Annotated in this window: 57 protein-coding genes (2 of these 57 only partly in view); 32 read left to right on the forward strand and 25 right to left on the reverse strand. The window is 71.8% G+C overall.

The window, feature by feature from the left end; translation table 11 throughout:
• Window positions 1–2,873 carry the 5' portion of a BTAD domain-containing putative transcriptional regulator gene (locus AB0I15_RS33620; protein ID WP_358104261.1) on the reverse strand. 70 nt of this gene lie to the left of the window's left edge, so only the first 2,873 of its 2,943 coding nucleotides appear in the window; the start codon lies at window positions 2,871–2,873; its stop codon lies beyond the left edge, outside the window.
• A gap of 239 nt (window positions 2,874–3,112) precedes the next feature.
• Here AB0I15_RS33620 and AB0I15_RS33625 point away from each other — a divergent pair, with 239 nt between their 5' ends.
• Window positions 3,113–4,249 (forward strand): hypothetical protein, encoded by a 1,137-nt coding sequence (locus tag AB0I15_RS33625; RefSeq protein WP_358104264.1) that lies wholly within the window; start codon window positions 3,113–3,115, stop codon window positions 4,247–4,249.
• Window positions 4,250–4,424: 175 nt separating this feature from the next.
• Here the strand turns inward: AB0I15_RS33625 and AB0I15_RS33630 are convergent, their stop codons facing one another.
• Entirely contained in the window at window positions 4,425–4,841 is a 417-nt protein-coding gene (locus tag AB0I15_RS33630) for an ATP-binding protein (protein ID WP_358104267.1), read from the reverse strand.
• Window positions 4,842–5,028: 187 nt separating this feature from the next.
• Between AB0I15_RS33630 and AB0I15_RS33635 the strand changes: the two genes are divergently transcribed.
• Window positions 5,029–5,382 (forward strand): STAS domain-containing protein, encoded by a 354-nt coding sequence (locus AB0I15_RS33635; protein WP_358104270.1) that lies wholly within the window; start codon window positions 5,029–5,031, stop codon window positions 5,380–5,382.
• Window positions 5,383–5,449: 67 nt separating this feature from the next.
• Window positions 5,450–6,790 carry a hypothetical protein gene (locus tag AB0I15_RS33640; protein WP_358104273.1) on the forward strand — a complete coding sequence of 447 codons (1,341 nt, stop codon included), beginning with the start codon at window positions 5,450–5,452 and terminating at the stop codon, window positions 6,788–6,790.
• Here AB0I15_RS33640 and AB0I15_RS33645 read toward each other — a convergent pair whose 3' ends face one another.
• The 3 genes from AB0I15_RS33645 to AB0I15_RS33655 form a co-directional block, all read right to left on the reverse strand.
• Window positions 6,791–7,696 (reverse strand): LamG-like jellyroll fold domain-containing protein, encoded by a 906-nt coding sequence (locus AB0I15_RS33645; RefSeq protein WP_358104276.1) that lies wholly within the window; start codon window positions 7,694–7,696, stop codon window positions 6,791–6,793.
• 65 nt (window positions 7,697–7,761) lie between these two features.
• Entirely contained in the window at window positions 7,762–8,556 is a 795-nt protein-coding gene (locus AB0I15_RS33650) for a class I SAM-dependent methyltransferase (protein ID WP_358104279.1), read from the reverse strand.
• A gap of 99 nt (window positions 8,557–8,655) precedes the next feature.
• A complete protein-coding gene (locus AB0I15_RS33655) occupies window positions 8,656–9,966 on the reverse strand; it encodes an FAD-dependent oxidoreductase (RefSeq protein WP_358104282.1) in 1,311 nt (436 codons plus the stop codon).
• A 263-nt stretch (window positions 9,967–10,229) separates the two neighbouring features.
• Here AB0I15_RS33655 and AB0I15_RS33660 point away from each other — a divergent pair, with 263 nt between their 5' ends.
• The 7 genes from AB0I15_RS33660 (at window position 10,230) to AB0I15_RS33690 (ending at window position 17,528) form a co-directional block, all read left to right on the forward strand.
• Entirely contained in the window at window positions 10,230–11,348 is a 1,119-nt protein-coding gene (locus tag AB0I15_RS33660; protein ID WP_358104285.1) for a DUF1152 domain-containing protein, read from the forward strand.
• On the forward strand, window positions 11,323–12,027 hold the full coding sequence (gene hisG, locus AB0I15_RS33665; RefSeq protein ID WP_358104288.1) for an ATP phosphoribosyltransferase: 705 nt from the start codon (window positions 11,323–11,325) through the stop codon (window positions 12,025–12,027). The genes AB0I15_RS33660 and hisG overlap by 26 nt, the downstream gene beginning before the upstream one ends.
• A 53-nt stretch (window positions 12,028–12,080) precedes the next feature.
• Window positions 12,081–12,854, forward strand: a complete 774-nt coding sequence (locus tag AB0I15_RS33670; protein WP_358104291.1) for a class I SAM-dependent methyltransferase — start codon at window positions 12,081–12,083, stop codon at window positions 12,852–12,854.
• Entirely contained in the window at window positions 12,851–14,065 is a 1,215-nt protein-coding gene (locus AB0I15_RS33675) for an FAD-dependent oxidoreductase (RefSeq protein WP_358104294.1), read from the forward strand. Before AB0I15_RS33670 ends, AB0I15_RS33675 begins: the two co-directional genes overlap by 4 nt.
• A 13-nt stretch (window positions 14,066–14,078) precedes the next feature.
• Window positions 14,079–14,717 (forward strand): 2'-5' RNA ligase family protein, encoded by a 639-nt coding sequence (locus AB0I15_RS33680; RefSeq protein WP_358104297.1) that lies wholly within the window; start codon window positions 14,079–14,081, stop codon window positions 14,715–14,717.
• Window positions 14,718–14,821: 104 nt separating this feature from the next.
• Window positions 14,822–16,597, forward strand: coding sequence for a thiamine pyrophosphate-binding protein (locus tag AB0I15_RS33685; protein ID WP_358104300.1), 1,776 nt, complete (start codon window positions 14,822–14,824; stop codon window positions 16,595–16,597).
• A gap of 55 nt (window positions 16,598–16,652) precedes the next feature.
• Window positions 16,653–17,528, forward strand: a complete 876-nt coding sequence (locus tag AB0I15_RS33690; RefSeq protein WP_358104303.1) for an aminotransferase class IV — start codon at window positions 16,653–16,655, stop codon at window positions 17,526–17,528.
• 112 nt (window positions 17,529–17,640) lie between these two features.
• Here the strand turns inward: AB0I15_RS33690 and AB0I15_RS33695 are convergent, their stop codons facing one another.
• Window positions 17,641–18,483 carry an IclR family transcriptional regulator gene (locus tag AB0I15_RS33695; RefSeq protein WP_358104306.1) on the reverse strand — a complete coding sequence of 281 codons (843 nt, stop codon included), beginning with the start codon at window positions 18,481–18,483 and terminating at the stop codon, window positions 17,641–17,643.
• A gap of 168 nt (window positions 18,484–18,651) precedes the next feature.
• Between AB0I15_RS33695 and AB0I15_RS33700 the strand changes: the two genes are divergently transcribed.
• Entirely contained in the window at window positions 18,652–19,629 is a 978-nt protein-coding gene (locus AB0I15_RS33700) for a LacI family DNA-binding transcriptional regulator (RefSeq protein WP_358104309.1), read from the forward strand.
• Window positions 19,630–19,816: 187 nt separating this feature from the next.
• Here the strand turns inward: AB0I15_RS33700 and AB0I15_RS33705 are convergent, their stop codons facing one another.
• From AB0I15_RS33705 to AB0I15_RS33715, 3 genes are read right to left on the reverse strand one after another with little or no spacing between them, the layout of a single operon-like run.
• A complete protein-coding gene (locus tag AB0I15_RS33705; RefSeq protein WP_358104313.1) occupies window positions 19,817–20,269 on the reverse strand; it encodes a DUF4982 domain-containing protein in 453 nt (150 codons plus the stop codon).
• Entirely contained in the window at window positions 20,266–21,411 is a 1,146-nt protein-coding gene (locus tag AB0I15_RS33710; RefSeq protein ID WP_358104478.1) for a sigma-70 family RNA polymerase sigma factor, read from the reverse strand. Before AB0I15_RS33710 ends, AB0I15_RS33705 begins: the two co-directional genes overlap by 4 nt.
• A 5-nt stretch (window positions 21,412–21,416) precedes the next feature.
• The gene (locus AB0I15_RS33715) at window positions 21,417–21,824 is read right to left on the reverse strand and encodes a YciI family protein (RefSeq protein WP_358104482.1); all 408 of its coding nucleotides are present in this window, start codon (window positions 21,822–21,824) and stop codon (window positions 21,417–21,419) included.
• A gap of 173 nt (window positions 21,825–21,997) precedes the next feature.
• Here AB0I15_RS33715 and AB0I15_RS33720 point away from each other — a divergent pair, with 173 nt between their 5' ends.
• Window positions 21,998–22,840: a PhzF family phenazine biosynthesis isomerase gene (locus AB0I15_RS33720; RefSeq protein ID WP_358104316.1), complete on the forward strand. Its 843-nt coding sequence runs from the start codon at window positions 21,998–22,000 to the stop codon at window positions 22,838–22,840.
• A gap of 123 nt (window positions 22,841–22,963) precedes the next feature.
• On the opposite strand, the gene AB0I15_RS33725 is transcribed toward AB0I15_RS33720, so the two are convergent.
• Window positions 22,964–23,119 (reverse strand): hypothetical protein, encoded by a 156-nt coding sequence (locus tag AB0I15_RS33725; RefSeq protein WP_358104319.1) that lies wholly within the window; start codon window positions 23,117–23,119, stop codon window positions 22,964–22,966.
• A 208-nt stretch (window positions 23,120–23,327) separates the two neighbouring features.
• Between AB0I15_RS33725 and AB0I15_RS33730 the strand changes: the two genes are divergently transcribed.
• Window positions 23,328–24,323 (forward strand): terpene synthase family protein, encoded by a 996-nt coding sequence (locus AB0I15_RS33730; RefSeq protein ID WP_358104484.1) that lies wholly within the window; start codon window positions 23,328–23,330, stop codon window positions 24,321–24,323.
• Window positions 24,324–24,332: 9 nt separating this feature from the next.
• On the opposite strand, the gene AB0I15_RS33735 is transcribed toward AB0I15_RS33730, so the two are convergent.
• From AB0I15_RS33735 to AB0I15_RS33745, 3 genes are all read right to left on the reverse strand, one after another.
• Window positions 24,333–24,686 carry a sigma factor gene (locus AB0I15_RS33735; RefSeq protein WP_358104322.1) on the reverse strand — a complete coding sequence of 118 codons (354 nt, stop codon included), beginning with the start codon at window positions 24,684–24,686 and terminating at the stop codon, window positions 24,333–24,335.
• Window positions 24,687–24,824: 138 nt separating this feature from the next.
• Complete coding sequence (locus tag AB0I15_RS33740; RefSeq protein ID WP_358104325.1) at window positions 24,825–25,985, reverse strand: hypothetical protein; 1,161 nt, start codon at window positions 25,983–25,985, stop codon at window positions 24,825–24,827.
• The gene (locus AB0I15_RS33745; RefSeq protein ID WP_358104328.1) at window positions 25,982–26,467 is read right to left on the reverse strand and encodes a SigE family RNA polymerase sigma factor; all 486 of its coding nucleotides are present in this window, start codon (window positions 26,465–26,467) and stop codon (window positions 25,982–25,984) included. Before AB0I15_RS33745 ends, AB0I15_RS33740 begins: the two co-directional genes overlap by 4 nt.
• A gap of 81 nt (window positions 26,468–26,548) precedes the next feature.
• On the opposite strand from AB0I15_RS33745, the gene AB0I15_RS33750 reads away from it, so the two are divergent.
• The 4 genes from AB0I15_RS33750 to AB0I15_RS33765 all read left to right on the forward strand — a co-directional run bounded on the left by AB0I15_RS33750 (window position 26,549) and on the right by AB0I15_RS33765 (window position 30,759).
• Window positions 26,549–27,508, forward strand: coding sequence for a nitronate monooxygenase (locus AB0I15_RS33750; protein ID WP_358104331.1), 960 nt, complete (start codon window positions 26,549–26,551; stop codon window positions 27,506–27,508).
• A gap of 151 nt (window positions 27,509–27,659) precedes the next feature.
• Complete coding sequence (locus AB0I15_RS33755; RefSeq protein ID WP_358104334.1) at window positions 27,660–29,477, forward strand: RICIN domain-containing protein; 1,818 nt, start codon at window positions 27,660–27,662, stop codon at window positions 29,475–29,477.
• Between the two features lie 170 nt (window positions 29,478–29,647).
• The gene (locus AB0I15_RS33760; RefSeq protein WP_358104337.1) at window positions 29,648–30,271 is read left to right on the forward strand and encodes a class I SAM-dependent methyltransferase; all 624 of its coding nucleotides are present in this window, start codon (window positions 29,648–29,650) and stop codon (window positions 30,269–30,271) included.
• Window positions 30,268–30,759, forward strand: coding sequence for a DinB family protein (locus AB0I15_RS33765; protein WP_358104340.1), 492 nt, complete (start codon window positions 30,268–30,270; stop codon window positions 30,757–30,759). The genes AB0I15_RS33760 and AB0I15_RS33765 overlap by 4 nt, the downstream gene beginning before the upstream one ends.
• Before the next feature lie 22 nt (window positions 30,760–30,781).
• Here AB0I15_RS33765 and AB0I15_RS33770 read toward each other — a convergent pair whose 3' ends face one another.
• From AB0I15_RS33770 to AB0I15_RS33780, 3 genes are all read right to left on the reverse strand, one after another.
• A complete protein-coding gene (locus AB0I15_RS33770) occupies window positions 30,782–31,762 on the reverse strand; it encodes an SDR family NAD(P)-dependent oxidoreductase (protein WP_358104343.1) in 981 nt (326 codons plus the stop codon).
• Between the two features lie 88 nt (window positions 31,763–31,850).
• Window positions 31,851–33,080 (reverse strand): MFS transporter, encoded by a 1,230-nt coding sequence (locus tag AB0I15_RS33775; RefSeq protein WP_358104346.1) that lies wholly within the window; start codon window positions 33,078–33,080, stop codon window positions 31,851–31,853.
• 74 nt (window positions 33,081–33,154) lie between these two features.
• Entirely contained in the window at window positions 33,155–34,159 is a 1,005-nt protein-coding gene (locus AB0I15_RS33780; protein ID WP_358104349.1) for an LLM class flavin-dependent oxidoreductase, read from the reverse strand.
• A gap of 464 nt (window positions 34,160–34,623) precedes the next feature.
• Here AB0I15_RS33780 and AB0I15_RS33785 point away from each other — a divergent pair, with 464 nt between their 5' ends.
• A complete protein-coding gene (locus AB0I15_RS33785) occupies window positions 34,624–35,766 on the forward strand; it encodes a histidine kinase (RefSeq protein ID WP_358104352.1) in 1,143 nt (380 codons plus the stop codon).
• Between the two features lie 79 nt (window positions 35,767–35,845).
• Here AB0I15_RS33785 and AB0I15_RS33790 read toward each other — a convergent pair whose 3' ends face one another.
• The gene (locus AB0I15_RS33790) at window positions 35,846–36,190 is read right to left on the reverse strand and encodes a VOC family protein (RefSeq protein ID WP_358104356.1); all 345 of its coding nucleotides are present in this window, start codon (window positions 36,188–36,190) and stop codon (window positions 35,846–35,848) included.
• A 119-nt stretch (window positions 36,191–36,309) separates the two neighbouring features.
• On the reverse strand, window positions 36,310–36,798 hold the full coding sequence (locus tag AB0I15_RS33795; RefSeq protein ID WP_358104359.1) for a DUF5946 family protein: 489 nt from the start codon (window positions 36,796–36,798) through the stop codon (window positions 36,310–36,312).
• Between the two features lie 136 nt (window positions 36,799–36,934).
• Here AB0I15_RS33795 and AB0I15_RS33800 point away from each other — a divergent pair, with 136 nt between their 5' ends.
• Both AB0I15_RS33800 and AB0I15_RS33805 read left to right on the forward strand, forming a co-directional pair.
• Window positions 36,935–37,060, forward strand: coding sequence for a hypothetical protein (locus AB0I15_RS33800; protein WP_358104362.1), 126 nt, complete (start codon window positions 36,935–36,937; stop codon window positions 37,058–37,060).
• Window positions 37,061–37,065: 5 nt separating this feature from the next.
• On the forward strand, window positions 37,066–37,335 hold the full coding sequence (locus AB0I15_RS33805; RefSeq protein WP_358104365.1) for a hypothetical protein: 270 nt from the start codon (window positions 37,066–37,068) through the stop codon (window positions 37,333–37,335).
• 29 nt (window positions 37,336–37,364) lie between these two features.
• Here the strand turns inward: AB0I15_RS33805 and AB0I15_RS33810 are convergent, their stop codons facing one another.
• Window positions 37,365–37,658, reverse strand: coding sequence for a hypothetical protein (locus AB0I15_RS33810; RefSeq protein WP_358104368.1), 294 nt, complete (start codon window positions 37,656–37,658; stop codon window positions 37,365–37,367).
• A gap of 321 nt (window positions 37,659–37,979) precedes the next feature.
• Here AB0I15_RS33810 and rpsO point away from each other — a divergent pair, with 321 nt between their 5' ends.
• Both rpsO and AB0I15_RS33820 read left to right on the forward strand, forming a co-directional pair.
• Window positions 37,980–38,249: a 30S ribosomal protein S15 gene (rpsO, locus tag AB0I15_RS33815; protein WP_358104486.1), complete on the forward strand. Its 270-nt coding sequence runs from the start codon at window positions 37,980–37,982 to the stop codon at window positions 38,247–38,249.
• Between the two features lie 96 nt (window positions 38,250–38,345).
• Entirely contained in the window at window positions 38,346–39,059 is a 714-nt protein-coding gene (locus tag AB0I15_RS33820) for a TetR/AcrR family transcriptional regulator (protein ID WP_358104372.1), read from the forward strand.
• Between the two features lie 99 nt (window positions 39,060–39,158).
• Here AB0I15_RS33820 and AB0I15_RS33825 read toward each other — a convergent pair whose 3' ends face one another.
• Window positions 39,159–40,109 (reverse strand): oxidoreductase, encoded by a 951-nt coding sequence (locus tag AB0I15_RS33825; RefSeq protein ID WP_358104375.1) that lies wholly within the window; start codon window positions 40,107–40,109, stop codon window positions 39,159–39,161.
• A gap of 106 nt (window positions 40,110–40,215) precedes the next feature.
• Between AB0I15_RS33825 and AB0I15_RS33830 the strand changes: the two genes are divergently transcribed.
• From AB0I15_RS33830 to rox, 3 genes are all read left to right on the forward strand, one after another.
• Window positions 40,216–40,827, forward strand: coding sequence for a TetR family transcriptional regulator (locus AB0I15_RS33830; protein WP_358104378.1), 612 nt, complete (start codon window positions 40,216–40,218; stop codon window positions 40,825–40,827).
• 502 nt (window positions 40,828–41,329) lie between these two features.
• Window positions 41,330–41,662: a hypothetical protein gene (locus tag AB0I15_RS33835; RefSeq protein ID WP_358104381.1), complete on the forward strand. Its 333-nt coding sequence runs from the start codon at window positions 41,330–41,332 to the stop codon at window positions 41,660–41,662.
• A 198-nt stretch (window positions 41,663–41,860) separates the two neighbouring features.
• Complete coding sequence (rox, locus tag AB0I15_RS33840) at window positions 41,861–43,288, forward strand: rifampin monooxygenase (protein ID WP_358104383.1); 1,428 nt, start codon at window positions 41,861–41,863, stop codon at window positions 43,286–43,288.
• A 17-nt stretch (window positions 43,289–43,305) separates the two neighbouring features.
• On the opposite strand, the gene AB0I15_RS33845 is transcribed toward rox, so the two are convergent.
• Window positions 43,306–45,609 (reverse strand): M20/M25/M40 family metallo-hydrolase, encoded by a 2,304-nt coding sequence (locus AB0I15_RS33845; RefSeq protein WP_358104386.1) that lies wholly within the window; start codon window positions 45,607–45,609, stop codon window positions 43,306–43,308.
• Window positions 45,610–45,740: 131 nt separating this feature from the next.
• On the opposite strand from AB0I15_RS33845, the gene AB0I15_RS33850 reads away from it, so the two are divergent.
• Window positions 45,741–46,310, forward strand: coding sequence for a helix-turn-helix domain-containing protein (locus AB0I15_RS33850; RefSeq protein ID WP_358104389.1), 570 nt, complete (start codon window positions 45,741–45,743; stop codon window positions 46,308–46,310).
• Window positions 46,311–46,518: 208 nt separating this feature from the next.
• Window positions 46,519–47,793 carry an ABC transporter substrate-binding protein gene (locus AB0I15_RS33855; RefSeq protein WP_358104393.1) on the forward strand — a complete coding sequence of 425 codons (1,275 nt, stop codon included), beginning with the start codon at window positions 46,519–46,521 and terminating at the stop codon, window positions 47,791–47,793.
• Window positions 47,794–47,875: 82 nt separating this feature from the next.
• Here the strand turns inward: AB0I15_RS33855 and AB0I15_RS33860 are convergent, their stop codons facing one another.
• A complete protein-coding gene (locus AB0I15_RS33860) occupies window positions 47,876–48,079 on the reverse strand; it encodes a hypothetical protein (RefSeq protein WP_358104397.1) in 204 nt (67 codons plus the stop codon).
• 187 nt (window positions 48,080–48,266) lie between these two features.
• Between AB0I15_RS33860 and AB0I15_RS33865 the strand changes: the two genes are divergently transcribed.
• A complete protein-coding gene (locus tag AB0I15_RS33865) occupies window positions 48,267–49,697 on the forward strand; it encodes a glycosyl hydrolase family 28-related protein (protein WP_358104400.1) in 1,431 nt (476 codons plus the stop codon).
• 36 nt (window positions 49,698–49,733) lie between these two features.
• Here the strand turns inward: AB0I15_RS33865 and AB0I15_RS33870 are convergent, their stop codons facing one another.
• On the reverse strand, window positions 49,734–50,153 hold the full coding sequence (locus AB0I15_RS33870; RefSeq protein WP_358104403.1) for a VOC family protein: 420 nt from the start codon (window positions 50,151–50,153) through the stop codon (window positions 49,734–49,736).
• 9 nt (window positions 50,154–50,162) lie between these two features.
• Window positions 50,163–50,693 (reverse strand): MarR family transcriptional regulator, encoded by a 531-nt coding sequence (locus AB0I15_RS33875; protein WP_358104406.1) that lies wholly within the window; start codon window positions 50,691–50,693, stop codon window positions 50,163–50,165.
• Window positions 50,694–51,167: 474 nt separating this feature from the next.
• Between AB0I15_RS33875 and AB0I15_RS33880 the strand changes: the two genes are divergently transcribed.
• From AB0I15_RS33880 to AB0I15_RS33890, 3 genes are all read left to right on the forward strand, one after another.
• On the forward strand, window positions 51,168–51,926 hold the full coding sequence (locus tag AB0I15_RS33880) for a GDSL-type esterase/lipase family protein (RefSeq protein WP_358104409.1): 759 nt from the start codon (window positions 51,168–51,170) through the stop codon (window positions 51,924–51,926).
• Window positions 51,927–51,997: 71 nt separating this feature from the next.
• On the forward strand, window positions 51,998–52,708 hold the full coding sequence (locus AB0I15_RS33885) for a class I SAM-dependent methyltransferase (RefSeq protein ID WP_358104412.1): 711 nt from the start codon (window positions 51,998–52,000) through the stop codon (window positions 52,706–52,708).
• 138 nt (window positions 52,709–52,846) lie between these two features.
• Entirely contained in the window at window positions 52,847–53,977 is a 1,131-nt protein-coding gene (locus AB0I15_RS33890) for a serine hydrolase domain-containing protein (protein ID WP_358104415.1), read from the forward strand.
• Window positions 53,978–54,027: 50 nt separating this feature from the next.
• On the opposite strand, the gene AB0I15_RS33895 is transcribed toward AB0I15_RS33890, so the two are convergent.
• Window positions 54,028–54,741, reverse strand: a complete 714-nt coding sequence (locus AB0I15_RS33895) for an SDR family oxidoreductase (RefSeq protein WP_358104418.1) — start codon at window positions 54,739–54,741, stop codon at window positions 54,028–54,030.
• Window positions 54,742–54,831: 90 nt separating this feature from the next.
• Here AB0I15_RS33895 and AB0I15_RS33900 point away from each other — a divergent pair, with 90 nt between their 5' ends.
• On the forward strand, window positions 54,832–55,119 hold the beginning of the coding sequence (locus AB0I15_RS33900) for a TetR/AcrR family transcriptional regulator (protein WP_358104421.1). Its footprint extends 315 nt past the window's final position; 288 of the gene's 603 nt are visible here — the first part of the coding sequence; the start codon lies at window positions 54,832–54,834; the stop codon falls past the right edge of the window.

Raw genomic sequence — 55,119 nt, forward strand, 5'->3', positions numbered from 1 at the left:
ATCTCGCGGTAGAGGGTGATGGCGTCCTGCCAGGCGTGCCGCGCCGCGTCGAGTTCTCCGGCCTCGTGGCGGGCGTCGCCGAGGTGGTCGAGGATGACGGCCTCGAAACGGCGCGAACCCTGCGCGCGGAACAGGTCGAGGGAGCTCAGGTAGCAACTGATCGCCTCCTGCAGCTCGCCGAGCTGGTAGTGGGTGTGACCGAGGCTGTCCCAGGCCGCGGCCTCCCCGTGCGGGTCGTCGAGCTCCTGGAACAGGCGCAGCGCCTGCCGGCAGAAGGGCAGCGCGGTGCCCGGGTGTCCGAGCAGGCCGTGCAGGTACCCGATGGAGTTGAGCGTCATGGCCTGCCCCAGCCGGTCGTCCGCGGCCTCGTAGAGGGCCAGGGCCTGCTCACTGGAGCGGAGGGCCTCCTCGTTGTGGCCCAGCCGCTCGGCGAGGAAGCCCAGGTAGTGCAGGGTGCTGGCGTGGCCGTTGACGTCGCCCGCCTGACGGAACAGCTCCAGGGCGAGCCGCAGGTGGGTACGGCTGTCGTCGTCGCGGCGCAGCAGGTTGCAGGCGCGGGCGAGACCGCGGTGGGCGTGGGCCAGCGCGGTCGGGTCGTGCAACCGGGCGGCCGAGTCCATCGCCGTGCGGGCGAGGGCGAGCGCCTCGTCCCAGTGGCCCAGCCGGTCGAAGAAGAACTCCAGCGCCCAGACGAGCTGCCAGGTGTGCCGGTGGTGACCGCCGGCCGCGGCCCCCGGGATGACCTCCAGCAGGACCGGGCGCTCGTCGTGGAACCAGGCGAGTGCCCGCCGGTGGTCGGCGACGGCCTCGGGGGTCACCCCCGGTTCGGCCCTGGGCAACTGGACCGGGACCAGCGTCTTGGTATAGCTGCGGGCGGCGGCGTGGGCGGTGTGCAGGTAGTGGTCGAGGTTCCGGCGCCGGGCCGCGGCCTGTTCCTCCGGGGGGTCGTGGGCGTCGGCGAGTTCGGCGGCGTACACGCGCAGCAGGTCGTGCAGGACGTACCGGCCGGAGACGTGCTCGGTGACGAGGTGGGCGTGGGCCAGCTCGGCCGTCAGCGACCGGGCCCGCCGCACGGGCACGCCCGCCAGGCTGGCCGTCGCCGGCAGGGCGATGTCGGGGCCGGGATGCAGCGACAGCAGCCGGAACAGGCGGGCGGCGTCGGGGCTGAGGGCCCGGTAGGACCAGGAGAACACCGCCCGGACGTCGGCCGCGGCGTCGGGATCGGCGAACGCGTCCAGGTGACCGGCCGTGGCGCGCAGCTCGGCGGCGACGGCCGTCAGGGGGAACGTGGGATTCATGGCGGCGCGGGCGGCGACGATGGCCAGGGCCAGCGGCAGCCGGCCGCAGCGCTCGACGATGTCCTCGACGGCCCGCGGCTCCCGGGCGAGCCGGGCCTCGCCGAGGCGGCGGGCCAGGAACTCGCGGGCATCGGTTCCGGAGAGCAGGTCCAGGGTGAGCGGACGCGCGCCGTCGCGGGCGACCAGCCCGGACAGCCGGTCGCGGCTGGTGACCAGCACGAGGCAGCCGGCCGTACCGGGCAGCAGCGGGCGGACCTGGCCGACGTCACGGGCGTTGTCCAGCACGATCAGCATGCGCCGCCCGGACAGCAGCGTGCGGTAGAGGCCGGAGCGCGCCTCCAGACCGGCCGGGACGTGCCGCTGATCCGTCCCCAGGGCCTGCAGGAAACCCCGGATCGCCTCGGCCGGATCCACGGCCGTGCCGGACGGGCCGAAGCCCCGCAGGTTCACGTAGAGCTGCCCGTCGGGGAACCGGTGGGCCACCTGGTGGGCCAGGTGCACCGCCAGCGTGGTCTTGCCGATCCCGGCCATGCCGCCGATCACCTGGATCTCCGTGGCCGGCGGAACCCGCTCGTCGCCGGGCAGGAGGGACACGACGCGGGCGAGCTCGTGCCGGCGACCAACAAAGGCCGCCAGGTCGACCGGCAACTGAGCGGGGACCGCCCGCGCCACCGGCGCCCCCGAGCCATCACGTCCCCGCCCACCGGCCGCCGGCGTTGTCGAGCCGTCGCCTCCCCGCCCCTCCGCTGCCCGAGCGCCTGAGCCTTCGTGTGCCGGCGCCGTGCCGACCCCCGCGGGGCCCTCGTCTGGCGTGGCCGGGACGGGCCGGGCGTTCAGCGCTCGCAGGTGTGCCGCCCGCAGTTCCGGGCTCGGGTCCACGCCCAGCTCGTCCGCCAGCCGGGCCCGGGCGCGCTCGTACGCCTCCAGTGCCGCGGCCTGGTGACCCGTGGCCCACAGGGCCAGCACCACCCGGCTCTGCAGCGGTTCGTCCAGCGGGTGCTCGTCGGCCAACCGCTGCAACCCGGGCAGCAGCGGCGCCACGAGCCCGTACCGCAGGGCGGCGTCGGCCGCCTCCTTCGCGGCGGCGAGGCGTTCCCGGTCCAGGGCGGCGAACACCGCGTGCCCCTGCACCTCGGCCGGCAGGCCCGCCGTCGTAGGCGCCCGCCACAGGCCGAGCGCTTCGGCGTACCGTTCCACGGCCCGTTCCGGACGCCCGTCCCGGCCGGCCTCACGGGCCTGCGTGAGCAGGTGGCGGAAGGCGAGCAGGTCCAGCGTCTCGACACCGACGTCGAGGCGGTAACCGCCCGATTCGGGCAGCAGCCACCTTCCCGCCGCCATCCGGGGCAGCCCCGGCTCCAGCAGCCGCCGCACCATGCCGACGTGCCGGTGCACGATGTTGACCGCGCTGGCCGGCGGGTCCTGGCCCCACATCACCTCGATGATCTCGTCCAGGGGCACCGGCTGCCCCGCGTGCGCCAGCAGCAGTGCCAGCAGCAGCCGCTGCTGAGGGGCGCCGGCCGGCACCTCGACGTCGTCGCGCCGGACACGGACGGGACCCAACACACTGAAGTACAACGGTGCCTCCCCGCGGTGCTCATGGTCCTCCTCGATCGAAGAAGGGTGAGGACCGCCACGTTAGGAGCCGCCGCCGGGGCGGGACATCTGTCAGTCGACTTACTCCCATGCGTTAAGTCGGTCGTCTTCAGGGCGCGGTCACCTTCCCGGCACCTTCTACGCACCGCTCAGAACTAGCCTCGCCGAGGTCGGCCCGCCGATCCCCCCGTTGACGACCAGCGCACCCAGGGAGTGGAGCAATGACGAGTCAAAAGCAGGACAGGTTGTCCGGTCATGCCGTCGTGGCCGGCGGGAGCCTCGCGGGGCTGCTGACCGCGCGGGTCCTCGCCGACCACTTCGCCGAGGTCACGGTGATCGAACGGGACGTGCTCCCGTCGCTCGGCGCGTACCGGCGTGGCGTGCCCCAGGACCAGCACACGCACTGCCTGATCGCGTCCGGACGGGAGGCCGTCGAGACCTTGGTGCCCGGCTTCACGGCCGCCGTCGTGGCGGACGGCGGGACGCTCGCCGACATGCAGGGGGAATGCCGCTGGTACGTCGACGGGCACCGCATGCGGCAGGCGCCGATCGGCCTGCACATCCTGCTCGCCGGCCGCCCCCTCCTCGAAGGCCACGTCCGGGAGCGGGTACGCGCGATCGGCAACGTCCGCCTCCACGACGGCGAGGAGGTCATCGGGCTGATCCCCACGGAATCGGGCGACGACCGCGCCCTCATCATCACCCTGACGACCGAGAACCGCCGGGGCGGCGCGATGATCGCCCAGGAGGACGACACCTGGATCATCAGCCTCTTCGGCTACCTGGACGAGCAGGCCCCGCAGGACCTGGAGGGCTTCATCGAGTTCGCGGGCACCCTCGACGCCAAGGACATCTACCACGTCATCCGGAACGCCGAACCCGTGGGCGACGGCCTCGTCATCCGGTTCCCCGCCAGCCGCCGGCACCGCTACGAGCGCCTCGGCGGCTTCCCCGAGGGCTACCTGGTGCTGGGGGACGCCCTGTGCAGCTTCAACCCGATCTACGGCCAGGGCATGTCGACCGCCGCCCTCCAGGCCAGGCTGCTGGAGGAGTGCCTGCGCGACCAGGGGACGGCCCCGCGTGCGCCGGCCACGGCCTTCTTCGCCAGGGTGAGGCCGGTGCTGGACGCCGCGTGGGACATCGCGGTCGGCGGCGACCTGAAATATCCCGAGGTCGAGGGGGTACGCGGCCCGGAGTCGGCGCAGGCGCAGGCGTACCTGAGCCAGGTTCACCTCGCCGCCTCCCGGGACGCCGAGGTGGGGCGCCGGTTCGTCCGGGTCGTCAACCTCACCGACGGCCCGGAGTCCCTACAGGACCCCGCGTTCGTGGACCGCGTCCTTCATGCGGCCGCGTCCTGATGGGCGCCTGGAAGTCCGCGTCCTCCGCCTCCACCAGGTCGTAGCGCAGACCGGTGTCCAGGCCGTCGCCGAAGACGACGGCCACCTCCTCAAAGGGTGAGCCCCTCGCACCAGGTGATGCACGGGGTCTCGGAAAAGTAGCCGGCGATGTCCCGACAGTGCTCTTCCACGTCGTTCACGGGCCTGGGCGGGGCCGGTTTCCGGGGAAGGAGCGGCGCATGTGCAGCCGCAGGCGTGAGCCCTGGTCGCTCTGCTCGAGTTCGACGCGGTCGCACAGACGCTGGATCACCCACAGGCCGAATCCGTGGGAGCTGGTGGGATCGACCTTGGCCTCGGCGAGGTGGTGAGCGCTCAGCCGGCCCGCGGGGTCCACGACGTCCACGGCGATGGCGTACGTGCTGCTGCGGGCGATGACCATGCCGACCCCGTCGCCGTGGTCGAGCACGTTGGTGACCGCCTCGTTGACCGCGAGCACCAGATCGTCCAGCCGCTCACCACGCAGGCCGCCCCGGCGGGCATGCGCGCGCACCAGGCCGCGGATGAGCTCCAGGTCGGCGCTGATAGGGCAGCGCAGCTCGAACTCCGGGTTCATGATCGTAAAGTCTGCTCACGCCGTAATGTGGAGGACACGGACGGTCTACGCTATCCCGGTCTGAGGCGGCCAAACAGTCGTATACCGCCGACGGATCCTCTGGTTCGACCCGTCGTGACCGGTTCGCGCCCGATCGGAGACGTTCGCGGGCGTTCGGACCTGCCCCGGCGCGCCATACGATGACCTGATGAGAATGCCCGCCGGCGAGGAGCCGGAAGCTGCGACGTTACGGCTGACGACGTCCTTCGTCGGTGACGTCGCCGTGATCACCGTCGAGGGCTTCCTGGACGCCACCCGGCGCGAGCAGTTCGCCGAATACCTGTCCCAGGCCGGCCCGTCGATGATCCTCGATCTGTCCGGGGTGACGTTCATGGACTCCCGCGCGCTGGGGCTGATCATCCACCACTGGCAGGCCAGCCAGGCCGCGGGCGGCAGGTTCGCCCTCGTCGGCGTCGACTACTCCCGCTCCAAAGTCATCTGGATCACCGGCCTGGCCAAGGTCCTCCCGCTCTACGACAGCCTCGACGAGGCGCTGGCCTGATCCGCCGGCGGGCGGGCCTCGCCTCACCCCCGGCATGGCGGCCTCGCCGGCGCTAGAGTACACGTCCGTGGACGCCGATGATCTTGACTACCGAACCCGGACGCACACCGGCTGCGTTCCCCCGCACCTGGTCTCCCGGCTGGTCGAGCTCGGCCACACCGCGGAGGTGGAGTTCCAGGCCGGCCGCGGGGAATGGTTCTGCGCGCGCGAGCAGGCCCGGCTCCTCGCCGAGCAGGACCGGCGGGCGGAGGCGATGGAGGTGCTCGCCCCGTACGTCGCCACCGGTTGGTGGAAGGCGGCCGAGACCATGGCCGAGCTGCTGGAGGGGTGGGGCCGGATCGACGAGGCGATCGAGCTGGCCCGCCCGTACGCGGAGGCGGGAGACCGGCTGGCGCTGGAGTCCTTCGCGCGCCGGCTGGCCCGGCACGGCCGGGGCGAGGAGGCGTTCGCCCTGCTCCGGCCGCACGTCGAGGACTGGTTCCTCGCCGCCGCCCTGGTCGACGTCGCCGCGGGCGCGGGCCGGGACGAGGACGCCGCCTCGCTGCTGGCCGCCCGCATCGAGGCGGGACGCCGCTGCGACACCCCGTCGTGCCGCCGCCGCGAGGTCCGGCCGTCCAATGCCGTCGATCTGCTCGCCACGATCCGCGAACGCCAGGGCCGCATCGACGAGGCGATCGCCCTGCTGCACACCCGGGACACCACCTCGGTCAACGACCGCGACCAACTGGCCGACCTGCTGGCCCGGCACGACCGGATCGAGGAGTTGCGGACGTACGCGGCGGCCGAGTACCACGGGCACGCCGCGCAGCGGCTCGCGGAGGTGCTGGAGGAGCGCGGTGACGTGGAGGGGGCGATCGCCGTGTACCGGCGGCCGGGGGATTCGCCGGCCCGCCACGTCCACGGGGCGGTGCGGCTCGCGCAGCTCCTGGTGCGGCACGGCCGGGGCGACGAGGCGACGGAGGTCCTGCGCTCGCTCGCGGACTCGCCCGGCGGCGCGGAGGACTGGATCGTCGACCTGCTGTGCACTCACTACGCCGACCAGGGCCGCGCCGAGGACGGCCTGGCCTACCTCGACGCCCTCAAGGCGCGCCGCGACGCAGAGGACTGGGACTTCTTCCGGATGCGGCTCCCGCTGCTGGTCGCGTGCGGCCTGCGCGAAGAGGCGATCGAGCGGGCGCGAGCGCACCCCGAGGGCGACACCTGGTACGCGGCCTGGTTCACCGCCGAGCTGCTGGCCGACGCCGGCCGCACCGAGGAGGCCGTCACCGTCCTCGAACGGCACCGGCCCGCCAACAGCGGCATCCTGGCCCGGCACCTCATCGACCTCGGCCGCGTCAAGGAAGCCGTGGCGCTCCTCCAGCAGCGCGAACCCAAGCCTGCCGGGCTGTGGACCGACGCGCCCCCGTAGCTAGAAGTACGGTGTCCAGCCGGGCCCGACGGGGACGGCACCGGAGAACGCGTTGCCACCCTTGCCGTTCCAGACGTGGAGCGTGTCGTCATGGACGGCGGCGATGTCGGTGTGGCCGTCCTTGTTGACGTCGCCCAAGGACACCAACGTGCCCGCGTACGGTTCCCAGCCCGGCTTCGGCTTGACGATGACCTCGTCGTCCGTACCGGGGCGGTAGGCCAGGTTGTCGGAGCCCGCCAGCACGCCGTTGCGGTAGATGCGGACCTTCCCGTACGAGCCCTCCGTGGTGTCGTACGTGATCGCGTAGTGGATCCACTCGTTGACCTTCACCGGCTGCTGGAAGTACGCCCCGGCGCCGTAGCCGCCATCGAGGTTCCAGGCGTAGCCGGAGATGCGGTTGGGGCGTTCCTCCTCGTTGCTCTTCGAGTACATCCGGCCCGCCCACTCGCGATCGCCGCCGCTGCCCGACTTCGTGCCCTTGCCCATGAAGTAGACGTAGCCGGTCTGTTCCTGCTTGGGGAACTCGAGGGTGTGCGGCCTGATCCACGCCTCCACGGTGAACTTGCCCGTGGTGGAGATGTGGAACTGCTTGGCGGTGGGAATCTCGAAATATCCCGACGAGCCGTTGAAGACCGCGGCGCCGTCGCGGTTGGGCAGTTGGACCGTGCCGGTGACGCCGTGGAAGGTCCCGTCGTGGTCGTTTCCGGTGCGGTCGGCCTCCGTGCCGTCGGAGGGGTGCGAGAGCCGCCAGTAGGCGACGGGGCGGTCCGCGAGAACCAGCTCGTCATAGGGGCTGAGGCCGGCGGCGCTCGCCGTGGCCGGGTGCGGGAGGAAGAAAAAGGCCGCCAGCAGGGTGGTGCCCAATCCTGCGGCGAGGATCCGTGGGCCGCTGAAGGTTGTGTGCACGGCGGCACCTTAGGGAAAAGCGGTGTGCCGGCGGTATGTCGTTGCCGCCGGGCCGAGGTCGTCGTTCATACGCGCCGGCCGACGGTGAGAATGGCCAGCCAGTGCCGGGTGAGCCGGTTGTCGGGGCGTGCGGCCAGCCGGTGGCGGATCTCGCGGTAGAGGTGCTCGCGCTTTTCCGGCCGCATGGCGATGTGCCCGGAGAAGGTGTCCAGCAGGGCGATGTACTCGTCCGCGGTGTAGCGGCGGGCCCAGACGTGGCGCCGTGTTCCGGTGACGGCGAAATGCCCGGAGTCCTCGAATGCGGTGGCGGTGGGATCGGGCTGGTCCTCGGGGCGTGGTGGTGGCCAGGGGCCGCCGTCGCCTTCGCCCAGTTCGTCGATCACCGACTGGATCTCCGCGAAGAACGGGTCGGCGTCCGCCGGGAAGGCGTGGTGGGCGTCCCACACGGCCAGGTGACCGCCCGGGCGTAGCAGCGTGGCCGCCTTCTCGTACTTCACCTCGGGGTCGATCCATTTCCAGGCGGTGGCCGCGTAGAGGAGGTCGAAGACGGCTCCGGCCGGCGGTTCCCAGTCCTCGAAAGAAGTGGTGATGACCGAGACGCCGGGGAAATCGCGCAACCCGCGGCGCGCCTCCTCGGCCAGGGCGTTTCCGAGCTCGATGGCCGTGATGCGGAAACCCCTCCGCGCGAGCGGCAGCGTCGCCTTTCCCGGTCCGCATCCGACTTCGAGCAGGTGTCCGGGTGGTTCGATTCCTGTCAGCGTGAGCAGGTCGGTGTAGAGATCGGCCGGATAGTCGGGGCGGGCCTGCTGGTAGAGGGAGGCCACGGTGTCGAAAGTGGCGCGCAACCGTTCACGGGACATGAGGCGATTCTCGCAGCGCCTCGCGTCCGTTCAGCGGCGATACGCTCGGTCAGGCGTCGCGATCCCGTACGCCGAGGCGGCGGTGTCCCACGACACGGCCTAACCCATCACCGTCCCGGTGGAGTCCGCGTTGACCGTCCGGCGGCGGGAGAACGCCCCGAGGTCGACCGTGAGCCCGGTGTGCTCACCGCGGCACCGCACCGGATCGCCGTCGTGGTCGTGGCCGTTCTCCACCGCCGCGATGAGCTCCGCCATGAAGCGCCCCACGACCGGTGCGTTCTTGAACTGGTTGCCGCTGGTGCCGATCGCGACGTAGAAGCCGTCGAGCGAGGTGCGGTCGTAGATGGGGGTCCAGTCCGTCGACACGTCGTACACGCCGGCGATGCCGCGTGGCCGCGACGGAACGCCGAGATCGCCGAAACGGCGTGCGGCGCGTGTCACCTGCGCCTCGAAGAGCGCCATGGTCGGCCCGAGGTCCGCCTCGTCCGGGTCGTCCAGCCACTGCATCGGGTCGCACTCGGGCTCGGTGCCGCCGACGTAGAGGCCGTTGCCGGGCGCGCCGCGCAGGTAGGTGCCCAGATCGAGGTCCGCGATCACCGGCCCGGGCCGGTCACCATGGTTGAACTCCGGGGGCGCGGTCACGAAGTGCACCTCCTGACGCATCGGACGGGTCTCGATGGTGAAGTCGTCACCGACGCCCGCCATCCGGTTGAACGCCGACGACCACGGTCCCGCCACGTTGACCACGATCGGCGCGTCCACCCGTTCGCCGCCGGCCAGGTCGACACCGGCGACCCGGCCGCCGGCCCGCCGGACGGCGGCCACCTGCCTGTCGAACACGAACCGCGCACCCGCCCGACGGGCGGCGTCGGCGAGGTTGACCGCGGCCAGCATCGGGTCGTCCACCCAGCCCGCGTCCGGAGTCCACAAGGCGCCGAGGCGCCCTGCCGGGTCTGCCCAGAACGCCTCGTCGTCGAGCCTCTTGGGCGGCCAGAACCGGCCCGCGTCGAGCCCGGGCACCCGCTCGGCCAGCACCTTCGAGTCCCACACCTCGTAGGGAACGCCGGCCCGGTCGAACAACGGCATCACCTTCTCCTTCGGCGCCACGTCGACGTCGAGGAACGCCATGCCCGTCCGCTCGAACCGGGCCATCGCCGCCTGGTCCGCGAACCCGAGGTGATCCGCCCAGTTCTCCCAGCAGTGCCTCGCCTCCCAGGCCGCGGCGACGCCGGGAAAGGTCGAATAGTTGAACCGGATGATCGCGCTCGACGCGCTCGTCGATCCCTGCCCCGGCCCGCTGAGACGATCGACGACGACGACCTGGAAGCCGGCGCGGGCGAGCTCGAAGGCCGTCGACGAGCCGATCACGCCGGCACCGACGACAACGACATCCGCGGTTAGCGTCACCATGCCATTTTCCACCCAGCGCGTTCGCATGGGTCGTCGGCCCGCGTGCAGGCGGTGCCGTGGTCAGAACCGCATGCCACCGGCCGCGGCGCGGATCTGAAGCCGAACTGAAGCAGGCGGGCGGTTTACTCCCCTTACGACCCCCCGATGGGCCCGGTTCGGCAGGACCGGCGCGTGCGAGGCGACCTCGGCCGGCGGCTGATGGCGTCGCCGGGGCACCGGCCCGGCCAGGCGTCTGCTGACGCCGTGAGCAGTTGGGAGAAATCTTGGCAAGGCGGTTATGTGTCGCGTCCGGCGGCTCCGGTGATCTGGTCGCCGCCTGGGCGCTGTCGCGGCTCCCCTCGCTGGACCGGACGGTCGCGTTCGCCGCGCCTGTCTGGGAACGGTCCGCTCTCGATCCGCGTCCCGGGCCGCGAGGACCTGGTGACCTCTGCGGTCTCGTCCGAGATCCTCGCGGCCGGCGCATAGCCCCCACGACGTCCCTTCCCGGTGGATGGTCGCCGCTGCCGAGGTTCGTCGAGGTCTCGGGCTCGGACGTGTTCTTCCTGGACGTCACCGACGGTGTCGAGAACCTGGGCCGGCACCTGGCCAGGCTCTGCGCCCGGGCCGGCGCCGACCTGATCGAACTGGTCGACGTCGGCGGCGACGTGCTCGCCGCCGGAGACGAACCGGGGCTGCGCAGCCCGGCCCTGGACGCGGTCCTGCTGGCCGCCTGCGACGCGAGCGGGATCGAAGCGGTCGTGACCGTGGTCGGCGCCGGCCTGGACGGTGAGTTGTCCCCTGCGGAGCTGAGGCGGGCGCATGCCGAGCTTCCGCTGATGCACGAGCAGGTGATCCCGCGCAGCGTGGCCGGACGCGCGTACGCGGATCTCGCCTGGTTTCCCAGTGAGGCGAGCTTGATGATGCTGCTGGCCTGCCAGGGGCTCGTGGCCACGGTGGACATCAAGGCCGGCCTGGACCCGGTGGTCCTGGATCGTGCGGCGTCCATCGCGCGCACCTACCTCCTGCGTGCGGTGGCCCGACGCAGCCGGCTCGTTCAGGCGGTGCGTCAGGCGGCGTCCTTCGACGAGGTCAACGCCGCCCTGTCGGACGCGGGCCAGGTCTCCGAACTCGCCAGTGAGCGTCTCTTCGCGAAAAGGGCCGCCGCTCCCCGCTCTCCGTCCGAGGTGTCCGCCGCACTCGCGCATTTGGACGACCGGGTCACCTACACGAGCCTCCGGCGCTGCGCCCATATCTACGGCGCGTCGAGCCGGGCTCAGGTCGACGCCCTCGACGCGATGATCCGGCGCAGTTTCGCCGCCGCCTACCGCAAGCCCCTGGTGCCGACCTTCCTGATGAAGGAGTTCGGTTCCAGGCTCCATGCCGACATGGGGGTCGCTCCATGACACGATCGGGGGAAAGCCGGTAATGCTGCGCACAACGGAGGTCGCGGACCTCACGCGCTTCGGCGACCTCGCCGAAGAGAAAAGGGTCGTCCTCGGCGTTCCCAACACGGGCCGCCTCCTTGAGGAAGTGGCCACGCTCACAGGCTCGCTCCTTGGGGAGACCGGCGGGCGCAGCCTGAGGTTCGACACCGAGGACCTCATCGTCATCTGCGCCCGGTCCAACGATCTGCCCTATCTGGCGGCCAACGGCCTGGCCGACCTGGTGATCACGGGATTCGACTATGTCGTCGAGGCCGGTGTGGACCTCGTGGAACTCCACGACACCGGGTATCAGCGATGCAGCGTGGGCATCCTCGGCACGGAGGAGCTCCGTGACTGGCGGACCCGCGAACACGTCACGGTCGCCACCCAATATCCCTCCATCGCGGCCCGCTATTTCGACCGGCCGGGCCTGCCCTCATGTGAATTGCTGGTGGTCAGCGGCGCGGCCGAACTGTACGCCCGCACGGGCATCGTCGACCTGATCGTGGACGCGCACATGACCGGCCTGACCGCCAAGGCCAATGGGCTCTGCTACCTGGAAACGATTCTGGAGACCTCGGGCCGGGTTTTCGCGAGCCCGTCGTGGACCGAGTCGCCGAAGAACATCCAGCAGGTGTGCCGGATGCTCGCGCGATGACGCCTTTCGAGGCGGTCCCGCCGTCCACGACTTCCGCGAGAAGGGAATCCTCGATGAACACGGCTGGACAGACCGCCGCCTCCGCCACCCGGCACTGGTCCGAGGCGTACTACGGGCACGGCTCGTGGTACGCGCGGTCCGTGGCGCATCTTCTCACGCCCGAACGGACCTCCCGCGAGACCGACTTCCTCATGCGGGCGTGCACCCTGGGCGCCGGCTCACACGTGATCGATCTCGGTTGCGGCGAAGGGCGTCACCTGCACGAGTTCGGCAGGCGTGGGGTGCGCGCGACGGGCATCGACCAGAGCCCGTCCAGCGTGACCGCGGCGCGTGCCGCCTGCGTGGGGCTCCCCGTGGACGTGCTGGAAGGCGACATGCGAACGCCGCCAGGCGCGGCGTATCAGGCGGTTCTCTGCTTGTACAACACCTTCGCCCTGCTCGATCGGCGGGAGGTGCCGGAGGTCCTGGCTCGATGGGCCGGTCGCCTCGACGCGGGCGGGCACCTGGTCCTCGACCTCTGGAACGCCGACGCCGTCAGAACGGACCCGGAACGTTCGCGGAGGAGCTGGCGGACGGGCGACGTCCGCGTTCAGGAGGACCGCACCGTGCTGCGGGCCGGCCGTGCGCTGCGCATCGACTACTCCTACACCGACGGCTCCGACCACGCGACTTACTCGGGGGTCTTCGAGCTGTACGCCGCGGCCGAGCTCGAAGCCTTGCTCGCCCAGGCGGGTCTGACCATGACCGCCGCTCACGGGACGCTGACCGGCGATCCCCTCGACCCGCGGGAGAGTCCACGGGTCGTCGTCGTCGGCTCGAAACGGTGACCGGCTCCGGCCGCGTCGCCGTGGCGGGCGGCGGGGCCGCCGCACTGTCCTCAGCGCTGCTGCTGGCACAGGCCGGCCGGGAGGTGGTGCTGATCGACCCCGCCCCCGCCCGCTCGACCGGGGATCCGTCCACCTGGTGTGTCGCGCAGATCAGGCATCCTCACGGGATGCTGGGCAAGGGCCTGGCGGTGCTCAGCGAGCATCTTCCCGCGGTGCTCGACCGGTTGCAGAGGATCGGCGGCACCGTGGTGAGTCTGCTCCAAGGCGGTGGCCCGCCGGTCGACACGCTGCTCATGGAGCGCTGGATGCTCGACGCGGCCTTACGCGCCGAGATCGCGCGGGCGGGAGCGGTGCGCGTACTGACCGGTTCTCGCCTCGTCGATGTCACGGCGACCGGGCGCACGGCATGCGCGCACGTACGGCGGCCCGGCGGCTCGATGGCCTTGACCGCCGCCTGCGTGGTCGATGCGACCGGCACCCACGGACGTATCTGGTCGGCGGAGTCCACCGTGAGCAGAGAGGAGCACGGGTCGTCCCGCGACTTCCACTCGGTTCGCCACAGGCTCCTGCCCGGTGCGCGGGTGCCCCCTCTGTCTCGCGTGGTCACCGGGCGGATGAACCTGTCCGACGGTGCGGAGGCGTCCATCATTCGCGGCCCGGGTGACGTCTTTCACGCGGTCGTGAGCTGTGGGCCCCGGTGGCCCATGCGACGGCGCCTCAGAGATCCCGGGTTTCATGCCGCGCTCTTCCGAGGCGTTCCCGAGCTGGGGCCCTGGACCTTCCCCGAATCGAGCACCCCGACCTCGCCCGTGCTGAGCTTCGCGAGCCGGGGCGATCAATGGGTCAGCGTTCCCGGGGAGGTGACGGCGGTGGTCCGGGCCGGAGACGCGTTGTTCACCACCAATCCCGCACACGGGCGCGGGCTCAGCCACGCGCTGTCGCAGAGCCTCATGCTGGCGCGGGCGCTCGGTCGTGGCGACGACGTGCGCGTGGGCGTCGCCGCCTACCGCGACGAGGTGCGCGAGCGCCTTCGGCCGTGGTTCGACGACAGCGTGCTGCTCGATGACGCCACGCCCGAGGGGGCCGCCCATCGGGCGCGGCTGGCCCGGCTCAAGGAACCGGCCGCCCGGGATCCGCGGTTGCACCGGCTGATGCTCGAACGTCACCACCTCCTTGGAGACAGCACGCTTCCGTCGTTGGCGACGAACTGAGGGAGACAGAGGCATGGACAGGTTCATCCAGGACAATGTCGTCTGGCCGGAGGGCATCACGAAGATGCACGTCTACCTGGTCCCCGACCTTGAGCTGAACAAGGAACTCGCGGCCCTGGTCCAGGACTGCCGGGCGGTCATCGGCCGGTTCCCCGGCATCGGGATCGTCCCCGACGCCTGGTTGAAGGCCACCCTGCAGTTGGTCACGGGTGTCACGGGGCCGGAGCTCGGCGCCGAGGAGCGGGAGGCGCTGGGTGCGGCCCTGGCCGGCACGCTCGCCGAGATCGAACCCTTCACGCTCTCGGTGGGCCCGGCGCTCGCCGGCGCCACCGGCGTCGCCCTGGATCTGGACCAGGATCTGCCGGGGCAGGCGCTCCACGAGTGCTACGAGCGGGTGCGGGCCGCCATCGTCTCCGTGCTGGGGGACGGGTCGGTCGAGTATTCGGCCCTGCCCCCTCACCTCACGCTCGGCTACGGGCTCGACTCGTTCGACTCGGGGCCCGTGCAGGAGGCCCTGCGCCGCCGGGTACGCCCTGGGCGGGCGACGTGGCTCCTCGACGAGGTGTGGCTCGTCGAGGTGACGCAGGATGTGTCGGAGAACCAATATCGCTGGCTGCGGCCGGCCCGGCGCATCCACCTCGGCCCCCGGTAGGCGCGGACGGCTTGACGCATTTTCGGGACTAAGTATCGTAATGCGAAACCCCCATACTCCGCCGGGGTCGCCGAGCGATCGGCCGCATCGGGACAGGAGGCAAGATGACGGCGAACACCCCCCGCCGTGACGATGCCGGACAGCCGTCCGCGCCCGACCGGCCCGTCTCCGGAGGGCGCGCCCTGGCGGAGATGCTCCGGGTCTGCGGCGCCGGCCCCATGTTCGGCATGGCCGGTTTCCAGTTGCTGCCGTTCTACGAGGGCGTGCGGGTCCTGGGCATGGAGCACCACCTGGTGAACGACGAGCGGACCGGAGCCTTCGCGGCCGACGCCTACGCCCGCCTGACGGGCCGGCCCGGGATCTGCGACGGCACGCTCGGGCCCGGCGCGACCAACCTGGTCACGGCACTGGTGGAGTCGCTCAACGCGGGTGTCCCGGTGATCGCGCTGACGGGCGACACCCATCGCGGGTCCTCCTGGCGGAACATGACGCAGGAGGCCCGCCAGGTGGAGATCCTGCGTCCGGCCGTCAAGGAGCTGATCCGCGTCGAGGCCGTCGAGCGCATTCCCGAGCTGGTCAGGCGGGCGTACGCGGTCGCCACGTCGGGGCGTCCAGGGCCTGTGGTCCTCGATGTCCCGGAGGACGTCGCGCATGCCGAGCACACGTTCGGCTCCGGCGCGTTCTTCGCCGACGCCGCCACCACCCGCGTGCCGGCGCGGCGGACCCGGCCCGACACGTACGAGATGGAGCGCGCGGCGGAGCTGCTGGCGCGGTCGCGGCGGCCGCTCATCCTGGCCGGGGGCGGCGTGCACCTGTCAGGCGCCTATGACGCCCTGCTCCGCCTGGCCGAAGGGGCGGGGATCCCGGTGGCGCACACGCTGAGCGGCAAGGGCGCGATCCCGTGCGTGCACGGCCTGTCCGCGGGGCTGTTCGGGCGGTTCAGCAGGTACGCCAACGAGCTGCTGGAGTCCTCCGACTGCCTGCTGGCCGTCGGGTGCAAGCTCGGGGAGATCGCCACGAAGCGCTACACCCTGCCTCTGCCGGGCACGCCGCTGATCCACCTCGACATCGTGGCGGAGGAGATCGGCCGCTGGGCACGTACCCAGGTCGGCCTCTGGGGGGACGCCCGCGCCGGGCTGTCGGACCTCGCGACGGCGCTGGCGGCCGGCGGGCCGTCCGATGACCGGTCGGCGTACCTGCGCGAGGTCAGGGAACGCCGCGCCGCGTGGGAACGGCACGCGCGGGCCCGCTACGAGAGCGACGAGGTGCCGATCGGCATGGGCCGGTTGATCGGCGAGCTGAACCGGGCCCTGCCCGACGACGGCGTGCTCGTCGCCGACGGCGGCTTCGCCAGCCACTGGGCCGGGCTCCTGCACGACACCAAGCGGGCGGGCCGGGGATTCGTGGCCGACCGCGGCTTCGCCTCCATCGGGTACGGCCTGCCGGGAGCACTCGGCGCCGCCCTGGCCGTCCGCGACACCGGCGCCCCGGTGGTGAGCATCACCGGCGACGGCGGGCTCAACATGACCGTGGGCGACCTGGAGACCGCCCGCCGCGCGGGCGCCGCCTTCACCCTCGTGGTCGTCAACAACGCCGCGTCCGGCTACGTCAAGGCGCTCCAGCACGCCGTGTACGGCGAGGGGCGATACCAGTCCGCCGATCTGATCGAGACGAACTACGCGGAGCTCGCCCGTCATTTCGGCTGCCACGGGCATCGGGTCGAGCACCCCGACGACCTGCGTCCGGCGCTGAAGCAGGCGCTGGCGACCCGCGACGCGCCGACCGTCGTCGACGTCGTCGTGACCCGCGACCCCGGCCGGATGCTGCCCGCCGCGGACAACCGCACGATCGAGGTCCGGCCAGGAGATCGTCCGGTGTGACGCCCGCGCGGTGCTCGTCATCGGCGGGCGGCCCGACAGGAAACGAGGTGCTTCCATGAACGCCGGCGAACGCATCGCCTATGTCGGCGGCGCATTCGTGCCCGAGGCGACGGCCACGGTGTCGATCCTGGACCACGCGGTGCTCTACGGCGACGGGGTCTTCGAGACCGTGGTCGCCTGGCAGGGCCGCATCTTCCGGCTGGACGACCATGTGCGGCGGTTCCTGCGCTCGTGCATGGCGGTCGCCCTGGACTGTCCCGTCACCGAAGACCGTCTCAAGGACCTGGTCATGACGACGGTACGCCGGAACGGGCTGCAGGACGCCTACATCAAGTGGATCCTGACCCGCGGCTCGAACGGCACACCGCTGATGGATCCCACCGGGTGCGTCCCGAACCTCATCATCATGGCGCGCCCGTACATCGACCGCTCGTCGCCGACCGGTCTGCGCGTGAAGACCGTCGCGATCCGCCGGCCGCCCGGGCATGTCCTCGACGCGCACGTGAAGAGCCTGAACTATCTCAACCTGGTCATGGCGAAGATCGAGGCCAGGGCCGCGGCCGTCGATCAGGCGCTGATGCTGGACGTGCGCGGCCGTCTGTGCGAGGCGCCGGGCTTCAACGTCTTCGTCGTCACGGACGAAGTGGTCAGGACGCCGCGGCACGATGTGCTGCGCGGCATCACCAGGGAGACGACCATGCACCTGGCGGCGGAGCTGGGCTACCAGGCTTACGAGAGCGAGCTCGAGCTGTACGACGCGTACACCGCCGACGAGATGTTCCTGACGAGCACCGCGGGTGGCCTCGTCCCGGTGGTGGAGGTGGACGGGCGCACGGTCGGCGACGGCGAACCCGGCCCGGTGCTGTCCGCACTCCAGAACGCCTACCGGGAGGCGCTGTCGTCCGCCCGCTGGAGCACGCCGATCGGATAGCCGCCTGGAGCACGCCGATCGGGTGGCCGCCCCGGTGGGTGAGTGCCCCGGCGGGTGAGTGCCCCGGCGGGTGAGTGCCGAGCGGCGACGGCTCGCCCCCGCTCGCGGCGTGTCACCTGGCGGGCTGGTCGCCCGCGAGGCGGCGTACGCGCGACTCGGTGACCTTGCCGATCGCGTCGCGCAGCCGCTCGTGCAGCGCCTTGGCCTCGCCGGCGAGCCAGGCGACGATGTCGGCGCGGCGGGCGGCCGACATGCGCTCGGTGATCGCGGCCACGCTGAGCGCCGCCACGGGCCGCTCGTCGTGCCCCATGACCGGCACGCCGACGGCCCTCATCCCGGCCAGGATCAGCCGGTCGTTGAACGCGTATCCCAGCTCGCGGCTCTCCTCGACCAGGGCCATGATCGTCGCCGAGTCGAGCTTGCCGAAGTGCGGATATCGCGGGGCGTTCGCGGCGACGATCTCGCGTATCTCGTGGTCGGGCAGCCAGGCCAGCATGGCCAGGTTGCCCGCGCCGACGCCGAGCGGACGGCGGTCGCCGACGTTCAGGCTGAGCGTCTTGATCGGGAACATGCCGGTCACCCTGTCGACGCACACCGCCTCGTTGCCGCTGCGCACGGTGAGGTAGACGGTGTCGTGGGTCCGCTCGGCCAGCCGCAGCATGCACTCGCTCGCCAGGTCGGCCAGGCCGTAGCGGTTGGCGGCGGTCATGCCGAGCGAGAACAGGCGCAGCCCGAGATGGAACCGGCTGGTGCGCTCGTCCTGCTCGACCAGCCCGACCTGGGCGAGGGTGCCGAGGATGCGGTGCGCGGTCGCCTTGCGCAGGCCGGTGTCGGCGGCGATGTCGATCAGGCGGCGGCCGTGGCCGTCTCCCGCGGCCACCGCCTCCAGGATCGCCGCCGCGCGCTCGATGCTCTGGATCGACTCCGTGTTCCGCTCCGGGGGATCCGTGCTCACGCGACCAGTCTGCCATTCCGGCCCGGCGGTACGGTCTTTCCGCCGGGCCGGCGTGGGCTCCGCCGGCGCCGGTCCGCATCTGATTACGCGCGTTACCCGACAGCTTCTACCATGAGTCCCGGGGCCGGCGCGGAACCCCCGCACCCGTGCGATCGAGGAGAGGACGGCATGCCCGTCAAGCGGATCACCAGTTCGGACGTCGCCCGGGCCGCCGGCGTCTCCCGCGCCACCGTGAGCTTCGTGCTCAACGACAAGCCCGGGATGCGCATCACCGAGGAGACCCGGCGCCGCGTCCTGGAGGCCGCCCGCGACCTGGACTACCGCCCGCACGCCTCCGCCCGTTCGCTGGCGGCCGGCCGCAGTGACGTGGTGCTCCTGGCCATTCCCGACCTGCCCATCGGAGCCGGCATCAGCCGCTTCGTCGAGGAGCTCGCCACCGCGCTGGCGGCCTACGGCCTGACGCTGGTCACGCACCTCGCGGCGGCGCACGGCCGGCCGCTGCCCGACGTGTGCGCGGCCATCGACGCCTCCGTGGTCGTCGGCTTCTCCGCTTTCGACCAGGACACCGTCCAGGCCCTGCGCCGCGCCGGCGCCGATCTCGTGCTCCCCTCCGAGGACGAGGGCCTCTCCCCGATGCGGCACGTCGGCCGTCTGCAGGCCGAGCACCTCATCAGCCGTGGCCATCGACGCCTCGGCTACGCCCTGCCCGGCCACCCCGCCTTCGCGCCGATGGCCGGCGAACGCCTCCAAGGCGCCGCCGACGCGTGCGTGGAAGCCGGGCTCGAACCTCCCGTGACGCTGACCGTGCTCCTGGAGGTCGACAGCGCGACGCGGGCCATCACCGGCTGGCGCGAGCAGGCGGTGACCGGCGTGTGCGCCTTCAACGACGAGACCGCCGTCGCCCTGCTCGCCGGCCTGCACGAGCACGGCCTCGCCGTACCCGCCGGCATGGCCGTCATCGGGGCCGACGACATCCCCACCGCGCGCTTGGCCGCGCCGCCGCTCACCACCGTCTGCTGGGACCTGCACGACGTCGCCCGGCACCGCGCCGCGACGATCGTCACCGGCCTGGCCGGCGCAGGCCGCACCGACCACCACACCGGCGCCTCGATCAACCCCCGCGTCATCCATCGTTCATCCACCTGAGCCGCCCATCATCGTCGCGGTGGTCACGGCGAGCCGCCCCTCGGCGCGGGCGGCGGCCTGGTCGTGGAAGGCGGTGAAGGTCCGCAGGCCGGTGAGGTCGGTGGTGCAGGCGGAGTCGCCGTGACCGTCGGCGGGTCCGGCCGGGTGATCTCGAGGGTGTGGCGGCGGACCGAGGACGCGCGGTCGATCATGCGCGCTGTTCCAGGACGTCGATGACGATCTCGGCCGGAGCACACTCTGGGGCGGAGGCGAGCAGCCGGATCTTGCCGGGGCCGGTGGGGCGGACGACGGCCAGGGCGCGGCCGTCGTAGGTGCGGCGTTCGAGGGCGTCGAAGCGTTCCTCGGTGGCCGGGTCGGCGCTGCCGAGGCCGAGCAGCACCGGGCCGGTCGCGGAGCGGAGCAGGTCCCGGCCGGTCTCGGCGCCGTCGCGGTAGGCGATCGCGAGCAGTTCGCCCGGCTCGTAGGCCGTCTCGAACGCGGCGCGGAAACGGTCCACCGGCCGCCGCCCGAGGGACCGGCCGTCGAGGAGGAGCTCGATCTCGTCGGCGTCGGCGTACCTGCCAGTCGTCGTTGAAGGACGTCCGCAACGACGTCGGCGAGCGGGCCGGCCCTGCCAGGCCGGCCCGGGAGCGCCGTTCAACCCCGCAGTCGCGCGTTGAGCCGGGCGGCCTGCTTGGTGAGGTGGTCGCGTTCGGGGAGGCTGGGCGCCGACCGGGCGGCTTCGGCGTAGAGCCGGGCCGCGGTCACCGGGTCTCCGTCACGCTCGTGCAGGTACGCCGCGACCGCGGTGTGGCGGGGCAGGCCGGGGTCGAGCACCGCCAGGGCGGCCAGGCCGGCCCGGGGACCGTCGGCCTCGCCGACCGCGACCGCGCGGTTGAGGCGGGCCACCGGGCTGTCGGTGAGGCGCACCAGTTCGTCGTACCACTCGACGATCTGCACCCAGTCGGTCTCCTCGGCCGTGTACGCGTCGGCGTGCAGCGCGGCGATGGCGGCCTGGGCCTGGAACTCGCCCAGGCGGTCACGGGCGAGGGCGGCCTGGAGCACATCGACGCCCTCGGCGATCAGGCGGGTGTCCCACAGGCCGCGGTCCTGCTCGGCCAGGGTCACGAGGCTGCCGTCGGGGCGGGTCCGGGCCGAGCGCCGGGCGTGGTGCAGCAGCATGAGCGCGAGCAGCCCGGCGGCCTCCTCATGGCCGGTCTTGGCCGCCAGTTGGCGGGTGAGCCGGATCGCCTCGGCGGCGAGGTCGACGTCGCCGGAGTAGCCCTCGTTGAAGACCAGGTAGAGCACGCGCAGCACGGTGGCGACGTCGCCGGGCTGGTTGAAGCGGACGTCCGAGACGGTCCGCTTGGCCCGGCTGATCCGCTGCGCCATGGTCGCCTCCGGCACGAGGTACGCCTGCGCGATCTGACGCGTGGTCAGGCCGCCGACCGCGCGCAGCGTGAGCGCGACGGCCGAGGCCGGTGTCAGGGACGGGTGGGCGCACAGGAAGTACAGCTGGAGCGTGTCGTCCACCGCCTCCCCCGGCTCGGGCAGGGGTTCGGCCTCGACGCGTACCTCGCGGTGCCGCCGTGAGGTCTCGGCGCGGGCGGCGTCGAGGAACTTGCGCCAGGCCACGGTGACCAGCCAGGCCTTGAGGTCTCGCGGCGGGCCGTCCGGCCCCCCGCGCACGGCCTCGACCAGGGCGTCCTGCACGGCGTCCTCGGCCGCCGCGAAGTCGGCCCCGCGCCGGACGAGGACGCCGATCACCGTGGGGGTGAGGGTCCGCAGCAGGGCCTCGTCCACGTACGTCACTCCGTGATGACCGAGTGCGCGGCCATGAACGGGCGTAGCTCGAGCCACTCGTGGATCGGCTCGCCGCCCGCGCCCGGAGCCGCGGACAGCTCGCCGGCCAGTTCGAGCGCCCGCTCGTAGGTGTCGACGTCGATCACCATCCAGCCGGCGATCAGGTCCTTGGTCTCCGCGAACGGGCCGTCGGTGACCGGCGGCCGGCCCTCGCCGTCGTAGCGGACGAACGTGCCCTCCGGGGTGAGCCCTTGACTGTCGACGAACTCGCCGGTCTCCTCGAGGCGGGCGGCGAAATCACGCATGTACTGCACGTGGGCGGTGACCTCCTCCGGCGTCCACTGGTCCATCGGCACGTCGTTGACCGACGCGGGCGCACCCCGGTAGTGCTTGAGCAGCAGGTATTTGGCCATCATGTTCTCCTTACGCGTACGGTCCATTGTGGCCGTGTTCAGGATGGGGACGGAGCCACGCGGGTTCTCGGCCTCCCAGCGCGACATTCCCGGCGGACTTGGCTCGACAGGTCCGCTCCCACGTCGGCTTCGGCCTGGGGCGGTGCCTCCGCGTGATGCGTGATGATGACCACATGACCGAAATAATGAGGTACGCCGCCTTCACCACCACTCCCACCGGCGGCAACCCCGCCGGAGTGGTCCTGGACGCCCGGGTGCTGTCGGACGCGGCCATGCTCGCCATCGCCGCCGAACTCGGCTACTCCGAGACGGCCTTCCTGCACCCCACGGGTGAGCGCCGCCACCGCATCCAGTACTTCAGCCCGCTGGCCGAGGTCGCCTTCTGCGGCCACGCGACGATCGCGGCCTCGGTCGCGCTCGGCGAACACATCGGCCCCGGAACCGTGCACCTCGCCACCCAGGCGGGCCCGGTGCCGGTGGAGATCGTCGCGGACCCGGCCGGCGGGATCACGGCCACCTTGACCAGCCCGCCCACCTCCACCCGCCGAGCCTCCGAAGAGGAGGAGGTACGGCCGGCGCTGGCCGCACTCGGCTGGTCGGCCGACGACCTGCACCCCGGCTACCCGGCACACGTCGCCCACGCGGGCAACGACCATCTCGTCCTGGCCGCGGCCGGCCGGGGCCGCCTGGCCGATCTCGACTACGACTTCGACGCCCTCGGCAAGCTCATGGCCGACGTGGGATGGACCACCGTCCACCTCTTCTGGCCCGAATCGCCCACCGTCTTCCACGTCCGCAACCCGTTCCCGCCGGGCGGCGTCGTCGAGGACCCGGCCACCGGCGCCGCGGCCGCCGCCTTCACCGGCTACCTGCGCACGCTGGGCCACCTCGAAGACGGCGCCGTCCTCACCATTCACCAGGGCGTCGACATGGGCCGGCCCAGCCTTCTGACGTGCACCACCATTCCGGGCGACTCGCGTGTGAGGGTTTCGGGCACCGCGGTGCCCATCCCGTGACGACCCATGATCTGGTCTCTGGCCCACCGGCGATATCGCCCCGGCAGGTGAGCACCGAACGCCAGGTGGCGAGGCGCGTCAGCGTGCGGCAGCGCCGTTCGTAGAGCGGGGTGGTGTCGTGGCTCACGGGAGGGTGGTCAGGTCGTGGTGGCGACGGTGGCGGCCGGAAACGACCTCCTCCTTGACCACGATCACCAGCCCCTCGCCCGCGAGCCGGTCCAGGGCGCCGTAGAGGGTGCCCGCGCCGAGCCGCACGCGGTCTTCGGACGGCTCTAGCATCGCTTTGATCACGCCGTATCCGTGCAGTGGCCCTTGGGACAGGGCCGGCAGGATCAGGTAGCCCCGCTCGCGCCATCCGATGACCGATGTACATCGCCATTCGTAGCATCGCGGCAAGTTCGGCGGGAAGCCCCGGTGTGACGGTCGGTCGTTCGCGGAACACTTTGTGTCACGGGGTGGTCGACTCACGTGAGGAGTGGGTTTCTTGGTGGTTCGCGTTCCGCCGGGGCTGCTGCCGGGGATCGGCTTCCGGCTGCCGGAGGTGGCCTGCCGGACACGGCCGCGCATCAACGTGGAATATCCGACGATCTATGAGGACAACGCGGCCTGGGTGGCGGAGTTCCTGCCACTCACGGACCCGGAGGCGATGCGGAGCCTGCTGGAGTGCCGATACCCCATGTGGGACTCGATGGTCTACCCCCAGGGCATCGCCGAGAGGGTGACCCACTCCTCCCAGATGACCTCACTGGCGTTCGAGGTCGACGACATGGCCGTGATCCAGAACGCCCTCTTCGGGGAAGTCGCGGGCGCACAGCTCGCAGACCACCCTTACGGACGCGCGTACGCCGACGTCTTCGCCACGTTCGAACGGAACATGCCCGAACGCGTCTACCGGCGATTCCGGCAGTCCTGGCAGGACTGGTTCGGCGCGGTCGTGGAGGAGAACCGCTATCGTCAACGCCGGCATACGCCCGACTTCGACACCTATCTTGGCCTGCGCAGAATCTCTGTCGGGCTGCTGCCCTACATCGTCACCGTGGAATATGTCCTGGACCTTGACCTGACCGATCTGCTGGCCGCCGACCCCGACCTGGCCAGGGCCGGGGAGCTCGCGGTAGAGCACGCGATGTTCGTCAACGACCTTCTCTCCTGCCGCGCCGAATGCCTCAAGGGCGATCATTTCAACGCTGTGGGCGTGCTCCTGCACGGCCACGTCCCCAGCCTCCAGCACGCCGTCGACCTCATCTGCGACCGCGTCCAGCGGGCGGACCAGGCCCTCGCCGCCTTGAGCGAACGCCTTCGCCACCGATACCCCGGCCCTGACCTGCGCGCCTACCTCGACGCCCTGGGCGACTTCTGCGCGGGTAATCTCCGCTGGTCCCTGGAGACCACCCGCTACATCGGGGCCGGCAACGCGTGGAACGGGCTGCGCACCGGACGGGTCACCTTCCACCACGACCGGACCGCCATCGTCCGCGAATAGTCCATGACCTCACCTTTGGCGAGGCCCACGGTGCTCTCTCCCGCCTTCGCGACCCTGGCCAGGATCTCGCCGGTCGACGGGTCTCCCCCAGCAGCGCCGCGGCCTCCGCCGACCAGAAGGGAACCTCGCGTTGACCGCGGAACCGCCCGATGACCGCCCTGCGCCGCACCACCATCCGGCACCCGTTGACCACGGCCGTGCGCAGGCACGGCAGCACCTGCTCGCGGTCGGCGGCCTGCTCCACCGGCGATGGACCGCGGCGAACGCGTCCTGGACCACGTCCTCGGCGGTCTCCTGGTCACCCACCAGGAGGAACGCCAACCGCACAAGAGCGAGCCGGTGGAGGGGGAACGACCCGGTCATGACCGTGTCGGCCGACGCCTCGGCGTCCGGAGACAGGGTGGCGCGTTGATGATCTCGGACTGCATGCCCACCACATGCGTGAGCCCCCGGGGAGGTCGCTTCACGCCGGGCACATTCTCCTCCGCGTGAAGGGGCCGCTCACCCGGGGCGCAGGGAGTAGGCGGTCACCTCCCGGGGCAGGTCGGCGACACGGGACAGGGCGCCGGTGCCGATGTTCCAGCCGAGCAGCCGGTCGCCGCTCTCGATGATCACCGTGTCGTGGCCGAGCCAGCCGCGTACGGGGCAGCCGCCCTTCCCGCACCTCGAGCCCGAGGGCAGGAGCAGCGTCCTGACCACCCGTCCCGTGGCGGCGTCGGCCACGACGACCACATCGGCGCCGTCCGCCCGGCCGTGGTGGGCGGGCGCGGACCTGGCCAGGAGGCCGTCGCGCTGCCAGCCGTGGTCTCCCAGGACGCCCACGGGCATGCCGCCCGCGCCGGTGATGTCCTGGACGTCCAGCTCCACCTCCCAGCCGCCCTCCTGGATGACCGTCCGGCCGCCCTCGTCGGGCGAGACGATCCTGAGGTCACGGTAGCCGGCGACACCCGTGAACCCCTTGTACGGCTGCCGCCGCACCTCCCCCGTGGCCAGGTCGAGCAGGTAGTTCGCCTCCTCCTGCTCGACGAGGAGCCGGTCCCCGCGCCAGAGCACCACCTCGTTGAACCCCGGCACCGGATAGCGCCGGGCCTGGCCGATCACGAGGTCGACCACCACCACCTCGTCCTTCTGCGGGAAGGCGGCCATCGTCCCGTCGGGGGCGAGCGCGTTGGGCTTCAGCGGCGTCCCGCCGTTGCCGGCCGCGTCCACCGAATCGCCCAGCTTCACCTCGAGGGGGACGCGTCCGCCGGACTTCATCAGGTAGATCCGCCCGTCGCCGTACTCGGCCAGCGCCAGGACGGGCCCGGGGACCGCGGTCACGACGGGGAGGCCGGCCCACCGCTCCGGCAGCGCGGTCGCCAGCTTGGGCAACCCCGCCTGCCCGCTGGGCGGCGGCGCCGTGTCCATGGCGGGGGCCGGCGGGATCGTGGGCGTGGGCGTGACGCTGGGCCGGACGGTGATGCCGCGCTCGACCGGCTCAGGGAACACGACGATGCCCACCGCGACGAGCGCGGTGACCGTCGCGGCCGCCCCGGCCGCCGTCCACCGGCGGCGGGCACGGCTCCGCGTCCCCCGCCGCCACAGCTCCCCCGCGCGCGACGATCCTTCGGGCAGGGTCTCGGCGAGATCGTCGAAGAGCTCCCGCAGCCTCTGGTCCGTCATATCAACACCTCTTCCAGCTCGGGAGCGACCTCGCGTAGCCGCTTCAGCGCGGCGTGCGTCTGGCTCTTCACCGTCCCGGGCGAGACCCGGAGGATCGCGGCGACCTCCCCGACGGGCAGGTCCTCGTAGAAGCGCAGCACCAGCACCGCCCGCTGCTTCACCGGCAACCTGGCCAGCGCGCGGGCGAAGACCACCTTCAGGTCCGACGCCCCCGAGGTGTCGTGGTCCGCCTGGTCGGGCGGCTCCCCGTAGGCGAACTCCCGCCGCCTCCGCCACCTGTACGCCACGTCCCGGTACAGGATGGTACGCACGTAACCGGCCGGATCGGTGTGCACCTTCGACCAGCGGCGCGCCAGCTTGATCAGGGCGTCCTGGAGCACGTCCTCGGCCAGATGCCGGTCACCGCTGATGAGGATGGCGGCACGCAGCAGCCGCGGGTGCCAGGCGGCGACGAAGGCCTCGAACGCCTCGGAATCCGTCATGTAGACAAGACGCCCGGGAGCGGGTGAACGGTTGGGGCCTCACGCAATCCGCTACCGAATCGGCTACGGCATGATGCGGGCATGACATTGTCGACGGTGTTCACGGAGATGCTCGGCGTGCGCCACCCGATCGCGCTGGCGCCGATGGGTGGGTCGGCCGGTGGCGCGCTGGCCGCGGCCGTCTCCCGGGGCGGCGGGTTCGGGATTCTGGGCGGCGCGTACGGGGACCCGGAGTGGCTGGCACGTGAGGTGCCGATCGTCGCGGGCACGGAAGGCCCGTGGGGCGTCGGATTCCTGACCTGGGGGATCGACCTCGCCGCGGTGGAGCTGGCGTTGGGCTACGGCCCCCGCGCCGTGATGCTCTCCTTCGGCGATCCGAGCCCGTACGCCGAGCGTGTCCGCGGGGCGGGGGCGCTGCTGATCCTCCAGGTCACCGATCTGGAGGAGGCCAGGCAGGCCGTGGACCTGGGCGCCGACGTGATCGTGGCCCAGGGGACCGAGAGCGGCGGGCACGGAGCGGCGCGCGGGCGGTCCACGTTGCCGTTCGTGCCCGCGGTGGTGGATCTCGTTGCTCCGGTGCCGGTGCTGGCGGCGGGCGGGATCGCCGACGGGCGCGGGGTGGCGGCGGCTCTCGTGCTGGGCGCCGCCGGAGCGCTCGTCGGCACCCGCTTCCAGGCCACCACCGAGGCCCTGGTCGATCCGTCGATCACCAGGGCGATCGTCGACGGGCGGGGCCAGGACACCGAGCGGAGCACCGTCCTGGACGTCGCACGAGGCTCCGCCTGGCCGTCGAAGTACCCCGCCCGCACCCTCGGGCACCCCTACCTCGACCGCTGGCGCGGCCGGGAGGCCGAGCTCGCCGCCGATCCCCAGGCCCTTCAGGACTACCGGGACGACGTGGCCCGCGGCGCGGTCCCCCCGTTGCCGGTGTGGGCGGGCGAGGCCGTCGACCTCATCACCGACCTGCCCTCGGCGGAGGACCTGGTCACCGCCATGGCCGCCCAGGCCGAGGACGCGCTGACCCGGGCGGGACGCCGCTGACCCCCTGCCAGAGAGCCTCGACGGGCGAATTGACCTTGTTGGTCAGCAAGTCCGAACCAGGTAAGTTGATCATCGCATTTCCGCCCAGACCGGGTGGTGCATGATCCGGGAGGCTCCACAGGTGTTAGCAAGACGAACAGCGCTCGCAGCCGTGACAGCGCTCATGATCGTCACGGGGGCGGGCGGGTTCGCCCCCTCCCCCGTCGCGGCGGCTCCGGCCGACCCGTGCGCGGGCATGGCGGCCGACGTGACCTGCGAGAACGATGTGTTCCCCGGCGCGCGGCTCGGCGAGCGTACCGGGCCGCGGGCCGAAGAGTCCCGGCTCACCAGGAACCAGGCGACCGCGGCGGCGCTCGCGGCGCCCGCCGGCATCCCCTGCGTGGGAGACGGGGTGAGCGGCAAGCGCGTCGAGGTGCTCTACGTCCGTGAGCCGGCCATGCCCGACCGCTACGACCTGCTCTCGCCCATGTTCCAGGCCTGGCTGGCCAACGCCGACGACGTCTACAACGACGCCGCCGCGAAGAACGGCAAGAGCCGGCACATCCGCTACGCCACCGAGGCGGTCAGCGGGGGCGGGTGCCGCATCGCCGTCCGCCGCGTCGAGGTGCCCGTGGGGTCCCTGGTCACGTTCGCGGACGGCATCACCGCCGTCAAGGCCCTCGGGTACGACAAGGCCGACCGCAGGTACCTGATGCTCACCGAGTCGACCGTCGTCTGCGGCGTGGGCCAGCGCTACGTCGACGACCGGCCCGGCGCCGAGAACTACAACAACACCAGGCTCGCCTACGCCCGGGTGGACGCGACGGCCAACTGCTTCGGCCCCAACGCCATCGCCCACGAGCTCGGCCACATGCTGGGCGCCGTACAGACGAGCGCGCCGCACACCGACAACAGCGGGCACTGCAGCGACCAGTTCAGCATGATGTGCTACGGCGGCACCCCGACCTTCAACTGCCTGGAGTGGAACGACCGCCGGCTGCCCGACTGCAACCGCGACGACTACTTCAGCCTGGCCCCCACCGCGGGCAGCTATCTCGCGACCCACTGGAACATCGCGAACAACGACTTCCTCGTCAAGGGCGACACCGTCGACGCCACCGCCCACCCGACGGTCGGTTCCACCTATGTGATCACCAACGTGTCCACCGGCGGAGCCCTTGAGCCGATCGACGGCTCCACCGCCAGGCTGACCAGGCTGAGCCAGCGCCCGCCCAGCGGCGCGCGGAGCCAGAAGTGGCTGATGAGCTACCGGACGGGCCTCCAGCTCACCAACGCCGCCGGCGGGCTGTGCGCCGACAGCGCCTACAGCGGCACCACCTCCGGCACCCAGGTCCTGCAGTACACCTGCAACGGCCAGGACGGCATGCGCTGGGCGTACCTCCCGCAGGCGGACGGCAGCTACGCGATCATCAACTGGCTGTCGGGGCTGGCGCTGACGGTCACGGGCGCCCACCCGGCGCCTCTGGAGCAGCGCCCCTACACCGGCACGGCCGACCAGCTCTGGAAGTTCACGCGGAGCACCGAGCCCGGTCCGCAGGCCGGCCAGACCTACCATCTGACGGGTGTGAAGAGCCGGGACAACGCCGAGGTGCTCGACGCCTCCACGACGGCGGGCGCGTCGGTCGTCCACAAGCCGCATTCGGGCGCCACGAGCCAGCGGTGGACCTTGCGCAGGGCCACCATCGCCGCCGACGCCTGGCACCTGATCAACGCCAACAGCGGCATGTGCCTGAACCTGAAGTCGGCGACCGACGCCGACGGCACCCAGATCGTCCAGTCGGCGTGCGGCGCCTTCACCGGCACCACGCTCACGTGGCGGCTGCGCCGGGCGGCCGACGGCACGTACGTCCTGGTCAACCAGCACAGCAACAAGGCGCTCAACATGACCACCGCCGCGCTGTCCGTCCTCGACCAGCAGACCCTCGCGGGCAACAACGACAACCACTTCTGGTCGCTCGCACCCGTGTAAGACCGGTCACCGCGAGCGGCGGGCACACGCGCCCGCCGCTCGCGGAAGGAGCGGGGACCCGCTCAGGGCCGGCGTCTTGCCGATCCGGCAAGTTTTCGTGCGTTCTCCTGCGGCCGGCGGGACAGTGGTGCCGACCCAGCAGCCCACACGAGAGCGAAACGATGACCGCCATGGACGAAGCCGCGCATTTCTGGGACGAGCACTACCGCACACACCCCGCCGCGCAGGTACGCGTGAACCCCTTGCTCGCCGAGATCGCCGGGCCGTACCCGCCGGGTGCCGCCCTTGATCTGGGGTGCGGCGGCGGAGGCGACGCGCTGTGGCTGGCCCGGCAGGGGTGGCGGGTCACCGCGGCGGACATCTCCGCCACGGCGGTGCACGCGCTACGGCGGCGGGCCGACGCCGACGGGCTGCCGATCGTCGCCGTGTGCGTGGACGTGTCCCTGAAGTTCCCCGAGGGGGCATTCGACCTGATCTCCGCGCAGTACTTCCACACGCCCTTCGACTTTCCGCGGGCGCGGGTGCTGCGCACCGCCGCGGAGGCCCTGCGCCCGGGTGGGCGGCTGGTGATCGTCGATCACGGATCCACCGCGCCGTGGTCCTGGAACCAGGATCCGGATCTGCGCTACCCCACACCGGAGGAGGTGGCCGCGGAACTCGATCTGGAGCCCCGCCAGTGGTCGATCGAGCGCGCGGACATGCCTCAGCGGCACGCCACCGGGCCGGGGGGCCGGACCGCGATCGTCACCGACAACGTGCTGGTGGTCCGCCGGAACCCCGGAGGCCGGGGATGAGCGGGACGCGCCGGCACGACACCGGCCCGCCGGCGACCGGGGCCGGCGAGAAGGAGGTGCTGTGGGGGTTCCTCGACTATCTGCGCGCCTCGGTGGCCGCCAAGGTCGAGGGCGTCCAGGAACCGCAGGTCCGCACCCCAGGTGTGGCCTCGGGGACGAACCTGCTCGGCCTGGTCACCCACCTGACCCACGTCGAGCGGTATTGGCTGCTCGGCCGGCCGGTCCGCGACTGGGAGGCCACGTTCCAGCCGGGTCCGCAAGAGACCGTCGAGGCGGTCCTGGCCGCCTACCGCGCCACCACCGCGCGGGCGGACGAGGAGATCGCCGCCTGCACCGACCTGAGCTTGCCCGGCCCGCGCCCGGTCTCCGGCGGCCGTGGCGCGCCCTCCTGGCGCTGGACGCTGGCGCACCTGATCGAGGAGACCGGCAGGCACGCCGGGCACGCCGACATCCTGCGCGAGCTCATCGACGGCGCCACCGGCCGCTGAGGGCGCGTCGTGGACGATGGGCTCAGGCATCGAGCAGTTTCTCGCTCAGCTCCCAGAGCCGCCGGGCGGAGCGCGGGTCGATGGAGTGCGAGGCGACCTCGGACGGGATGCTCTGCGCGGTGAGGGGCCTGGGCTCGTCGTCGAGGCGCGAGACGTCGTTGTCCTTCAGGTAGACACCGCCGATCTCGGCCAGCAGGGGGCTCGCCGCCGCGAACACGATCGTGGCGGCGCCCTGCTGCGGGGTCTTCTTCCCCCGTTCGGGGTCGATGATCGGCCGACCGGACGCGTCGATGAGTCCCATGGCCCGCAGGCTGTCCTGGCCCGCCGCGCCGTTCAGGTTCGTGCCGACGACCACACCCGGGTGTACGGCGTAACCGCGGATCCCGTCCTCGGCCCATCGGCGGTCCAGCTCGACGGCGAAGAGCACGTTGGCGGTCTTGGACTGCGCGTAGGCCGCGTGGGGGTCGTAGCCGTCGTCGAAGTGCGGATCGTCCCACCGGATGTCGGAGAAGCGCTGCGCTCCGGAGGTGACGTTGACCACGCGGGCGCCGTGGGCGGCGCGCAGCGCGGGCAGCAGGGCGAGGGTGAGCTGGAAGTGGCCCAGATGGTTGGTCGCGAACTGCGCCTCGTAGCCGCGAGCGTCCCGTTCGAGCTTCTCGGGCGCCGGCAGCCCGGCGCAGTTGATCAGGATGTGGAGCGGACGGCGGGAGGTGAGCCGGCGGCCGGCGAAGGCGTCGATCGATGCCGGGTCCATCAGGTCCAGCCGGTCGGCCTCGACGCCTTCGATCCCGGCCAGCGCCGTCCTGGCGCGGCCGGGGTCGCGTGAGCCCACGGTCACGGACGCGCCGGCCTTGACCAGCGCGCGCGTGGCCTCGCGACCGATACCGGAGTGGCCGCCCGTGACGATGACGTTCTTCCCGGCCAGCTCGATGCCGGCGAGGACCTCGTCCGCCGTCGAGGCGGCGGTGAATCCCGATCCGATGGGGTGCTGCTTGTGCGTCATGGGACCTGTCCTCTCATCATGATCGGCAAGGCTGTGCCCTGGAAGGCGGGTCAGCCCGCGACGAAAACGGAACGCCGCTCCGATTACTTTACGGAACACGGTTCCGTTTTGCAAGGGAAGGCGCACGGCGGCGGGCGGGGGTTTCGGGTTCGCGGACGAACGACAACGCGACCGCGCCCGCGAGGGGGCCGACGGCCAGGGTGGCGAAAGCGGCGGAGAAGGAGCCGGTGGCCTGGTAGACCGCCCCCACCACGACCGGCACGGTGACGCTGCCCAACTGCGCCAGCGCGTTCGTCCCGCCCGCCGCCGAGCCCGCCAGCGCCGCCCCCGACAGCCCGGGCACCATGGCGACCAGCAACGGCGAGTACAGGTAGGCGCCCAGCCCCGCGAACGCCGCCATCGCCAGGAACGCCGTCTCCGACTCCAAGCCGCCGAACATCAGCAGGCAGCCCGCGAAGGCCACCAGCACCGCGACCGCCGGTCGTTTGCGCCCACGCCCCGCCAGGTCCGTGGCCAGGCCGATGACCGGCTTGCCCGCCGCGCCCGCCGCCGCGAACACCACGACCACCGTCCCCGCCGCCACCGGGTCGATCCCCCGCCCCGTCACCATGAGGGCGTTGGACCAGGTCACGAACCCGTACGTGCCCCACACCCCGCCGAACCCGGCCAGGCCGAGCAGCAGCAGGTCGCGGTCGCGGACGAGGTCGCGCAGTGGCGGGGGCCGTACCGACGGGCCACGCCGGTCGCGCAGCAGCGCCAGGCACAGCAGGGCGAGCCCCATCGACACGACCCCGAACAGGTGGTACGAGGCCCGCCAGTCGTAACTCTGGATCAGCCGGGGCACGACCGCGTTGGCGATCATCGTGCCGAGGGAGGTGGCCATCGTGAACACGCCCATCGCCAGCCCGCGTTCCCGCTCGCCGAACCAGGAGGTGATGAGCTTGACGCCGGCCGCGAAGTCGGCGCCCGCGCACAGCCCGATCAGCGCCTGCACGGCGATCCCCGCCCCGGCCGACGGCACGAACCCGAACGCCACCATGAACCCGCCGGCCATGAACAGCGACCCCGACAGCACGACCCGGCCCCCGAGCCTGTCGCCGAGCAGGCCGCCGCCGATGTTGGACAGCACGTAGCCGACGTAGTACGCGGTCGCGAACGCCCCCAGCCCGGCCAGCGACACCCCCAGCGCCGCGCCCGCCTGCAGCGACGAGGGACCCCAGGCGGAACGGTCGACGGAGGTCATGGTGAGCGAGGCCCAGCAGAGCAGCAGCACACCCCACCGGCCCCGAAGCGCCGGTGACGTGATGTAGTCGTTCACGCGCGGTACGTTACCGCCCGTTCGCCGGCCGGCGCGTCATGACCTGCGGTGCCGTACCCGGCGGTCCTTCTCGATCAGGGTCGGGTTCCTCGCCGGGCGCCGCCGCTGAGCTCGGGAATGACCTTGTCGCCGAACAGCCGGATCGCGTCGAGCACCTCGTCCCGGGGCAGGCCGCCGATGTCGATCAGCACCAGGTGCGCGTCCAGGCCCAGCAGCGTCTGCTGGGCGTTGAGCCGATCGGCGACCTCATGGGGATCGCCGCAGATCGCCGCGCCCTCCATCAACAGGTCGACGTCGATCGCGTTGCCGTCACCGCGCCACGGGCTGGCGAACGAGGCGTACGCCTCCAGGTAGGGCCGCCACCGTTCCCGCGCGCCGTTCTCGGCGACGAACACGTGACTGGGCAGGGCGACCCGGCCGGGGTCGGCCCGCCGGTAGCCGGCCACGACGTCGACGTACACGCCGGGGTCGCGCAGGGTGCTGGGCAGCATGAGCGGCATTCCCAGCTCGGCGGCGAAGTCCGCGGACGCCGCCGAGCCGCTGCCGACCCACAGCGTCGGGTGCGGTCGCTGGATCGGGCGCGGCGCGGTGGTCACGTTCTCCAGCGGGCTGCGGAACGTGCCGCGCCAGGTGACGTTCTCCTCCTGCAGCAGCTTCAGCAGCAGCCGCAGGTATTCGTGCAACCGCGGCCGCAGGTCCGAGGGGGCGATGCCGAAGGCGACGTCGGTCTCCTTGGACACGCCGCGGGCCACGATGAGCTCGGCCCGTCCGTTGGACAGCACGTCGAGGGTGGCGAGCTCTTCCGCGACGCGGACGGGGTCGTGATGGGCCAGCAGGGTGACGCCGGTGGACAGGCGCAGGGTGGTGGTGCGGGCGGCGATCGTGGCGAGCAGGAGCTCCGGCGCGGAGATGATGTAGCGGGTGAAGTGGTGCTCGCCGATGGCCACGCCGGTGAACCCGGCCTCTTCGGCCACGACGGCCTGGTCGACCATGGCACGGATGCGATCTGGCTCGGAGGGCGCTTGTCCGGTACGTGGATCCGGCAGGTGATCCCCGAGGATCAGCAGGTAGACCTCCACAGGGCGGACTCTACCCAGGGGCGGGCGGCATCGGGCTCCCTGGCACCTGGACGTGATCACCGCCATCATGGGTGATCGTGACTTCAACCCTCCGACCTGATCCCTCGTCTTCGCCGAAGTGGCGGCGAGGGTGAGCCGACGGCGACCTCTGCCGCTCAGGCCGAGCCCGTGGGCCGCCACGCTCGTGGCGCGACGAGCGAAGCTCCACGGTGGCCGGTGAGATCCGATGGGGGGATTCGGGGGTGGAAACGAGCCTTCGGTGCGGTCGGTCGTCGCACCGTTCGCGTGACGTTTCCGCAGGTGAACTCATGACGTAGTGTCACTGGTGGACGCGGCGGGGGCGGAGGCAGACTGGGGCGCACCCCTGGCGCCCGGTCACGGAGAGCACCCCCGGTTCGGCCCATGTCCGAGCGAGTCGCCGGTCCGCGCGGGTGGCCGTGGACACGAGCCTGGAAGGGGCGCGCATGACGTCCGAGCAGACCGAGGAGACACAGGGCCGGCTGCGCAAACTCACCATTCACACCGTGTCCGGCGCGATCTCGGCCGTCGGGGCGCTGCTGGTGGCACGCGACACCCATTCCTGGCGGGACGCGCTCCTCATGAGCGTGGGCCTGTGCGCCGCCCTGGTCGTCGTCAATCGGTGGACCGTGGGCCGGTTCTCCCGCGTCGCGCTTCCCGGCCTGATCGTCACCGCGGCCGTCTGGCTCGTCGGAGTGCTGGCGGCGGACGTCACGGCGCCGGCCTACGGCTTCGCCGTCGTGGCCACCATCAGCATTCTCGAACTGCCGCGCCACCGGTGGACGGTGGGCGCGGGAATCGCCGCCTTCACCGTCGCCGTGCTCGCGGTGAAACTGGTGGTGGCGCGCGAGGACGCGGCCGACGTCCTGGTCCAGCACGTCTTCGTCGCCGCGTGCGTGGCCCTGGGCGGAGTCGTCTTCGCGCTCCTCGTGTACGCGGTCCACGACCTGATCGGGGAGTTGGAGAAGGCACGGGAACGCGAGGCGGAGGTGGCCGTCATGCGGGAGCGCGTACGTTTCGCCGGCGACCTGCACGACATCCAGGGCCATACGCTGCACGTGGTGAAGCTGAAGCTCGCGCTGGCCAAGAAGCTGCTGCACCGCGACCTCGAGCAGGCGGAGCAGGAGCTGGACGAGGTGCGCGCCCTGGTCGGCGACACCATCGCCCAGACCAAGGAGCTCGCCTACGACCAGCGGCGGCTCAACCTGTCCGCGGAGCTGGAGAACGCCAAGAACCTCTTCGAGGCCGCGGGCATCCGCGTGCGCGTCGACCGTGAGGCCGAGGTCGACGCCCGTGCGGGTGAGCTGCTCGGCCAGGTACTCCGGGAGACGACGACCAACATCCTGCGCCATGCCGAGGCCGAGCAGGTGTGGATCACCCTTTCGGACACGGGCATCGCCGTCGCCAATGACGGCGTGCGCGAGGCGGAGGCTCCCAGGCTCAGCGGGCTCGCCACCCTCCAGGACCGGCTGGCGGCCCAGGGCGGCGAGCTGACGGTGGAGCAGGAGGACGGGCTGTTCCGGACGGCCGCGACGCTCCCCCGCCGACGTCACGACGCCGCTGCGGCGACGCGGAGGGGCGGCCGATGACCAGCATGGCGCTCGGGCAGGGCCGTCCCGCAGGCGACCGGGTACGCGGTCGCCGAGGATCGCCGAGGATCGCCCCCGGCTATGGGGCGGGGGCCTCCGCGAGCGACAGGCTGTTGCCGTCCGGGTCGAGGACCTCCACGTGGCGTACGCCGTTGCCGTAGGTCTCGACGGGCTCGTGCTCGATGCCGTGCGCGGCCAGCCGGGCCAGGATGTCGTCGAGGTCGGTCACGCCGAGCGTGATCATGGTGCCGCCCACCCGCGCGGCCCGCACCTGCCGGTCGTCGATGACGACCCACGCGTTCTCAGCGACCTGCCACAGGTACTCCTCGCCGATGATCTCGTCCGCCGGCCGCCCGAAGAACACCTCGAACCACTTCTGCGATCTCGCCAGCTCACGGACGCACATCACGCTGTACAAGTCCACCGCGACCACTCCTCTCCTCGTTTCGAGGGTGAGACCACTCCCATCACCGAAACTCATCGGCGACCGGCAAGGCTGTCCCTGGCGACACGGCCGGGCGGGGCGCCGATCCACCGCGCCGATCAGGCCCGGACGGATCTCCAGGCCACCACGGTCGCTTCGGCGATGGCCTCGATGCGGCGCCCGTACGCCAGATGCCCGTCGGCCACGAAGCTGCCGTCCCTGACCGGCAACCCGCGGAACGTGGCGCGGAAGTGCCTGGGAGGCCCGCCTGACGGGAGCGGCTCGTACGCCGCCAACGGGCTTGTGTCGTAGCCCGCCCGTGCCCGGTGGTTGTTCCGCGCCACCTGGTGGGACGCCAGCCGGAGCAGCGCGTCGAGGCCCTTGTCCACGTAGAGCTGGAGCTGGCGGAACTGACCGTCGAGGTATTTCTCGTGGGCGGTGGAAGGATGCTGAAGGAGATACGCGCAGACCACGGGCGCGTGCCACCGGTACATGTGCGGGTCGGCCTGCTCCTCAGAGAGAACGGCGTGGTAGTAGTCCACGCATGCGCCCAGCGGTCCGGCGGCTGCGCCGCAGTCGCACTGACCGCCGGCGGGGCTCTCTGTCATGATCTGCAACCCTAGGCGGCCGAAAGCGGCCCTGTCGACGGGGTTTCCGGCCGACGACCTTGGGCGAGGCGGCGTCCTCCAAAGGACGACGGGGCTGTTAGGTGACGAAGCGGGCACCATGGCGTAACGTCAGTTCATGGATGAGCAGCACGAGGTGACAGAGGCTGCGCCGGCACCCGTACGCGAAGCCTTTCGAGCCCTCGACGCCGGCTCGCGCGAACGCAGGCCGGCCGCCCTGCCGCGGTTCTGCCCGCCCGGCTGATCGCCATGGCTCGCTACCTCGAAGGCCCCGGGGGCCTGCGCGTTCAGCCGGTCGATGTCCGGCCCGGCACCGTGCACTGGATCTTCGTCCAGATGTGCTCCCCCGACGTCCGGCCGGGCGAGGTCTGGTACCTCGTGACCCGGGACGGCGCCGCCGTGGGGCGTGTGCCCGGCTACTACCAACTGCACGAGCTGACCCGGCTGCTGGAGGACCTCGGCCTTGAGCTGGCCGACCTCCACGAACCAGACACGAGGCACGGCTCCGGCACCGCCTGAGCCCGGCCTCCGTCGCCGGGCCGCCAGGGTCAGGCCTGATCTTTGCCGCCGGGCAGGTTGAGGCCACCGGTGATGTCGCGGGCCTGGATCACCGTGCCCGACACGTCGCCGCCGATCGTGTTGACGACCCCGCCGTCAGGCGGGTCCCCGGGCGCCGGGCCGCGCGGCCGGGTCGCACGATGGGCGAGGTAGGCGCCGGCGAGGGTGAGGACGGCGACGCCGGCCCAGAGCGCCCACACCGCGGGGAACTCGGTCGCGAAGTTGATCACTATGGCGAGGGCCGTGGACACGACGGCCACCGCGAGGACCGGCCACCATTTCATGGGGTCTCCCTGGGGTCACGGCTCGGACGGCGTGCCGAGTTCCGGGACGCGGACCTGGCCCCTTCCGCCCATGCCCACATCGTCCCAGAAAGCGCTCTACCCCGCCGGAGCCGCCGCCCGAAATGCGGTCGATTCCCTGCCGCGCACGCTGATATCGTGCGGCTGGCCCGGCAGGGGCCGTACGCCAGCGGGAAGGAGCCGTCATGTTCTCCGATCCGACCGACGACCGCGAAGAGCACGTGGTCAGCGCGGACCTGCCCGCCCGCCCCTGAAAGCCGGTGCGGCTCGGCGCGTGCGCTGACCGAACTCCTGGGGGAGATCATGGCGCTTGAGGCCACACGTAAGAAAGCGATCATCGAGCAGTACGCCACCTTCGAGGGCGACACGGGTTCGCCGGAGGTGCAGATCGCACTGCTCACCCACCGAATCTCCGACATCACCGCCCATCTGCGGACCCACCAACTCGATCACCACAGCCGGCACGGGCTGCAGTTGCTCATCGGCCGTCGGCGTCGGCTGCTCGGCTATCTCCGCAAGACCGACGTCCAGCGTTATCGGCTTCTCATCGCTCGTCTGGGGCTGCGCCGGTGAACCTCCGCGGCCGGGGCCGGCCGTGCGCCCCGGCCGCGCTCACCGGTGAAACGCCCGCTCGGTGCGGCGGAACCCGCAGGCGGATAAGATACGCGAGTGAATCGTAGGAGCGAGCCGATCGAGCCGGAGCGGGCGGCGGACGGCCGTGCCGACGGTGGCGCGTCCCGCCGGCGCGGCGCCGCGCTCGAGGACGCACTCCTCGACGCCGCCTGGGACGTGCTGCTCGAACACGGATATCCCGGCTTCACCTACGAAGCGGTCGCCGCCCGCGCCGGCACCAGCCGCCCGGTGCTCTACCGGCGCTGGCCCCAGCGCGACGACCTGCTGCTGGCCACCCTCACCAGGTTCTGGCGGCCGATCGAGGTGCCCGACACCGGCAGCCTGCGCGACGACGCGATCGGCTTCCTGCGCAACGCCAACGCCGACCGCGCCGGCATGATCACGTTGATGAGCGTGCAACTGGAGGACTACTTCCGCGCCACCGGCACCAGCCTCGGCGAGCTGCGCGACACTCTCGTGCCGCCGGGCCTGCCGACCGCCTTCGAGACGATCGTCGCCCGCGCGGTCGAGCGCGGCGAGCTGCCCGACGTGCCGCGTTCGTCCCGCGTGGTGAACCTGCCACTGGACCTGCTGCGCCACGACATGCTCATGACGATGCGCGCGGTGCCGGAGGAGTCGATGGCCGAGATCGTGGACGAGGCGTGGCTGCCGCTGCTGGGGTCGTCCGGGGCCTCGCCCGCTCCTGACGCGCGCAGACCCCCTGTACGACCCCGGCCTTCCGGCGCCGGGCACTCCGGGGAGGCAACGTGATCAACGGAACAACCGCGTGTGTCGATCGGCCGGAACACCATCGGCGTGGCGGCCGCGATCAGTGGCCGGAAGTGGTTCGAGTCGACGCCGGCCAGTTCCTCACGACCGCAGTTGCGCGAGGGGGTAGCTGACGCCCGTCAGGCGCTCGGACTCTCGCCAGAGGCGGCCCTGCGCGGTGACGTCGTGAGATTCGGCACTGGATTCGACTCGTACGGGACGGCCGGTGAGCTGGGCGCGTGCCGGGGGCGGTCCGTAGTATTCGCCGCCCCGCGCCCGCGGGTCCACCGCGGCACGGACCATGCCCAGCGCGCCGGCCGCCGGGTCGTGCATCATCCATCCGGTCAGCATTCTGGCGCGCGGCCCGGACAGGAAGCGGAGGACCGGGTTGAAGTCCCGGACGAAGTCGGTACGCGCCACGCCCGGATGCGCGGCGAGGGAGACGGTGTGCGCACCGGATGCGGACAACCGGCGCTGCAGCTCGTAGGTGAACATCAGATTCGCCAGCTTGGAGCCGGCATAGGCGGAGTCTCTGGTGTACTTCCGCTGGGACTGCAGATCGTCGAAGTCGAGGTCGCCGCGCCGGTGGGCGAGGCTGCTGACCGTCACGACCCGTGAGCCGGGCACCTGGAGCATCAGGTCCAGCACCAATCCGGTGAACGCGAACACGCCGGCATGGTTGGTGGCGAACGTCGCTTCGAGGCCGTCCTCGGTGACCGCGCGTTCCGTGGCGCCGTACGTGCCCGCGTTGTTGATGAGCAGGTCGATCGGCCGGTTCGCGGCGCGTAGTTCCTCGGCGGCCTCGCGGACCGACGCCAGGGACGCCACATCCAGCCGCAACGTGGTGACGTTCGCGTCCGGCGCGGCGGCCCGGATGCGGTGGGCGGCGTCGGCGGCCTTGGCCGGCGTACGGCAGGCCAGCACCACCGTGGCGCCGCGCCGGGCGAGGATCCGCGCCGCCTCGAAGCCGATCCCGGTGTTGGCGCCGGTGATCACAGCTGTACGTCCCCGCTGGTCGGGGACGTCCTCGGCGGTCCAAGCATGGCGAGACATGGCAATACCTCCTGAAATCGGGACCTGGCTAGCAGCGTACGCCATTCTGTCAGTCATTGTCAGATTGCATATGAGTGCCAGGTGGGCAGCGAGATAACCTGGTGTCATGACACAGACGGCAGGCGACCCTCCCTCCGTGTGGGAACGATCGAGGCGCATGGCCGCCCGCGAGATCGTCGACACGGCGATCCGGCTGTTCACGACCCAGGGGTACGAAGAGACGACGACCGCCCAGATCGCCCGCGAAGCGGGGGTGTCCCAGCGCACCCTGTTCCGCTACTTCGGGACCAAGGAGGATCTTCTCTGCGGAGACCAGGAAGTACTCGGCGTGCTGTTCAGGAAGACCGTCGAAGAGCAGCCGGCGGACGTCTCCACGTGGGACGCGCTGCGCACCGCGTTCGCGGCCCTGCTGGAGGCCAACCGGGCCGCCGGAGCGACGATCACCGTGGCCAGGCTGCTCTTCGAGGTGCCCACCCTTCGCGCGGGCTACGTTCACAAACGCCTCGGCTGGCAGGCCGACCTGCTGCCGATCGTCCGCGAACGCATGAAGATCGCGGGTCGTGAGGGGGCCGCCGCCGACCACGAGGCGCGTACCGTCATCGCCGTCTCCTTCGCCTGCATGGATGTCGCGACCGACACCTGGATCGCCCGCGACGGCACCGGCGACGTCATGGAGCTGTACGACCAGGCGCTCGCCTCGACGCGCACCACCCCCTGACCGGGGGCTGCGCGGGGAGCCGCCTTTCCCCGGTGTGGGTGACGTCTTCCAGCTCTGCCTGAACACGTTCGCTCCCGGGCACCCGCCGAGCCACAGGCCTTTCCCGCCTTGGTCACTCGGTTGAAGACCGACCCGCCCGTCAACGCGCGGTTCATGCTGATGCCCGACGCGGCGCAAGCGGCCCGCCTGGTGGCCCAGGCCGCAGGCGAGGCTCGTCGGTGCGCGGGCCCGGCGAGCGGCACCGTGGGTGAGGGGCTGGAGGGAGAGACGACCGTGTCCGCCTTCGACCGTGGCGGCTGGTCGGGGGTGCAGGTCATCACCAGCGGGCGGAACGGGAGCGACACCGACGACTCCTTCTTCTACAAGCGGTTCGCCGCGCGTCACCCGAAGAAGACCGCCACCTACCGCGGCTCCTATGCTCACGTGGCGGTAGCCGTACGGAACGGCACGACCGCCGTCTGCCTGCGATGGCAGGGACTCCTCCGGCCCCAGCGTGTGCATCGTGACCAACGGCCCTTCGGCGGCGGGCAAGTCCACCGTTGTCCGCCGTGTCCAGATCCCGTTCCTGCGCGTCGGCGTGGACGAGTCCTACCGGACGGTCCCCGGCGGATGCGCCGGAGGCACACCCGGCGCCAGGCACCGGCGCTCCCGGCCCGTCGGCATCTCCCTGGGGCAGCTCCTGGCGGGCCCGCTCTGTGCCGACCCCGATCTGCTGCTCGATACCAGCGGCACCTCGGCCGACACGGTGTGGAGCCGGCTCGTGGCACGGTATCCCGCGCTCACGTCACGCGGGCCCGGGGAAGTGGGCGGGCCTATGTGCCCGCGTACTCCCTGAGCCGGTGGGGCAACGACGAGGCCCGCGACAACGACGGCGCGGTCATCCCCGACTGCGGCTGACCAAGGCCCCGAATGCGGACAAGAAGGTTCTTCCCGCCACTTTCAACGTATAGCGCGGCGGGGGACTTGCCGCAAGACCGGGGTCGTGCCGCAGAATCGTCGGCCGGAAGGCGGCCTTGTCCAACAAGGGGGTTTCATGATCGACGTGATCATCGCCGGGGGCGGACCTACCGGCCTGATGCTGGCCGGTGAGTTGCGGCTGCACGGCGTGCGCGTGCTCGTGCTGGAGAAGGAGCCGGAGCCGACCAGGCACGTCCGCGCGCTCGGCCTGCACGTGCGCAGCATCGAGGTGATGGACCAGCGCGGCCTGCTGGAGCGCTTCCTCGAGCACGGCCGGCAGCACCCGGTCGGCGGCTACTTCGCCGGCATCGGCAAGCCCGCGCCCGTCCGGCTGGACAGCGCGCACGCGTACGTCCTCGGCATCCCGCAGACCGTCACCGAGCGGCTGCTGCGCGAGCACGCCACCGAGGTCGGCGCCGAGATCCGGCGCGGCTGCGAGCTGGTCGGGCTCACCCAGGACGAGGACGGGGTGAGCGCCGAGCTGGCCGACGGCACGTGGCTGCGCTCGCGCTACCTCGTCGGCTGCGACGGCGGCCGCAGCACGGTGCGCAAGCTGCTCGGCATCGGCTTCCCCGGCGAGCCCTCCACGGTCGAGACGCTGCTGGGCGAGATGGAGCTGACCGAGGAGCCGGCGGCGATCGCCGCCGTCGTCGCGGAAGTCCGCAGGACCCAGCTACGGTTCGGCGCCATGCCCCTCGGGGACGGGGTGTACCGCGTCGTCGTGCCCGCCGAAGGGGTGGCCGAGGACCGCTCGGTCTCGCCGGCCTTCGAGGAGTTCGAGCGGCAACTGCGCGCCTACGCGGGCACCGACTTCGGCGCGCACTCTCCGCGCTGGCTGTCCCGCTTCGGCGACGCCACCCGGCAGGCCGAGCGCTACCGGGCCGGCCGGGCGCTGCTGGCCGGCGACGCGGCGCACATCCACCCGCCGACCGGCGGGCAGGGGCTCAACCTCGGCCTCCAGGACGCCTTCAACCTGGGCTGGAAGCTGGCCGCCGAGGTCAACGGCTGGGCGCCGGAGGGGCTGCTGGACAGCTACCAGACCGAACGGCACCCGGTGGCCGCCGACGTGCTGGACAACACCCGCGCCCAGATGGAACTGCTGTCCCTCGAACCGGGACCCCAGTCGGTGCGGCGGCTGCTGGCGCAACTGATGGACTTCGAGGAGGTGCACCGCTACCTGATCGAGAAGATCACCGCGATCGGGGTGCGCTACGACTTCGGCGAGGGGCACGATCTGCTCGGCCGGCGGATGCGCGACGTGGCGCTGAAGCGGGGCCGCCTCTACGAGCTGATGCGCGGCGGACGCGGGCTGCTGCTCGACCCGGCCGGCCGGCTCTCGGTGGCGGGCTGGGCGGACCGGGTCGAGCACGTCGTCGACGGCGGCCAGGACCTGGACGTGCCCGCCGCGCTGCTGCGGCCGGACGGCCACGTGGCGTGGGTCGGTGCAGACCAGCACGACCTGCTCGGCCGGCTCCCCCAGTGGTTCGGCGCCGCCGGCCACTGAGGGACCCCGCCCCGGCGTCAAACGGTGTAGGCCTTGGTGACGGAGATCTCGGTGTCACCGAGGAACAGCCAGTCCGGTGGGGTGATGAAGCCGGGAAGTGCGGACATCTCCCGCGGATTCGGGCTCACGTCGGTGACCCGCAGCCGGATCTCGCCGCCGGGCGCCTGCACGGCCAGCGACACCTCGAGTCCCGCCGGTCCCGGAGCGTGGAAGACGAATCCGGCCGGGTCGGCCGTGATGGAACGGCCCGCGACGGTCAGCGAGCGCACCGTCGCGGTGCCCCCGTCCACCCGCAGGCCGACCATGCTCGCCCCGCGCTCGGAGTGGATCCGGACGCGCAGGGTCCGTACGCCCTGCCGGGTCGTGTCCGCGAGCACCCGCAGTGAGGGCGCGGGCAGCTCGGCGGGCTTGGCCGGGCTGAGGAGCTTGGACCCGCCGCCCCACAGCTCCGCCTCCGGCCGGCCGGTCGCGTCGGCGCCGCCGTAGCGGCGGGCCCACTGGTCGGGCGCCTTCGAGGTCAGCCAGACGGCCTGGCCGGTGTCCGCGTCGAGGCCGTACGCGAGGCTGGTCCGCCGCGGGTGCTCCTTGTCGATCCGCTCGGCCAGCAGGCCCGCCGCCACCAGGCCGATCGAGACGACGAGCGCGGTCAGCGGGATCAGCGCGGGACGCCGGCGAGGCCGGACCGTCTCGATCAACGGCAGCAGCAGGCCGCCGAACAGGATCACCAGCGGCATGGGGGCGTAGCCCACGTACTGCAGGCCCGTCGGCAGGGTGTTCCACGCACTGGGCAGCAGGATCAGGGCGCCCGGCACCAGACCGGCGGCGAGGACGAGGACGCGCCACCGCGGCGGGCAGCGGAGTGCGGCCAGCCCGCCCAGGGCCGCCCCCAGGGCGGGCCAGGCGGCGAGGTGCGACGCCCCCGGCGAGACGACGCCGAGTCCGAGACCGATCAGGGCCGCCCAGGTCAGCATGCCCAGCGCCAGCTCGGCGGCGCCGACACGGCGGCGCAGCAGCGCGTACCACGCGACCAGGATCGTGCCCGCGAGCATCAGCACGGCGAGCCACAGCAGCTCCGGCCGGTACGGCGTCGTGGTGGCGGTTCCGCTGAGTCCGGGCCGGAGCACCTTGAGCAGGTCCCAGAAGGAGACGCCGACGCCCACGCCGAGCCCGATCGGGATCAGGGCCAGCGCGGCGCCGAGGAGCGTGTGGCGCAGCGTGACCGCACCCCGGCGGCGGGCCAGGAAGACCAGCGCCAGTGCCGCCAGCAGGGCGACGCCGCCCAGCAGGGTGGCCGCCCAGGCCGGATAGCGGACCAGCAGGCCGGGCGGGAGGTTGAAGTAGACCAGGTCGTCCCCGGTGGTCATGCGCGCCAGGTCGGTGCCGCCGAACGCGCGCGCGAGCGCCAGCGTGTTGTCGCCCATCTGCTGCAGGGTCGCGAGATCGACGTGCGCGGGGTCGTCGAGAACGCTGTGGTAGAGGGTGCCCGCGTTGGCGTAGGCGGAGTCGAGCACGGACATCCCGCCGGGTGCGAAGGCGGTGAAGTCGGTGTCGTTGGGGAGCAGCTTCATGAGCTCGGCGTACACGGAGTCGGCCACGGGCATGGTCGCGGCCGAGCCGAACATGGAGATCAGGCCGGCGTTCGGCTCCGTGCTCCGGAACATCAGCACCGGCCCCTTGGACCCGCGCGCCTCGTTGTTGAGCACCACGCTCGGCCCCTGTGCGAGCGGGTGCTCGTTGACGAACGCCTCCGCGCCGAGGAGCCCGGTCTCCTCGGCGTCGGTGATGAGGAACACGACGTCGTTGCGCAATCGTGTGCCGTCCGCGACCAGCGCCCTGGCCGTCTCGATGGCGGCCGCCGTACCGGCTCCGTCGTCGTTGGCGCCCGGCCCCTCGGGGACCGAGTCGTAGTGGGCGGTGACGAAGACGCGGCCGGTGGGGGCCGTCCCGGGGATCACGGTGACGATGTTGAAGACGCGCCCGGCGGTGACGGGCTCGCCCGGCTCGCCACGCGGTGCGACGCCCACCGCCTCGTGCACCTCGGGCCGCAGGCCGAGCCGTCGCAACTCGCCGACGAGATATTCGCGGACCCGGGTGTGCTCGGCCGAGCCGACGGGGTGGGGCGCGACCGCGAAGCGCTCGATCTGGGCGAAGGCCCGCTGCGCGCTGAACTCCCGGTCGGGGGCGCCGGCCGGGCTCACCGCGGTGGGGGTGGTGTCCATGATCGCGCCGATGGCGATCAGCAGGAGCACGCACAGGGCCACGAGTCCGCCGGTGAGTGAGCTCCGTCCCGATGTGTGCTCGTCCGCTGCCGTTGGTGTCATTCGTTCGCTCCCGGGTTTCGCGTCCCAGATGTCCTCTTGTGGTGGCATCGGGATCATCGCGACGGAGTATTGCAGAAGAAATGCTGCAGCGAAAATTCTGCAATGCTGCGACGGGGCTGTAAGATCGCAGCGTGGCGAACAGACGGGCGATCCGGCAGCTCAGTGATCCAGGTGCGCACAAGGCGCTCGGCCATCCGCTGCGGCAGCGGATCCTGCGGCATCTCGGCGTCCACGGCCCGGCCACGTCCACCACGCTCGGCCGGGCACTCGGTGAGAACACCGGGACGCTCAGCTATCACCTGCGCCAGCTCGAGCACAACGGGTTCATCGAGGAGATCCCCGAGCGGTCGACCGGAAGGGAGCGCTGGTGGCGGCAGATCAGCGCCGACCTGAGGTGGCCCTCGGCGGATGAGGTGGACGAGGAGTCGCAGAAGCTGCTCGACGAGATCACCGAGTTCAAGGTCGACCAGGAGCTCGAACTCGCCCGGCGCTTCTTCAGCGACCATCGGCGCTACGGCGAGTGGGCCAGGGCGTCCCGCGGGCTCACCCACCTGACCCGGGAAGAGCTCGACGAGTTCTTCGAGGCGTACATGGAACTGCTGTCCCGATTCAGCCGCACGCCGGAGGACGCGTCGCCCGGCGCACGGCCGCTGTTCCTGAGGTTCTTCACGATGCCCGCCTCCGAGGACCCCACGGCCTGACACCCGGGGTCGCCGAGTGCGACGACTCTGCCGATCATTCACGCCCGCGCGGAACTTTCTGCGGCAGGACGACAGCGGCGAGTAAGCATTTGTCGTGACGTGGGTCGATCATCGCGCTAACGTCGGATCCTTGATCCGTGCTAGAGGCGCCTCGGTGCCGAAGTCGGTCCTTCCACCCCCCAACAGCAGACCCACCGGAGGTAGAGCCGTGAGCTCTGGCAAGAAGATCTGGTCGAAAGCACTGCTCGCCACCGTCGTCCTCGTGGCCACCGCGGCCTGCGGCGGCGGCGAGAGCGGCGACGGCAGGATCAAGCTGCGCTTCTCCTACTGGGGCGGCGACGCACGCCAGAAGATGACCGAAGCGGCGATCGCGAAGTTCGAGGCGAAGAACCCGGCCATCGACGTCGAGGGCGAGGTCTCCGACTTCCCCAGCTACTACGAGCGGCTGTCCACGCAGGTCGCGGCCAGGGACGCGCCCGACGTCATGACCATGGAGATCCGCGCCCTGCGCGAATACGCCGAACGCGGCACGCTGGCCGACCTGGCCTCCAAGGTCAGCACCGCCGACATCGACGGCGAGGTGCTGGCCACCGGCGTCGTCGACGGCAAGCAGTACGCCATCCCCACCGGGGTCAACGCCTTCTCCATGGTGATCAACCCGGCCCTGGTCGCGCAGGCCAAGGTCGCGCTTCCCGACGACGGCTCATGGACCTGGGAGGACTTCATCGAGCTGTGCTCCAAGGTCACCGCCGGGAGCGGCGGCAAGATCACGGGTACGCAGCTGATCTGGCACCCCGCGTACCTGCAGATCTACGCCGCGCAGAAGGGCGAGCAGCTCTACGACGGCAACAAGCTCGGCATCTCCCAGCAGACCATCAAGGACTGGTGGGGCATCACGCAGAAGCTGATCAGGGCCAAGGGCTCCCCCGACGCCGCCAAGAGCACCGAGATCTACGAGGCCGGCATCGAGCAGACGCTGATCGGCACCAACACCGGCGCGACGACCATGATGTGGAGCAACGTCCTCGGCGCGGCCACCAAGGCGTCGGGCCAGAACCTGGAGCTGCTGCGGATGCCGAAACTCAGGGGCGCCGCGACCGGCGGCATGTTCCTGCAGCCGGCCATGTTCTACACCGCCTCCGCCCGGTCGGAGCACGCGGCCGAGGCCGCCGCCTTCATCGACTTCATGATCAACGACAGCGAGGCCGGCCAGGTCATCCTCAGCGACCGCGGCCTGCCGGCCAATGACAAGGTGCTGGAGGCGGTCAGTGCCAAGCTGCCGGCCGCGGACCAGAAGACGATGGCGTTCGTGGACAAGATCCGTGGCGAGCTGACCGAGCCGCCCGCCGCGCCGCCGAAGGGCTCCAGCGCCATGGAGAGCATCCTCAAGCGGTACTCCGAAGAGGTCATCTTCGACCGGATGACCCCTGACGAGGCCGCGCAGAAGTTCATCACCGAGACCAACGCCCTGCTCGCGGGCTGAGGCGCGTGGGCCACCCGGCCACCGTCAGGCGGGCGGGTGGTCATGCCCGGGTGCTCCGAGTCGCGGCCGGAGCACCGCGTGGTCACGAAGCAAGCACTGGTCGGTTCACCAGCCTCGGCGGCCCTTCACGGCGGACACCGGCGGGCATCCGGGCCGCCGCCGGCATGAGCCGCCGCTCGTCGTCGAAGGCCAGGTGCATCCAGACGTCGGCCGCCCTCGCCTCGCACGGCCACACCTCGCCGGTCTGCGGATGCCAGTGCGCGGCGTCGTTCGTGAGGTCGTCCACCGGCGTCACCGGGGGTCGCCGCGGTCGCCGGCCCGGGCTTCGCGATTCACCGTTGATCCGCGCGAAACGGGTGCCCGGGGCGGCTGGCGCGTGGAAAGATCATCTTCCAGAATGGGGCGGCTCGGTCGAGGCGCCCGGCGGGCTGTGGGCGAGGGGGGCCGGAATGCGGGTCGGTGGAGCCGGTCGGGTGCGGGGCGCGCTTGTCGCGGGCGTGGTCGTCGTCTCGGGGCTCGGGGGTGGGGCCGGCGCGGCGAGCGCCGCCTCCGCGGTGCCGGAGCCGGTCGCGGCGGATCCGGCCTGCGCGGGTGGCGTGCTGGACGCCGTCGCCGAGGCGGGCGCGAAGGGCGACGGGCAGGCCGACGACACCGCGAGCGTGCGGAGCGCGATCGCCGCGGCGTACGCCTCCGGCCGCTGCGTCTACCTGCCGGGCGGGGTGTACCGGATCACCGGCGGCCTCGACTGGAGCAGGCCCGCCTCGATCTTCGGCGACCCCGCCTCGCCCGCGATCCTGCGCGGCACGACGAACCCGGCCCTGGCCGACACCGTGTACGCCAACCGCTGGGAGCGTACGCCGGTGCTGGACAACCTGGTGTTCGACGGGGTGCGCGTGGACGTCAACGGCCCGTACAAGAGCGGGCCGATCATCCGGCGGAGCGTGTTCGTCAACCGGCTGGGCGACGGGGAGACGCCCGCCGCCGGCGACCAGCAGCAGACGGTCCCGGCGCAGATCGCCGTCGCGCTCACCAACGTGCGCGGCGCGCGGGTGCAGGACTCGGTGTTCCTGTCCGACCGTCGCGTGGACGGCGGCGCCCCGCTGTTCACCTACCGCACGCACGATCTCACCATCAGCGGCAACGTGCTGGGTGCGGACCTGTCGTCGCCGTCCTGGCTGAGCGGATGGGCCGGTGGCCGGTCCTGGAGCCAGGAGCCCGCCGCGCGGCTCGACGAGGTACGCCGCCGTACCGGCCTGCCCGCCGCTCTCGGGCACGTCCAGCGCGGCATCAGCCTGAAGGGAGACGTCAACGCCACCGTCTCCGGCAACGTCGTCAACCGCGACCCGCGCAGCCGCGCCAAGAGCGATCACGCCGTGTACGCCTGGGGCTTCAGCGGCCTGCGGATCACCGGCAACTGGATGCGCGGCTGGCCGCAGGACGCCACGGGCGGGCTCAAGGTGCGCAACGGCACCGGCGCGACCATCGCCGCCAACCTCCTGCACGACACGGCGGTGCTGCTCTACACCTACGACGTGACCAACGCCCCCAAGGTCTTCCAGGACGTCGTCGTCTGCGGCAACGTCTACGACATCCGCGCCGTCACCCCCGCCGCGGACCACAGCGGGGTCATGTACTGGCGCAACTTCCCCGGCACGGGCGCCGAGCTGGCGATCGCCGTCTTCGGCAACCGCTTCCTCGACCCGCTGGCGGGCGCGGCGGGCCGCCCCGACGTGTCCCAGGTGGCCGGTGACGCCGCGGCCTTCACGGCCTCCGGCAACACCTACGCCGACGGCCGCGCCGTCCCCGTCGTCGGCATGCGCGAGGCCGCGCCCACCGCCGCCCAGCGGGCCCGCTGCGACGGCGTGACCGTTCCCACGCTCACCGTCCCCGGTTACCAGGGCTGAGCGCGGCCCACCGGCCACGGCCTCGATCGGGCCCGTTCACTCGGCCGGGGGCCGGACACCCGTGACCAGGCCGGATTCGTCGGTCACGTAGCGCCCCTTCGACAGGTCGATCAGGACCAGGTCGTTGCCGAACGGGTCCGCCACGACCGCCAGGCGGCCGACGGGGACGTCCACGGGCTCGGCGACCATGCCGCCGCCCGCCCGCACCACCTGGGCGGCGGCCGTGTCCGCCGAGGTGACCAGCCAGGTGGGCGCGAGGCCGAGCCGGGTGGTGAGCACGATCTCGGTGTCGGAGTCGGGCAGCGCGAGGCCCGCCTGCCCCAGCTCGTCGTCGCGCCACAGCGGTTCGTGTCCGAGCCGGTCCCGGTAGAAGGCGAGACCGCTGTCGAGGTCGGGGACCGGGATCATGATCGCGTCGATCTTCCGGATGACGGGCGAGGTCCGATGGCGCACCATGTCCTGACGCTACCCGGGCCCCGGGCGGTCAGGGCGGCGTTTGCGGGGGGCGGCGGAGCGGGGCGGCTGGGTGCGCATGTGGTCGCGGACGCGGGTCATGATGTCGCCGAGGTGGTGCAGGTCGTCGTCGGTCAGGGGGTCGAACAGCAGGCGGCGGGAGACCTGGACGTGGCCGGGCAGGACGTGGCCGAGCAGGGCCCGGCCGTTCTCGGTGATGGCGACCAGGGTGGCGCGCTCGTCGTCGGGGCTGGGGCCGCGGGTGATGAGGCCGGCCTTCTCCAGCAGTCCGGCCTGGTACGTCAGGCCGCTGCGGCTGTAGACGACGCCGTCGGCCAGTTGCGTCATGGTCAGCTGACCGTCCGCGTGGGCGAGGCGGGCCAGGAGCTGGAACTGCACGTAGCTGATGTCGCCCTCGGTCCGTAGCTGCTGTTCGACCTGGTGCTGGAGCAGGCTGACGGCCTCCATGAGCACGAAGTAGGCCCCCAGTTGCCGGGGATCGAGCGCCTCACCGTCGCCGGGCGCGGGCCGGGTGTCCGTCATCCTCCTACCGTATAGGTTCGAATTCAAAGCACCGTGGCGCTTTGCTTTGAAGTCGAAGCAAGCCATGGTGCCGATATGCTTTAGTTTCAAAGCATTTCCTTGGGACGATCATGCCCTGTGGGGCGAGCATGATCTGGACAGCCGGTTTCCGCAGCGCCGTGATCAGCCCGTACGAGCGGATCCAGCTCACCGAACCGCGCGGCTTCGCCGACCAGACGGTGCGTCAGGTCCTGCCCATGGCCGGCGGCGGAGAACGCCTGCGCGTACGCCTGACGAACCGCTTCGGCCGCACCCCCCCTGACCGTCGCCGCCGCGGCGGCGACCACCGGGCACGGGCAGGCCGCCCTCGCCTTCGACGGCGCCGAGGGGCTCGTCATCCCACCGGGAGAGGAGGCCGTCAGCGACCCGCTGGACCTCCCGGTCACCCCCGGCTCCGACCTCGTCCTCAGCCTCTACCTCCCGCAGGAGACAGGTTTGGCCACCTACTCCCACCGGCCCATGGAGACCGCTCACATCGCCGCCGGGAACCACGTCGCCGCTCCCGGGCTTCCCGCGGCCGAGCAGGTCGAAGCCCGGTTCTACGTCACGGGCGTCGATGTGCTCGCCCCGGACGACACCAGGATCGCGGTGGCGTTCGGCGACTCCTGGTTCGAAGGGGTCGGCTCCACCACCGGCGCGAACAACCGCTCCGTGGACGTCCTCAACCGCCGCCTCAAGCGGGGATGGGTGGTCAACCAGGGCATCGCCGGAAACCGTCTGCTGCGGGACGAGGTCGGCGAGCACGGGCTGGCCCGTTTCGACCGCGACGTGCTCTCGATTCCCGGTGTGACCCATGTCCTGGTCCACCTCGGCCTGAACGACCTCGGCCTCCCCGGCATGTCCGGCGGGCCTCCCGTCACCTCCGGCGCCCTCATCGAGGGCTTGGAGGCCCTGGCCCACCGCGCCCACGCGGCCGGCCTGAAGATCCTGCTCGCCACCATCGGCCCCTTCGCGGGCGCCGTCCACCCCGGGATCAGCACCCCCGAGGCCCTCGCCGCCCGACGCGAGGTGAACGACTGGGTCCGTGCCTCCGGCACCTTCGACGCCGCCTTCGACGTGGCCCGGGCCGTCGAGAACCCCGGCGCCCCCGACCACATCCACCCCGCCCTGGACGGCGGCGACGGCATGCACCTCAACGACACGGGCGCCCAGGCCATGGCGAATGCCGTGGATCTGGGAACCCTCGTCCTCTGAAGCCCGGGCGCCGGTCTCGACGGTGCGGTTGGGCCGGAGCGTGCCGTCACCGGAGAAAGTACCCTTAGCCGGTGTTCTCGTCTCAAGGTCCGTCACTGCGCGAGCTGGCGGTGCAGGCGCTGTCCTCGGTCGAGCGCGGCTACGACCTGCTCGCCCCCAAGTTCGACCACACGCCGTTCCGCACCCCCGACGGCGTTCTCGACGCCGCCGCCGACGCTCTGCGTCCGCTCGGGCCGTTCGGCCCGGGATTGGACGTGTGCTGCGGCACCGGGGCGGGCATGCGGATCCTCACCCCCCTGTGCCGAGGACGCGTCACGGGCGTCGACTTCAGCACCGGCATGCTCGCGCAGGCGCGCCGTGCGCACCCGGAGGCCGAGTGGGTGCAGGCCGACGTCCGGGCCCTGTCCTTCGCCGAGGACTTCGACCTCGCGGTCAGCTTCGGCGCGCTCGGCCACTTCCTGCCCGCCGAACGACCCGCGCTCTTCGCCGGGGTGCACCGCGCGTTACGGCCCGGCGGGCTCTTCGCCTTTCCGATCGGCGCGCCGCCGCCCGTCACGTCGGGCTGGTATTGGGCGCTGCTCGGCTTCGACCTGGCCATGCGGGCGCGCAACGCCGTGTGGCGTCCCCCGTTCGTCATGTACTACGGCACCTGCCCGCTGAGCGCCGTCCGCACGGAGCTGACGGCCGCCGGATTCACCGTGACGACCACCCCCTTGACCGCCCTGGGCCACCGCGAGGACGGCAGCCCGCGCTACCGGCTGGTCCTCGCACGCAGGACTTGAGCCCGCGGATCCGGTTCTTGGTGATGATCGCGGTCACCGCCGCAGGACGCAAGATCGCCTGGCGGGTGGAAACGGCCAGGAAACCACGGGAGGTCTAGACATGTCGCCATAGGTCGGACGACACGAAGGGACCTTCTCGTGAAGCGTGCGAAAGTGGCCGGCCTGGCCTTCGCGATGCTGACGCTGGGCATCGTGTCGCCCGCGGCCGCGGCCGGCACGGACAGCCCTCGGATGGGGGACGTGCAGAGGGCGCTGTCGGAACTGGCGGAGAGCCCCGAGGTGGCGGGCGTGATCGGCGCGCTCTACGTCGACGGCCGGGAGGTCGGCAGGGGAACGGCCGGCACCCGCCTGATCGGCGGCGAGGGCGGCAGGATCCCGCCCGGCGCCCGGTTCCGTGTCGGCTCCCAGACCAAGCTCATGACCCAGGTCGTCATCATGCAACTGGTCGGGGAGGGCAGGCTGTCGCTGGACGACGGGCTCGGCGACGTGCTGCCGGTCGTGGCCGAGAAGGACCTGGTGGAGCGGGCCGCGGACATCACCGTGGAGCAACTGATCCACCACACCTCCGGCATCCCCGAGTTCTACTCCCCCGAGCACGGAATCGACCCCTTCGACTTCACCACGCGCTACTCGCCGTTGGAGGTGGTGGCGCTGAGCCGCAAGTGGCCCCGTACGGGAGAGCCGGGCGAGAGGTTCGTCTACACCAACACCAACTACTTCCTGCTCGGGCTGATCATCGAGGAGGTCACGAAGCGCAAGGTGGCCGCCGAGTTCGAGCGGCGCGTCTTCGGCCCCGTCGGCATGGACGACACCTACCTGCCCGTCCGGTGGCCCGGCGGCATCAAGGGCCCGCACGCTCACGGCTACCACCCCGGCAAGAACGGCAGGCCGGTCGACGTCGACCGCCTCAACATGAGCTACGGCTACGCCGCGGGAGGCGTCATCTCCACCACCGGCGACATCACCGCCTTCCACCGGGCGTTCGCCGGGGGCAAGCTGCTGTCGAAGGAGCTGAAGGACGCCCTGAACGCCGGCCGGCCGCCCCAGGACCCCGGACAGCCCGCCCCCGAGCCGCCCGCCTGCGGACGCGCGGACGGGTACGGACTCGCGAAGGGCGGCTCGCTCGGTTTCACCGCCATGACCTACCTGTCACGGGACGGCCGCGTACAGCTCGCCATGTCCGTCACAGCGGCCACGGCCTTCAACGATCCCGCCCTCGATGCGCTGATCAGGAAGGCGGCGGAGGCGGTCCTCTGCCCTGGCGGGTAGCCGCACCGGCGCCTTTCGGCGCGTCCGGCCGGTGGCGCGGTCCCCGTCGGTCACCTCGGGGCGGCGAGCTGGGGGTACAGGGCGGTGAGATCGGCGGAAAGACCGGCCTTGACCTGGCGTGACAGATCGTCGGCGAGGACTTCGGAGGCGTCGGACTCGATGCCGTCCAGGGCCTGCTCCGCGACGCTCCGCGGGGAGGTCTTGGGCGCGTCGACGCCGGAGACCATGTCGGTGTCGACGTAGCCGACGTGCAGCCCGGTGACGTTGATGCCACGCGGGCGCAGCGCCAGGCGCAGCGCGTTGCTCTGCGACCACAGGGCGGATTTGGACGCGCTGTAGGCCTCCCCGCTGGGCGTGGTGACCCAGGAGAGCACCGAATGGATGTTGAGGATGTGACCGCCGCCGTTGCGTTCGAGGACCGGGACGAAGGCGCGGGTGGTGAGCAGCGGCCCGTAGAAGTTGACCTCGAACTCGCGGCGGACGTCGTCCACGGGCGAGTCGAGGAACGACGCCGACAGGAGCACTCCGGCGTTGTTGATCAGGATGGTCGCATCCGAGGCCTGGTCGGCGACCGCCGCCACGGAGCCGGGGTCGGTGACCTCCAGGGCCAGCGGGACCGCGTCCGGGTGGGTGACCGTCAGGGGGTCGCGGGCCGTGGCGTAGACCTTCGCGGCGCCGCGCTGGTAGAGGGCCTCCACGAGCGCCTTGCCGAGGCCGCGGCTGCCGCCGGTGACGACGGCCACGGAGCCTTTGATGCTGGTCATGAGTCATGCCCTTCTCTGGAAACCGATCGGTTTCCACTTACCGTAAACCGATCGGTTTCCAGAACGCAAGCGGGGGCGTAACCTGGGCCCATGACGAATCCGACGCCGGCACCGACGGAGAGGCCGGCCGCTCCCCCCTCGACGCGCGATCGTCTGCTCGACGCCGCGGCAGAGCTCTTCTACCGGGAGGGCGTGGGTGTGGGCGTGGAGGCGTTATGCCGTACGGCCGGGGTGTCCAAACGCTCGATGTACCAGCTGTTCGACAGCAAGGACGAGGTGCTGGCGGCGAGCCTCGAACGCAGCGCCCTCGCCTATCAGGCCTTCCTGTGGCCCCCTTCCGACGACGGCGACCTGTCGCCACGTGCGCGGATCCTGCGG

This window comes from Nonomuraea sp. NPDC050643 (assembly GCF_040654715.1).
In the GTDB taxonomy this organism is placed as follows: Bacteria; Actinomycetota; Actinomycetes; order Streptosporangiales; family Streptosporangiaceae; genus Nonomuraea.

Bases quoted from the DNA above. Each gene is read 5' to 3' on its own strand.
- AB0I15_RS33625 (WP_358104264.1), top strand. From the start codon at position 3,113: ATGACGAGTCAAAAGCAGGACAGGTTGTCCGGTCATGCCGTCGTGGCC.
- AB0I15_RS33630 (WP_358104267.1), bottom strand. From the start codon at position 4,841: ATGAACCCGGAGTTCGAGCTGCGCTGCCCTATCAGCGCCGACCTGGAG.
- AB0I15_RS33635 (WP_358104270.1), top strand. From the start codon at position 5,029: ATGAGAATGCCCGCCGGCGAGGAGCCGGAAGCTGCGACGTTACGGCTG.
- AB0I15_RS33650 (WP_358104279.1), bottom strand. From the start codon at position 8,556: ATGTCCCGTGAACGGTTGCGCGCCACTTTCGACACCGTGGCCTCCCTC.
- AB0I15_RS33655 (WP_358104282.1), bottom strand. From the start codon at position 9,966: ATGGTGACGCTAACCGCGGATGTCGTTGTCGTCGGTGCCGGCGTGATC.
- hisG (WP_358104288.1), top strand. From the start codon at position 11,323: ATGCCGACATGGGGGTCGCTCCATGACACGATCGGGGGAAAGCCGGTA.
- AB0I15_RS33670 (WP_358104291.1), top strand. From the start codon at position 12,081: ATGAACACGGCTGGACAGACCGCCGCCTCCGCCACCCGGCACTGGTCC.
- AB0I15_RS33680 (WP_358104297.1), top strand. From the start codon at position 14,079: ATGGACAGGTTCATCCAGGACAATGTCGTCTGGCCGGAGGGCATCACG.
- AB0I15_RS33685 (WP_358104300.1), top strand. From the start codon at position 14,822: ATGACGGCGAACACCCCCCGCCGTGACGATGCCGGACAGCCGTCCGCG.
- AB0I15_RS33690 (WP_358104303.1), top strand. From the start codon at position 16,653: ATGAACGCCGGCGAACGCATCGCCTATGTCGGCGGCGCATTCGTGCCC.
- AB0I15_RS33700 (WP_358104309.1), top strand. From the start codon at position 18,652: ATGCCCGTCAAGCGGATCACCAGTTCGGACGTCGCCCGGGCCGCCGGC.
- AB0I15_RS33715 (WP_358104482.1), bottom strand. From the start codon at position 21,824: ATGGCCAAATACCTGCTGCTCAAGCACTACCGGGGTGCGCCCGCGTCG.
- AB0I15_RS33720 (WP_358104316.1), top strand. From the start codon at position 21,998: ATGACCGAAATAATGAGGTACGCCGCCTTCACCACCACTCCCACCGGC.
- AB0I15_RS33725 (WP_358104319.1), bottom strand. From the start codon at position 23,119: ATGCTAGAGCCGTCCGAAGACCGCGTGCGGCTCGGCGCGGGCACCCTC.
- AB0I15_RS33735 (WP_358104322.1), bottom strand. From the start codon at position 24,686: ATGACCGGGTCGTTCCCCCTCCACCGGCTCGCTCTTGTGCGGTTGGCG.
- AB0I15_RS33740 (WP_358104325.1), bottom strand. From the start codon at position 25,985: ATGACGGACCAGAGGCTGCGGGAGCTCTTCGACGATCTCGCCGAGACC.
- AB0I15_RS33745 (WP_358104328.1), bottom strand. From the start codon at position 26,467: ATGACGGATTCCGAGGCGTTCGAGGCCTTCGTCGCCGCCTGGCACCCG.
- AB0I15_RS33750 (WP_358104331.1), top strand. From the start codon at position 26,549: ATGACATTGTCGACGGTGTTCACGGAGATGCTCGGCGTGCGCCACCCG.
- AB0I15_RS33760 (WP_358104337.1), top strand. From the start codon at position 29,648: ATGGACGAAGCCGCGCATTTCTGGGACGAGCACTACCGCACACACCCC.
- AB0I15_RS33765 (WP_358104340.1), top strand. From the start codon at position 30,268: ATGAGCGGGACGCGCCGGCACGACACCGGCCCGCCGGCGACCGGGGCC.
- AB0I15_RS33770 (WP_358104343.1), bottom strand. From the start codon at position 31,762: ATGACGCACAAGCAGCACCCCATCGGATCGGGATTCACCGCCGCCTCG.
- AB0I15_RS33785 (WP_358104352.1), top strand. From the start codon at position 34,624: ATGACGTCCGAGCAGACCGAGGAGACACAGGGCCGGCTGCGCAAACTC.
- AB0I15_RS33795 (WP_358104359.1), bottom strand. From the start codon at position 36,798: ATGACAGAGAGCCCCGCCGGCGGTCAGTGCGACTGCGGCGCAGCCGCC.
- AB0I15_RS33800 (WP_358104362.1), top strand. From the start codon at position 36,935: ATGGATGAGCAGCACGAGGTGACAGAGGCTGCGCCGGCACCCGTACGC.
- AB0I15_RS33805 (WP_358104365.1), top strand. From the start codon at position 37,066: ATGGCTCGCTACCTCGAAGGCCCCGGGGGCCTGCGCGTTCAGCCGGTC.
- AB0I15_RS33810 (WP_358104368.1), bottom strand. From the start codon at position 37,658: ATGAAATGGTGGCCGGTCCTCGCGGTGGCCGTCGTGTCCACGGCCCTC.
- rpsO (WP_358104486.1), top strand. From the start codon at position 37,980: ATGGCGCTTGAGGCCACACGTAAGAAAGCGATCATCGAGCAGTACGCC.
- AB0I15_RS33825 (WP_358104375.1), bottom strand. From the start codon at position 40,109: ATGTCTCGCCATGCTTGGACCGCCGAGGACGTCCCCGACCAGCGGGGA.
- AB0I15_RS33830 (WP_358104378.1), top strand. From the start codon at position 40,216: ATGACACAGACGGCAGGCGACCCTCCCTCCGTGTGGGAACGATCGAGG.
- rox (WP_358104383.1), top strand. From the start codon at position 41,861: ATGATCGACGTGATCATCGCCGGGGGCGGACCTACCGGCCTGATGCTG.
- AB0I15_RS33845 (WP_358104386.1), bottom strand. From the start codon at position 45,609: ATGACACCAACGGCAGCGGACGAGCACACATCGGGACGGAGCTCACTC.
- AB0I15_RS33870 (WP_358104403.1), bottom strand. From the start codon at position 50,153: ATGGTGCGCCATCGGACCTCGCCCGTCATCCGGAAGATCGACGCGATC.
- AB0I15_RS33875 (WP_358104406.1), bottom strand. From the start codon at position 50,693: ATGACGGACACCCGGCCCGCGCCCGGCGACGGTGAGGCGCTCGATCCC.
- AB0I15_RS33895 (WP_358104418.1), bottom strand. From the start codon at position 54,741: ATGACCAGCATCAAAGGCTCCGTGGCCGTCGTCACCGGCGGCAGCCGC.